The sequence below is a fragment of the Pseudomonas sp. LB3P25 genome, from assembly GCF_054897985.1.
The window spans coordinates 1,382,428-1,439,877 of sequence record NZ_CM142711.1; the positions used below are offsets into that span (position 1 = coordinate 1,382,428).

Sequence of the window (57,450 nt, forward strand, 5' to 3'; positions counted from 1 at the left end):
TCGGTGCCAACATGAAAATACGGAAAGGTACTCATAAAGAATCTATGGCTCCTACGCTAGATGCTCTGCTCAACGACGGTCGGTTGGCGCGCCTGTTCTCGAAGGATGCTCGCCACTGCGCGTTGCAGCTGTGGATCTTGCAGATTAAATCCGAGCAATTGATTGAAAATCGCGTCGTCTACGGCCGCCTGCTTCCCTACAGCCATTCCAACGACAGTTGGTCCTCCAGTGACGACGATAACTTCCATACCTTCAGGCAAGTCCAGGCGCAGGTCATCCGGCTCAACCTGTACGTCGAAAGCGTTCACTGCGCGGACCTCCTGCGGCAATTGAGCGCCGGCCGGACCGTCGTGGAAGTCAGCCAAGATCTGAACCTCGGGCTTTCGGACCGGCTGAAAACGAAGTTCGGAACGACGTCCCTCGCCGTCGGTGACCTGGTTTACCGTCCCGTCTGCTACCTGCTCAACCGCGACGCGCATGACCAACACTCGCCCTCCAGCCCGCATGGCGGTGCAGGGGCTTTCAGCGCTTCGATTACCCAGACCGAAAAGGGGGCGCTGTTCCGCCTGGGTCAGGACTACGACGTCGCCTTGACAGCATCGGTGATCAAGCACCTCGACGCGGATACAGGCCTGGACTTCGGTGGAGCCGATGCCGCCCGCTTCGGCGACCTTGAGCTGCTGGTCTTTCCTGCGCTGGACGACTTGGAGCGGGGCTTGCTGAGCGTAAGCTGGACCGACGTTCCACGAAACCTGATCGCCCGATTTAATCCGATGCAGGTACCGTACTTCAGCGGCTTCCAGTTCCGCCTGAACATCGCAAACGACGGCCAAATCGTCTACTCGGGCATCGCCTCAGCAGAACGCGATGCGGAAGACGTGTTCGAATGCAGGTTCGAGCTGAACGACCAGTTGCACGCCAGGATCGACAGTACCGAACTGGAAATCTTTGGCTTCCATGGCGACCATTCCCGCGAGAGCACACTATGTTGTCGGTGGCGAATCGGGTACTTTCGGGAAATCCATCTTCAGGGTCATGTGACGGGCCGGGGGGCCGGCCCGGTCAAGTTCGACTGGCTGGAAAGAACTACTCGACCGTCCGTGTCGGCGCGGGTAAAGGCAGCCCTGACGATCACTCGCGGCAATCAGGGGTTCACCAACCGCATTGGCGGGCGCGAAGCGGACCCTTGGGTCCCGGCCAACCACGATCTCGTCTCCCTTTTTGCGCGGCTCCATCCTCCACAGTCGGAGGGACGGTTCTTCCTGCGCTGGGGCCAGGGCGATGGCGAGGGGCGCCTGCAATTTGTGGAGTGGTTCAGGGCGCTGTTGGCCAAGTACCAGCAGCACCAGGTGATCATTTTCGATCCCTATTTCGATGCCGCTGGCTTGGGTCTGGTATTGCTTTGTGCGGCCTCGACTGCCGATTACATCGTCTTCAGGTCCCTGCCAAAGCCCGTCAAGGAAGGTAAACCCCTGCGTCGCAAATCCGACAAGACTGCCCAGGAAGGGATTAACAACCTGCTAGCGAACTGCGAGCAGAGCCGCCACCTACTGGAGCGTATCAAGCTGCGCATCTACGGCCTGAAGGAAGGCCGACTGCATGATCGCTACATCTTGATCATGGCACCGGACAAGTTACCGGTCGCGGGCTTCAACCTGTCCAACTCGCTTCAGGCAGCCGCCCAATACCAACCGTTGCTGGTCACCCCGATCCCTGCGGATGTCCTGCTGAAGGTTGAGCAATACAAGTCTGGGCTGGTACAGGAGGCGGAGGCCGCGCAGTCCATAGGCGAGACCGAGAATCCCTCTATGCGGCTTCTCTTCGACTCCACGGCGTCACCGACGGCACCGCGACGCTATGAACCACTACGCTTCCTTGAGAGGGCACAGGCCGGTGACGTGCTGAGCGTATGGACCGTCGAGCCGTCGCTCCAAGGCTTGAGCGGCGGCCCTTTGAAGGCGCGGATGGCGGCGCTGGGCCAGCTCAATGATGACTCACTCGAGTTGCCCGAGACGGAAGGCTTGCGCAATTGCCTGGACCAGCAGGCAGGCGACTTCGCGGACTACACGGCGACCTGGGAGGTGCTCGGCGAAGTGCTCGCGCATTCCCGCACTGAGGACCATGGCCTTCGCGAGCTCGAATCCGAGCGTGGCTTTCTGGAATTCCTGGCGAGCTTCCTCGAAGCATCGTTCAACCGCGCGCATGACGACGTGGGCAAGGAATTAGCCGTGATGGACGCCCGGTTCTTTCGGGAGCCGCTCGAGGCCCTGCTACACAGCTCTTATCGCCCGCATCACTTATTCCATGCGACAAAGTACGCAGCCCTAACGTGGCCGGAGTACTTCGCCATCAAATTTCTGTGGTGGCATGCCTCAGACGTTCTGCTAGCGATTGCCGAAGCTCAGATGGTCAGCGTGCCAATGGAACCTCAAGAGCCGGACGTGATGCGGCTGTCCCTGTTGAGCCAGATCGTCAGCGAGATTGCGCTGTCGATGCAGTTCGACCTCAGCGAGGTGCAACGGGGTCGCCTCGTTCGCAGCAGCAACGGTCTTCTGCAATGGATGGGGCTGAATGTGATTGAGATGCAGCTGGAACAACCTGGAGGGCTTGCCACAGTGCTGCAGGTGGTTGCCACCTTTACCTATCCGGAGCGAGTGCGTGCCTTGGGCTGGATGGTTCATCACGCGGCAGGCAATCCGACAAAATTCGAAATCTACAAAGGCCTCGTAGCGGCGCTGCATGAGGCGCTGCCTACGACGATTCCCGCGGAAGAGCTGAGGCACTTGGTCGATTCGATGCGCGGGCATATGCGGCAACTGGCTTGGGCCGAGCCGTGGCTGTTCCAAGATGTGGTCTTTCCCTTGTTGCGGAATGACCGAGCCAATACCAATGATGCTTGCGATATCTGGGTTCATGAGCTGGTTGCTTTGCTGGGGCCAGAACTGAAACACCAGTCGCGGCTGTTTGAGCGAGCGCGCCAGGGCCAGACGACCAACATCGCCGCGTTTCTCTTCGCCTACAGCAGCCCCGAGCGACAGCAAGCCAGCCTGAAATCGATGCAGGTGATCCTGAAGCGGCAGCAGCGGATCGTGCAACAGCCCCTCGCCAGCACCTCCGACTGGACACGGTGGAACGATGCCCTGGTAGTCTCGATGTGGATCCTGACCTTTACACGATGGTGCCAGTACTACCTGAGCGAGCGCGGCATGACCAACCGCGAGCTGGAGGAGCTGTCGCGCGGTGCCCGCGAGCTTGCGATGGTTAGGCCGATGGGCGAATGGCGGTCGGAGGGCACCGGCAAGCCGGGCGAGTTCACCGCGTTCCTCGACCAAGCGGAAGAGCTCCTAGCCTCAAGTGACGAGTAGCAAAAAAAAGAGGACGACTTAATTATAGGGCAGACAGTCCGTTTTTGGCCGTTTTCTGACCTTCGCTTAGGGGTTGAACTGCCAGGATTTTCCTAGGCGATGAGTGAGTAATTGCATGGTTAGCAAATAGTAATAGCGCGTCGATTCAGTGTGCTGGTTTAGGTGGCGATTCAAAAACCACACAAGGTGTTTTCTTTGCCAAGTCCATGGATTGTCGCGTTGCCAGCGCTCAACGACTGCTGCTTGGATAGTCTTTGCCTGATGAAGGTGGCGTTGGCGTGTGGTATGCGACCCGGTCAGGACGCCTGACAGGAACAGCTCCATATCGAATGCCGTGTTCATGCTCGACCACCAATGTAAGCCGACACCACGTCGATACGGCCGTGTCCGAGTTCATAGCTGATTTGCACTCGGGCCTCCTGATCGAGGCGTCGGTCGAGTTGGTAGCAATGGCCATCGTTGATAGGCGCGGGATGCTGTGTGATTTGCTCATAGCGTTCGCATGCAAAGGCCGCCCGTAATTCATGAAAGCCTTTGAGGTTGTGCTTATGGAGGAGGTCCCGTGTGGGGCGGACGATTTCCCGTTGGAAATCGAGGTAGCTTTCGTTCGGCGCAAGCAGGTTATGGCTGCCGTCGGGTGAGACCTGTTCGGCGAATCTCAGCGCTTCGCGAATATGATCATCCACCCTGATCCAGCGAGGTGCCGAGGCACCTGAACGGCCCCCTTTGGTGCCATCCTGGATGTTGATCTTGCCGTATTGTTCGGCCTCACGTTTTAAGCGCGGTAGGTCGGCCAAAATGGCCTCGCGCAGGCGCATGCCGGTGGCTCGCGCCAACTGAGCGATGGCCGCGGCGCGCGGCATTTGGTGTTCGTAGAGCACGTCGACGATCCGCTTCACGTGTTCGCGGTCTTGGCCTTGCGGCACCGAGAGACGAACACTGGTGCGCCGCATTCCCAGCGCCTTGCTCGGACTCACGATCTTCACATACTGATCACCACGAAGCGCAGCCATGGTCCGGTTCACGCTTGACAACCGGTTTTGCGCGGTGGCGATGCGGATAGCGCCTTGTTCAACTTGCTGACGCAGATGTCCGGCATAGTCCAGCAAGGTCTGCCGATCAATTTTTCGCGCATCGTTAAACCCCGGCCCATCCTCTGACCGACACCAGCGTACAAACGACTGCCACCGATCACTGTGTGCTTTGACGGTCCCGTAATGCCCACTGCCAAACAGAGCTTTCAATGCTTGTGGCCCGGCATAACTCAGTTGCCGTCCATAGCCAAAATTCCGCCCGTCCCGTCTACCGACCAATGCCATAATCAAACTCCTCTCGACGCCAAAACTTTTAAAACCTTCCCCACGTCATCCCGCCATGGATGTTGAGTGTTATCAGGGATCAAGGCCCCTGCGACCTGTGAGGGTTGTCCGCTAACGCGGGACTGGCGGCGCCTTACGACCGGGAGCGTGGGCATCTCATGATCTGGCCTCCTGAGCACTTCCGAAGAAGTGGGCGGGTGGAGGCTGCACTGGCTGACGAGACCAATGCCGCGAGATCCTGAGTCGGGTGAAGGCAGTAATGCGATGACCGGGGCATGCCTGACTGTCAGTCAGGTGCAGTCCATTCCGTGGGCTGCAGCACCATCATCTGCATCGCTGTTGCTGGTGACTTCGGTGTTTGTCACGCCGATTGTCACGAGGGGGAATGCCGCAAAGCCTTGTACGAGTTGGGCTGCAGCAGCGGTAGGAGCGCCCGTCTCTTTCCGGGAGAAAGAGACGGGCGCAGGTTGGCGCAAGGAAATGGCCAAGCGGATAGGTTGCTGCAGGGCAGCTATGAAAGGGGATGAGTTGCCGCAGTGGGCACACTGGTAAAAGTAGGCATCCATCACATCGCTGTGACCGTGCGAGCCGCCGGACGCTAATCGCACTTTGGGAGAACCACCACGGTGTGGCGTAGCCTTAAAGGTTCTGGCTACCTGGGTTGCTGTCAACGACAGCGCTTTGCCCGATCTTTTCTACGCCTGTGGATAATTAGGGTCAAGGCTCGATTTTTCGAGAATTCTGCGGCTGCTAATGAAATTATCCACCGGTGGAAATCCGTGGTTCTCCACAGACAGTTGCATGGGCTTTAGATTTTTTTAAGTGAGGTCCATCCAAGCAGGGCGGCTTTGCAGCCCTGTTTGGATGGACCCGCGTGGAAGGCTGGGCTGTGGAGATCTCACAGGCTTACCAGTGTTGGAATGCGCCACGGTAGTTTTGCAAGGCGATGATGTTGTCGTCGAGCGGGTCGAATTCGTGAGGCATCAAGTGATCACTGAGTCGCCGTTGAGTCTGTCTCGATAGACAACTTTTGGGGGGGATCATCTTTGTGTGCATGGGATGCTGTTAGAGGCTGTGCAGAAGGGCGTGCGAGGAACTGATTAACGCGAGTATCAAATTGATCGCGAAGGTTGGCTGTAATGCCTTCTTTGAGGGCATCGAGATAGTCTGCATACCACTGCATCATGATCCGACGTTGCGGCAGGTATAGGGCTTGGTTGTACTCGCCGGAGATACCGCCCTCGACGTGAGCCAACTGGCTTTCGACATGGTCCTTCAGCCAGCCATGTTCGCGCAGTAGCGTGCTTGCCGTGTGGCGAGTGCCATGGCTGACGAGTCGTCCTTTGTAGCCGATCTTGGCAAACACCAGATTGATCGTGTTTTCACTGATAACTGGCTGCTTTTCGCCATTGCCCGGGAATAGATATCGGCTGCGTCCAGTGCTCTGGTTGAGCTTGATCAGCATAGCGACCAGCTGATGAGGTAGTGGGCTGACGTAATCTCTGCGCATCTTCATGCGGGCGGCTGGGATGGTCCATATCCCTTCCTCGAAATCGATTTCTTCCCATTTTGCATAGCGAACCATGCCGGGGCGGCTGGCGGTTAAAATCGTCATCCATGAAGCTATTCTCGCCGGCAAGCGGCTGGTGGTCTTGCTCAAGGCCCGGAGAAATTCAGGCAGTTCGTTTTCGTGCAGATGTGGGTAGTGCTGAGTGGGAGGCGGAGCTATCGCAATGGCATGGAGTTCGGAGGCTGGATTGTGTTCGCACAGGCCGCGTGCGATTGCTTGACTAAAAATCTGTTTGAGCCAGGTTCGGGTTTTGTCTGCAACGTTAAAGGCGCCCCGTTTTTCGATGCTGGCCTGTAGATTGGCGCAGTCACCTCGGGTGATCGCACTTAACTGCTTCTCACCCAGAGAGGGCAGCAAATCTTTATCGAGGTAGTCGCGGATTTTTTTCAGCGTCGCGGGGCTGCGTCCGGAGTCGGACTTGAACTGATACCAGTATTCCGCCGCGCGTCTGAAGGTGTTGAGTCCCGCTTCTTGCTGCTGCAGCTTGTCATCGCGGCGTTTTGTTCCGGGGTTGGTCCCTTGTTTGAGCAGGCTGCGACACTCTGTCGCCAGTTCACGAGCCTCCTGTAAGGAAACATGCGGGTAGACACCCAGAGACATGCGGGCAGCGCGGCCCTGGAAGCGATAACGGAAGTGCCAATACTTGCTGCCGTTCGGTTTCACCAGCAGGGCAAGCCCCGAACTATCACTCAGGGTGAATGCCTTTTCGGCAGGCTTGGAAGCTTTGATCTGCAAGACGGTCAGTGGCATCTGTGTACATCTCCCGTTCTCGAACTGGATTTGTACTCAAAAATGTACCAAAAAGACGCTGGCTTGCAAGAGATGGGGGTAGAACCCCAGAGACCAAAAAGCCCGCAGTTAGCGGGCTCTAGGGGTGTTGCGTAGACGCTGGTAGTCGTCTATGTACTGCAAATGGTGCCCCGAGGGAGACTCGAACTCCCACTCCTTTCGAAAACGGATTTTGAATCCGCCGCGTCTACCAATTCCGCCATCAGGGCTCAATGGCGGCGAAGTATAGAGATGAGATTACCGTCGGTCAATCAGGTACATAGAGAATTTTCACTATTTCGGCTAGACTTCCGGCCCCTGCTAGACGAACCCCATCATGCGCGTTGCTGACTTTACTTTCGAACTCCCTGATTCGCTGATCGCTCGCCACCCTTTGGCTGAGCGTCGCAACAGTCGCCTGTTGACCCTGGATGGGGTCAGTGGCGCCCTGGCACACCGTCAATTCACTGATTTGCTCGAGCATTTGCGCCCGGGCGATTTGATGGTGTTCAACAATACCCGGGTGATTCCGGCGCGGCTGTTTGGCCAGAAGGCTTCCGGCGGCAAGCTGGAAATCCTGGTGGAGCGGGTGCTCGACAGTCATCGCGTGCTGGCCCATGTGCGGTCCAGCAAGTCGCCGAAGCCGGGTTCGAAGATCCTGATCGACGGCGGTGGCGAGGCTGAAATGCTGGCGCGTCACGATACGTTGTTCGAATTGGGGTTTGCCGAAGAGGTGTTGCCGCTGCTCGATCGTGTCGGGCACATGCCGTTGCCTCCTTATATAGACCGCCCGGATGAAGGCTCGGACCGCGAGCGTTATCAGACGGTGTACGCCGAGCGTTTGGGCGCGGTAGCGGCGCCGACGGCGGGGCTGCATTTCGATCAGCCGCTGATGGAGGCGATTGCCGCCAAGGGCGTCGAGACGGCGTTCGTGACCTTGCACGTGGGCGCTGGCACGTTCCAGCCGGTGCGCGTCGAGAAGATCGAAGACCACCACATGCACAGTGAGTGGCTGGAAGTCGGTCAGGACGTGGTCGATGCAGTCGAAGCCTGCCGCGCTCGCGGTGGTCGCGTGGTGGCCGTGGGGACCACCAGCGTGCGTTCCCTGGAAAGCGCCGCACGCGATGGCGTGCTCAAGCCGTTCAGCGGCGACACCGATATCTTTATCTACCCGGGCCGCCCGTTTCATGTGGTCGATGCCCTGGTCACCAACTTCCATTTGCCCGAATCCACGCTGTTGATGCTGGTTTCGGCGTTCGCCGGTTATCCCGAAGCCATGGCCGCTTATAAAGCCGCCGTCGAGCATGGTTACCGCTTTTTCAGCTACGGTGATGCGATGTTTATCACCCGAAATCCAGCACCACGTGGCCCTGAGGAAACAGAATGAGTCGCCAAAGTCGTATGTCGTTTGAGTTACTTGCTACTGACGGCAAGGCTCGTCGCGGTCGTTTGACCTTCCCGCGCGGTACCGTCGAGACCCCGGCGTTCATGCCGGTGGGCACGTATGGCACGGTCAAGGGCATGTTGCCGCGGGATATCACCGCCACTGGCGCGGAAATCATTCTGGGCAACACCTTCCACTTGTGGCTGCGTCCTGGCACCGAAGTGATCAAGAAGCACGGCGACTTGCACGATTTCATGCAGTGGAAAGGCCCGATTCTGACGGACTCCGGCGGTTTCCAGGTGTTCAGCCTGGGCGCCATGCGCAAGATCAAGGAGGAGGGCGTAACCTTCGCTTCTCCTGTCGACGGCGCCAAAGTGTTCATGGGCCCGGAAGAGTCGATGCAGGTTCAGCGTGATCTGGGCTCGGACATCGTGATGATCTTTGACGAATGCACGCCTTACCCGGCCGACGAAGACGTCGCGCGGGTGTCCATGGAGTTGTCGTTGCGCTGGGCCAAGCGTTCGAAAGAAGCCCATGGCGACAACACGGCGGCGCTGTTCGGCATCGTTCAGGGCGGCATGCACCAAGATTTGCGCATGCGTTCCCTGGAAGGTCTTGATCAAATCGGCTTCGATGGCCTGGCCATCGGCGGTCTGTCGGTGGGCGAGCCGAAACACGAGATGATCAAGGTCCTGGATTACCTGCCAGGTCAGATGCCGGCTGACAAACCTCGTTACCTTATGGGCGTTGGCAAACCGGAAGATCTGGTTGAGGGTGTGCGCCGCGGTGTGGACATGTTCGATTGCGTGATGCCAACCCGTAATGCCCGCAATGGGCATCTGTTTATTGATACAGGCGTGCTGAAGATCCGTAACGCGTTCCATCGCCATGATGATTCGCCGCTGGATCCGACCTGCGATTGCTACACCTGCCAGAACTTCTCCCGTGCTTATCTGCACCATCTGGACAAGTGCGGCGAAATGCTGGGTAGCATGTTGAATACCATCCACAATTTGCGCCATTACCAGGTGCTTATGGCTGGTTTGCGCGAGGCTATTCAACAGGGTACATTGGCCGCCTTTGTCGATGCCTTCTACGCCAAACGCGGGTTACCTGTTCCGCCTTTGGACTGAGTTTTCTGACCCCAAGATTCAACATTTGCAACTGGAGTGCTAAATGAGCTTTTTTATCTCTAATGCCATGGCTGACGCTGCTGCACCTGCGGCAGGCCCAATGGGCGGCGGCTTTGAGTGGATTTTCCTGGTCGGTTTCCTGGTCATCTTCTACCTGATGATCTGGCGTCCACAGGCCAAGCGCGCCAAAGAGCAGAAGAATCTGCTGAGCAGCCTGCAAAAAGGCGACGAAGTTGTGACCACCGGTGGTATCGCCGGCAAGATCACTAAAGTGGCAGACGACTTCGTTGTTCTGGAAGTTTCCGACACCATCGAAATGAAGTTCCAGAAAGGCGCCATCGCCGCCACGCTGCCAAAAGGCACGCTGAAAGCGATCTAAGTTTCAACTTCTACTCAATCGACGGGGCGCGCAAGGCGCCCCGCGTCATAAGCGGGCGGCGTGATGCTGAACAAATACCCTCTGTGGAAATACATTCTGATCCTGGCGGTGCTGGCGGTCGGTCTGATTTATTCCGCTCCCAATCTATATCCTGATGACCCGGCCATTCAGGTCAGCGGTGCAAGCACTGCGCTGCAAGTGACTCAGGCTGATCTGGATCGTGTGGGCACAGCGCTCAAGGAATCCGGGATCAACGTCAAGGCTGCCACCCTGGCAGCAAACGGCAAGGGCGGTTTGATTCGTCTGACCAAGGCTGAAGATCAGCTGCCTGCCAAAGACGTCGTGCGCAAGGCATTGGGTGATGACTACGTCGTTGCACTGAACCTGGCACAAACCACCCCGCAATGGTTGCGCAGCCTGGCCGCGCACCCGATGAAGCTGGGTCTGGACTTGTCCGGTGGTGTGCACTTCCTGCTGGAAGTGGACATGGACAAAGCGCTCGATGCGCGCCTGAAAGTCTACGAAGGCGACGTTAAGAGCTTGTTGCGCAAAGAGCGTCTGCGCTACCGCAGCCTGCCGCAACTCAACGGTGCCATTCAGCTGGGCTTCACTGATGAAGCAACCCGCGAACAAGCCCGTACGCTGATCCGCAAGAGCTTCAACGATTTCGACATTGTTCCGGCCGACCTCAATGGCCAACCGGTACTGCGTCTGGCGATGACCCCGGCCAAGCTGGCGGAAATCCGTGAATACTCCATCAAGCAGAACTTGACCACGGTACGTAACCGCGTCAACGAGCTGGGTGTTGCCGAACCAATCGTTCAGCGTCAGGGCGCCAACCGCATCGTGGTTGAGCTGCCGGGCGTGCAGGACACTGCAGAAGCCAAGCGTATCCTCGGCAAGACGGCCAACCTTGAGTTCCGTCTGGCTGCTGAGCCTGGCGCTTCGAAAGCGACTTCCGAAACCTTCGAATTCCGTGAGGGCAAACGTCCGCCGGCGCAGATCGAGCGTGGCCTGATCATCACCGGTGACCAGGTCACTGACGCCAAGGCTGGCTTCGGCGAGCACGGCACGCCAGAAGTGAACATCCGTCTGGATGGCCACGGTGGCGAGCTGATGAGTCGTGCGACTCGCAGCAACGTCGGTCGCAGCATGGCAGTGATCTTTATCGAACAACGTCCGGTGACCACTTACGTCAAGCAAGTGGTTAACGGCGTCGAGAAAGACGTGCCGGTTCAGACGTTCAAGGAAGAGAAGAAGATCATCAGTCTGGCGACCATTCAGTCGCCGTTGGGTGCTCAGTTCCGCATCACTGGCCTGAACGGCCAGGGCGAGTCGTCCGAACTGGCACTGCTGCTGCGTGCCGGTGGTCTGGCTGCACCGATGTACTTCGCTGAAGAGCGCACCATTGGCCCAAGCCTGGGTGCCGACAACATCACCAAAGGTATCGATGCATCGCTGTGGGGCATGCTGTTTGTCTCGCTGTTCATCATGGCCATCTACCGCTTTTTCGGCATCATCGCCACCGTCGCGCTGGCGGTGAACATGGTGCTGCTGCTGGCCTTGATGTCGCTGCTGGGTGCAACGCTGACCCTGCCGGGTATCGCCGGTATCGTATTGACCATGGGTATGGCGGTCGACGCCAACGTTCTGATCTTCTCGCGGATTCGTGAAGAGATTGCGGCGGGCATGACCGTGCAGCGGGCAATCAACGAAGGCTTCGGCCGGGCATTTACCGCGATTCTCGACGCCAACCTGACAACCTTGTTGGTCGGCGGGATTCTCTTTGCGATGGGCACGGGCCCGGTCAAAGGTTTCGCCGTGACCATGTCCCTCGGGATCTTTACCTCGATGTTCACGGCCATCATGGTGACCCGCGCGATGGTCAACCTGATCTTCGGCGGTCGTGACTTCAAGAAGTTGTGGATTTAAGGGGCTGCCATGTTACGTACAATCAACTTCATGGGCGTTCGCAACTTCGCGTTCGGCGTCACATTGTTCCTTACCGCACTGGCGTTGTTCAGTGTTGCCACCAAGGGCATGAACTGGGGGCTGGACTTCACCGGCGGTACGCTCATCGAGCTGACCTACGAGCGTCCGGCCGACGTCACCAAAGTGCGTGAGCAGCTGACTACAGCGGGTTATCACGAGGCGATCGTACAGAGCTTCGGTGCGACTACCGATTTGCTGGTGCGTATGCCAGGTGAAGACCCGCAGCTGGGTCACCAGGTGGCCGAGGCCTTGCAGAAGGTCGGTGGCGACAACCCGGCGGTGGTCAAGCGCGTCGAATTCGTCGGCCCTCAGGTCGGTGAAGAGCTGCGCGACCAAGGCGGCCTCGGCATGCTGATGGCGTTGGGCGGCATCCTGATCTACCTGGCTTTCCGCTTTCAGTGGAAGTTCGCGATCGGTGCCATCGTTTCGTTGATTCACGACGTGATCGTGACCGTCGGTATCCTGTCGTTCTTCCAGGTCACCTTCGACCTGACGGTGCTGGCGGCGGTACTGGCAATCATTGGTTACTCGCTCAACGACACCATCGTGGTATTCGACCGGGTTCGTGAGAACTTCCGTGTGCTGCGCAAGGCGTCCTTGATCGAGAACATCAACATCTCGACCACGCAAACCCTGCTGCGGACCATGGCAACGTCGATCTCCACTTTGCTGGCGATCGCGGCCCTGCTGTTCTTCGGTGGCGACAACCTGTTCGGCTTCTCCATCGCGCTGTTTATCGGCGTGTTGGCGGGTACGTACTCGTCGATCTACATCGCCAACGTCGTGCTGATCTGGCTGAACCTGAGCACTGAGGATTTGATTCCTGCAGTGGCTACCGATAAGGAAGTCGACGACCGCCCATAACGGTTATCGTTTTTCCAGCTGTCGGCCGAAAAGGCGCGAGTGTTGAACTCGCGCCTTTTTTTATGCTCCAAGGCTGGGAGAGGCGCGGGCATGTCCCGCATGTGATGGTCAGGAGGTTCATGTGAACAAGTCGATGCTGGTTGGTGCAGTATTGGGTGCTGTTGGTGTGACGGCCGGGGGTGCTGTTGCCACCTACAGCCTGGTTAAAAAAAGCGGCCCTGAGTATGCGCAAGTTCTGGCCGTTGAACCGGTCAAGACACAAATCAAGACGCCACGTGAAGTATGCAAGGACGTTGCAGTAACCCGGCAAGCGCCGGTGAAAGATCAGCACCAGATCGCCGGTACTGTGGTCGGTGCGTTGGCGGGTGGTCTGCTGGGTAATCAGATCGGCGGCGGCACCGGCAAGAAAATTGCTACGGTCGCAGGCGCTGTCGGTGGTGGTTACGCTGGCAACAAGGTTCAGGAAGGCATGCAGGAGCGTGATACCTACACCACGACTCAAACGCGCTGCAATACTGTGAATGACATCAGTGACAAGGTCGTAGGTTACGACGTCCGCTATTCGCTGGACGGCAAAGAAGGCAAAGTGCGGATGGGTCGCGATCCGGGCAACCAGATCCCGGTCGACAAGGAAGGCAAGCTGATCCTGGGGCAGAACGCACCGGCTCAGTAAATAGCTGAAATTCAGATTCAAAAAGAAGCACCCGGTGGGGTGCTTTTTTTGTGCGCGGGCTCTATGCGCCACCCTCAATTCCCTGTGGGAGCGAGCCTGCTCGCGCAAGCGTCGTCACATCCAGCAATGGTGGTGGCTGATACACCGCTTTCGCGAGCAGGCTCGCTCCCACAGTTGATCGGTGGTGTTGTTGGACTCAAATTCCAGGCATAAAAAAAGCACCCCGAAGGGTGCTTTTTTTGTCGCTGCGAGCTTAGCGTTTCAGCGAAGCCGGCAGGTGCGGCTGGATGGCCGTCAGTACTGCTTTGAAGCATTTGGTGTTACCGGCAACGACGTGGCCTTTCTCAAGGAAGTCGTGACCGCCGGTGAAGTCGCTCACCAGGCCGCCTGCTTCCTGGATCAGCAGGGCGCCTGCAGCCATGTCCCACTCGGACAGGCCTGACTCCCAGAACGCGTCGAAACGGCCGGCCGCTACGTAAGCCAGGTCCAGGCTCGCCGAGCCGGCGCGGCGGATGCCGGCGGTCTGGCCAACCAGGGCGCGGAACATGCCCAGGTAGTTGTCGAGGTTGTCCATCTGGTCATCGCGGAACGGGAAGCCGGTACCCAGCAGGGCGCCGTCCAGGCTGGTGCGGCCGCTGACGCGCAGACGACGACCGTTCAGTTGTGCGCCGCGACCACGGCTGGCAGTGAATTCTTCCTGGCGAACCGGGTCCAGAACAACAGCGTGTTCCAGGCGACCGCGGTATTTGCAGGCGATGCTGACAGCGAAGTGAGGAATGCCGCGCAGGAAGTTGGTGGTGCCGTCCAGTGGGTCGATGATCCACAGGTATTCTTCGCCTTCGATACCGCTACCGGCGTGCATGCCGGTTTCTTCACCCATGATCGAGTGATTCGGGTAGGCCTTGCGCAGCGCATCAATGATTTTCTGTTCGGCGGCGCGATCCACCTCGGATACGTAATCCTTGGCGTCTTTTTCGTCGACCTTGATGGTATCCAGGCGCTCGATGGAGCGGAAGATCAATTCACTGGCGCTGCGGGCGGCGCGCAGCGCGATATTCAGCATGGGCTGCATGGATGTGTCACCTAAGGTTGTTAAAGAAAGCCGGGCATTCTATCAGAAAGTTTCTACAGGTGAAGGTCAGTGTTCGCTTTCATAGCTTAACGGTAGGTTGAGCTGTAAGATTCTGCTCCCCATTAAAGTGTTCGAGAGCGCCTCCCTTGCTGCAAAACATTCGTGTCGTCCTGGTCAATACCAGCCATCCCGGGAATATCGGCGGGGCTGCGCGTGCCATGAAGAACATGGGCCTGTCGCGGCTGGTGCTGGTCGAACCGCGGTTGTTCCCGCACCACGAGGCTGATGCTCGTGCTTCCGGTGCCGGTGACATCCTTGAAAACGCGCAAGTCGTCGCCACCTTGGAAGATGCCTTGGTCGGCTGCAATCTAGTGCTCGGCACCAGTGCCCGTGACCGTCGCATTCCCTGGCCGTTGCTCGATCCCCGCGAATGCGGTGTGAGAGTGGTCGAGGAAGCCGGGCAGGGCGCCGAGATCGCCTTGGTGTTTGGTCGTGAAGATTCCGGCCTGACCAATGAAGAGCTGCAGCGATGTCATTATCACGTGCACATCCCATCAGACCCTGAATTCAGTTCGCTGAACCTTGGGGCAGCGGTGCAGGTGTTGAGTTATGAAGTGCGTATGTCCTGGCTCGCGGCCCAAGGTCAGCCGAGCAAGGTCGAGAAGGATGAAGTGGCGTCCACCAAAAGTGGTGAGCTGGCGACCATGGATGAGCTGGAACGATTCTATGAGCACCTGGAACAAACCCTGGTGGCCATTGAATTCCTCGATCCGGAAAAGCCACGGCACTTGATGGCGCGCCTGCGCCGGTTATACGGACGCAGCTCGGTCAGCCGGGCGGAAATGAATATATTGCGTGGCATCCTCACGGAAACCCAGAAGGCGGCCCGTGGCGAGCTTCTTAAGCGGAAGGATTAAAAATGTTCGAGCGTTTGCGTGAAGATATCCAGAGTGTTTTCCATCGTGATCCGGCAGCGCGCAACGCCTTTGAAGTTCTGACGTGCTACCCGGGCATGCACGCCATCTGGATCCACCGCTTGTCGTCGGCCCTGTGGGGCATGGGCTGGAAGTGGCTGGCGCGACTGGTGTCGAACTTTGGTCGCTGGTTGACCGGGATCGAGATTCATCCGGGTGCCAAGGTCGGTCGTCGCTTCTTTATCGACCATGGCATGGGCATCGTCATCGGTGAAACCGCCGAGATCGGCAACGACGTCACCCTTTATCAGGGTGTGACCCTGGGCGGCACCAGCTGGAACAAGGGCAAGCGTCACCCGACTCTTGAAGATGGCGTAGTGGTCGGGGCGGGGGCCAAGGTGCTGGGGCCGTTTACCGTTGGTGCAGGGGCCAAGGTTGGTTCCAATGCTGTGGTGACCAAGGCTGTTCCGGCCGGTGCCACGGTGGTCGGGATTCCGGGGCGGATCATCGTCAAATCCGACGATGAGCAAGATGCCAAGCGCAAGGCTATGGCCGAGAAAATCGGCTTTGATGCCTACGGTGTCGGCGAAGACATGCCTGATCCGGTGGCGCGCGCCATTGGTCAGCTGCTCGATCACCTGCAGGCGGTCGACGGCCGTCTGGAAGGTATGTGCGGTGCGTTGAAGGATCTGGGCAGTAACTACTGTGCGAAAGACTTGCCTGAGCTGCGCGAAGAAGACTTCGCCTGCGTGAAGGACAAGGATCAGAGTCAGGCCAGTTAAACCGAGTCGACTTCCTTCGCGAGCAGGCTCGCTCCCACAGGGGAATGCGTTTCAAGTGTGGGAGCGAGCCTGCTCGCGAAGAACGATAACGCGCAATTACTGGCTGTAACCGGCCAGCCTTTGCTATGATGCGCGCGCTCTTTTGCGGGTAATCCTGACTAAAGTACTAGGTCTTATAGTTGACTTAAATACTCGGGAATTGCATACTCGCCCCATTCCGAACTCCGTGGTAATTGTCCATGCGACTGACTACAAAAGGCCGATACGCCGTAACCGCCATGCTTGACCTGGCGTTGCACGCGCAGCACGGGCCGGTGTCCCTGGCCGATATCTCCGAGCGCCAAGGCATCTCCCTGTCCTACCTCGAACAGCTCTTCGCCAAATTGCGCCGCAGCAATCTGGTGTCCAGCGTCCGTGGTCCGGGCGGTGGCTACCAATTGTCCCGCGACATGCAGGGCATCCAGGTCGCCCAGGTGATCGATGCGGTGAACGAATCGGTCGATGCCACCAAATGCCAGGGCCAAGGTGATTGCCATCAAGGCGACACCTGTCTGACCCACCACTTGTGGTGCGATCTGAGCCTGCAGATTCACGAATTTCTCAGCGGTATCAGCTTGGCTGACCTTGTCACTCGCCGTGAGGTACAAGAAGTAGCCCAGCGTCAGGATCAGCGCCGTTGCAACAGCAAAGCGCCACACCTGGACAAGATTGAAGCGTCCGCCGTCGAATGACAGCCAAAGAGCTAGCGGCACGCCAGCCAGCCTGATTTAGGAGATAGTCCATGAAATTGCCGATTTACCTTGATTACTCTGCGACCACCCCGGTTGATCCGCGTGTAGCGCAAAAGATGAGTGAATGCCTGCTGGTTGACGGAAACTTCGGTAACCCGGCGTCCCGTTCCCACGTGTTCGGCTGGAAAGCTGAAGAGTCCGTCGAAAACGCTCGTCGTCAGGTCGCTGACCTGGTCAACGCCGACCCGCGTGAAATCGTCTGGACCTCCGGTGCCACCGAGTCCGACAACCTGGCAATCAAGGGTGCGGCGCATTTCTATGCCACCAAAGGCAAACACCTGATCACCACCAAGATTGAGCACAAGGCTGTCCTGGACACCATGCGCCAACTGGAGCGTGAAGGCTTCGAAGTCACCTACATCGAGCCTCGCACTGATGGTCTGGTCACCCCAGAGATGATCGAAGCTGCCCTGCGCGACGACACCATCCTGGTTTCGGTCATGCACGTGAACAACGAAATCGGCACCATCAACGACATCGCAGCCATCGGCGAACTGACCCGTTCCAAGGGCATTCTGTTCCACGTCGACGCTGCTCAGTCCACCGGCAAGGTCGATATCGACCTGTCGAAGCTGAAAGTCGACATGATGTCGTTCTCTGCCCACAAAACCTACGGCCCTAAAGGCATCGGCGCACTGTACGTGAGCCGCAAGCCGCGTGTTCGCATCGAAGCGACCATGCACGGCGGCGGTCACGAACGCGGTATGCGTTCCGGCACTCTGGCGACCCACCAGATCGTCGGCATGGGTGAAGCCTTCCGCGTAGCCAAGGAAGACATGGCTGCCGAGAACGTGCGCATCAAAGCCCTGAGCGACCGCTTCTTCAAACAGGTCGAAGGCCTGGAAGAGCTGTACATCAACGGCAGCATGACCGCCCGCGTACCGCACAATCTGAACCTGAGCTTCAACTATGTTGAAGGCGAGTCGCTGATCATGGCGCTCAAGGATCTGGCGGTTTCGTCCGGTTCGGCCTGCACCTCGGCATCACTTGAGCCTTCGTATGTACTGCGCGCCCTGGGCCGCAACGACGAACTGGCCCATAGCTCGATTCGCTTCACCTTCGGCCGTTTCACCACCGAAGAAGAAATCGACTACGCCGCGCAGAAAGTTTGCGAGGCCGTTACCAAGCTGCGCACTCTGTCGCCGCTGTGGGACATGTACAAAGACGGTGTCGACATTTCGAAAATCGAGTGGGCGGCACACTGATTTCAAGTCGCCGCAAACCGGCCCTGTAAGACGCAGGTTTTCAGGGCTTAAGAGCGACTCTCTGATGAGTGAGGATTAAGAATCATGGCTTACAGCGAAAAGGTCATCGACCACTACGAGAACCCGCGCAACGTCGGCAAGATGGACGCGGAAGACCCTGATGTCGGCACTGGCATGGTCGGCGCTCCGGCTTGCGGCGACGTAATGCGTCTGCAAATCAAGGTCAACGAGCAAGGCATCATCGAAGACGCCAAGTTCAAGACTTACGGTTGCGGTTCGGCTATCGCCTCCAGCTCCCTGGCGACCGAGTGGATGAAAGGCAAGACTCTGGATGAAGCAGAGACCATCAAAAACACTCAGCTGGCTGAAGAACTGGCTCTGCCGCCAGTAAAAATTCACTGCTCCGTACTTGCTGAAGACGCTATCAAAGCGGCCGTTCGCGACTACAAGCAGAAGAAAGGCTTGATCTGACTTTCAAGATTTGGCGACGAGTAAGGAGTCACCGATGGCTATCAGCATGACAGAAGCGGCTGCTCAACACGTGCGACGCTCCCTCAACGGGCGCGGCAAAGGTGAAGGGATTCGTCTGGGTGTTCGCACCACGGGCTGTTCCGGCCTTGCCTACGTGCTGGAGTTTGTCGACGAGGTGGTTGCAGAGGATCAGGTGTTCGAAAGTCACGGCGAGAAAGTGATCATCGACCCGAAAAGCCTGGCCTACCTAGACGGCACCGAACTCGATTTCGTCAAGGAAGGGTTGAACGAAGGCTTCAAGTTCAACAACCCTAACGTGCGCGGTGAATGTGGCTGCGGCGAAAGCTTCAACATCTGAGGCTGCGCGTGGGTACTCCTTGTCATTTCGCTTTATTTGAGCTGAAACCGAGCTTCCGTCTGGATCTCGATCAGTTGGCCACGCGCTACCGTGAGTTGGCGCGCGGTGTTCATCCGGACCGCTTTGCTGACGCTTCCGAGCGTGAGCAGCGGCTGGCGCTAGAGCAATCCGCGAGCCTCAACGAGGCCTACCAGACGCTCAAAAGTCCTCCAAAGCGCGCGCGTTACTTGCTCGCCATGGGCGGTCGCGAGCTGCCGCTGGAGGTCACGGTGCATGATCCGGAGTTTCTTCTGCAGCAGATGGAGCTGCGTGAAGAGCTCGAAGACCTGCAAGACAGCGCCGACCTGGCGGGTGTTGCAGTGTTCAAGCGTCGCCTGAAGACTGCGCAGGATGAACTGAACGAAAGCTTCGCAGCCTGTTGGGATGATGCAGTGCAACGTGAGCAGGCCGAACGCCTGATGCGGCGCATGCAGTTCCTCGACAAGCTCACCTACGAAGTGCGCCAGTTAGAAGAGCGCCTCGACGATTAACCCAGTGCCGCTCCGGTCGCACGCCTGATATACAGATAAGTCCTGATAACGATGGCCCTACTGCAGATCGCCGAACCCGGCCAAAGTCCTCAACCGCACCAGCGTCGTCTGGCTGTGGGGATCGACTTGGGCACTACAAATTCGCTGGTCGCTGCATTGCGCAGTGGTCTTTCCGAACCTCTGGCTGACGCAGAAGGGCGGGTCATCCTGCCGTCTGCGGTGCGCTACCACGCTGATCGCGTCGAAGTAGGCGAGTCGGCCAAGCTGGCTGCCGCCTCTGATCCTTTGAACACCGTGCTATCGGTCAAGCGCTTGATGGGTCGTGGTCTGTCCGACGTCAAGCAATTGGGCGACCAACTGCCGTACCGCTTCGTCGACGGCGAGTCGCACATGCCGTTCATCGACACCATTCAGGGCCCGAAAAGCCCGGTCGAAGTCTCTGCCGATATTCTCAAGGTGCTGCGTCAGCGCGCCGAAGCGACTCTGGGTGGTGAGTTGGTGGGTGCGGTGATTACTGTTCCGGCCTATTTCGACGATGCTCAGCGTCAAGCCACCAAGGATGCGGCCAAACTGGCCGGTCTGAATGTGCTGCGTCTGCTCAATGAGCCGACCGCCGCCGCGGTGGCTTACGGTCTGGATCAGCACGCTGAAGGCCTGGTCGCTATTTATGACCTGGGTGGCGGCACCTTCGATATTTCGATTCTGCGCCTGACCGGCGGTGTGTTTGAGGTTTTGGCTACCGGCGGCGACAGCGCGCTGGGCGGCGATGACTTCGACCACGCAATCGCTGGCTGGATCATCGAGAGCGCCGGTCTGTCCGCCGACCTCGATCCGGGTGTGCAACGCAATCTGCTGCAAACCGCTTGTGCGGCCAAAGAAGCTCTGACCAATGTCGCGGCCGTTGAAGTTGCCTATGGCGACTGGAAAGCCGAGCTGAGCCGTGAAGCCTTCAATGCGCTGATCGAGCCGATGGTTGCTCGCAGCCTTAAAGCCTGTCGCCGTGCTGTGCGTGATTCCGGCATCGAGCTGGACGAAGTGCACGCGGTGGTCATGGTAGGCGGTTCAACCCGCGTGCCTCGCGTTCGCGAAGCGGTCGCAGAAGCCTTCGGTCGCGAGCCGCTGACCGAAATCGATCCGGATCAAGTGGTGGCCATTGGTGCTGCGATCCAGGCCGATACGTTGGCTGGCAACAAGCGTGACGGCAGCGAACTGCTGTTGCTTGACGTGATTCCGTTGTCCTTGGGCCTGGAAACCATGGGCGGCCTGATGGAGAAGGTGATTCCACGCAACACCACTATCCCTGTCGCCCGCGCTCAGGACTTCACGACTTACAAAGATGGCCAGTCGGCCATGGCGATCCACGTATTGCAGGGCGAGCGCGAGCTGATCAGCGACTGCCGCTCCCTGGCGCGCTTCGAATTGCGCGGCATTCCGGCGATGGTGGCCGGCGCGGCGAAGATTCGCGTGACCTTCCAGGTCGATGCCGACGGTCTGCTCAGTGTTTCTGCCCGCGAGCTGGGTTCGGGCGTTGAGGCCAGCATCCAGGTCAAACCGTCCTACGGTCTGACAGACGGTGAAATCGCCAAAATGCTCAAGGACTCGTTCCAGCACGCCAACGACGACAAGGTTGCTCGTGTATTGCGCGAGCAGCAGGTCGATGCCCAGCGCCTGATCGAAGCGGTGCAGGGCGCCCTCGATGTCGATGGCGAGCGCTTGCTCGACGCCGAAGAGCGCATGGTCATCGAATTGCAGATGCAGGAACTGACCGAATTGATGAAAGGCACCGATGGTTACGCCATCGAGCAGCAGACCAAACGTCTGTCGCAAGTGACCGACGCCTTTGCTGCCCGCCGCCTGGACTCGACGGTCAAAGCCGCACTGGCGGGGCGCAACCTGAATGAGATTGAGGAATAACGATGCCGCAGGTCATTTTTCTGCCACACGAGAAGTTTTGCCCGGAAGGCATGGTTGTGGAGGCTGAGCCGGGTACATCCATTCTCGAGCTGGCCCACGAACACCATATCGAGATGGAAAGCGCCTGTGGTGGCGTTTGCGCCTGCACCACCTGTCACTGCATCATTCGTGAAGGCTTTGACTCGCTGGAAGAGGCGGATGAGCTGGAAGAAGACTTTCTTGATCGTGCCTGGGGTCTGGAGGCGCAATCGCGTCTAGGCTGTCAGGCGATCGTCGGGAATGAAGACCTGACTGTCGAAATTCCGAAATACTCGGTCAACCATGCGGCTGAAGCGCCGCACTGATTCAAGGAACTGAAATGAGTCTGAAATGGGTTGATGTGCTGGAAATCGCGATCCAGCTGGCTGAATCCAAGCCGGATGTGGATCCGCATTATGTGAACTTCGTCGATCTGCACCAATGGGTGCTGGCATTGCCGGAGTTCAGTGATGATCCGACCCGCGGTGGCGAGAAGGTGCTTGAAGCCATTCAGGCCGCCTGGATCGAAGAAGCAGACTGAGTCTGCGCCGTACGCAGTTAGGCAATACCAAAGAACCCGCGTATAATTCGCGGGTTTAATTTTTCGCAAATTACCGTTTCTGGAGTTACACCATGGCTGTTCAACGTACTTTCTCCATCATCAAGCCTGACGCTGTTGCAAAAAACGTTATCGGCGAGATCACCACTCGTTTCGAAAAAGCTGGCCTGCGCGTTGTAGCTTCGAAACTGAAGCAACTGTCCAAAGCCGAAGCTGAAGGCTTCTACGCTGAGCACAGCGCTCGTGGTTTCTTCGGCGACCTGGTTGCTTTCATGATCTCCGGTCCGGTTGTCGTTCAGGTTCTGGAAGGCGAAAACGCTATCGCTCTGAACCGTGAGCTGATGGGCGCTACCAACCCTAAAGAAGCTGCTGCCGGTACCATCCGCGCTGACTTCGCTGACTCCATCGACGCCAACGCTGTACACGGTTCGGACTCCGAAGCCGCTGCTGCTCGCGAAATCTCGTACTTCTTCGCAGCTACTGAAGTAACCACTCGCTAAGCATTGGCTTAAGAGTGAAGGTGAATCCATGACTACATCGACTGTAAAAACCAACCTGCTGGGTCTGACTCAGCTGGAAATGGAAAAATTCTTCGACTCAATCGGGGAGAAGCGTTTCCGTGCCGGTCAGGTAATGAAATGGATTCACCACCTTGGCGTTGATGATTTCGACGCCATGACGAACGTCAGCAAGGCCTTGCGCGACAAGCTCAAGGCTATTGCTGAAGTCCGCGGCCCCGAAGTGGTCAGCGAGGACATTTCCACCGACGGCACCCGTAAATGGGTGGTGCGCGTGGCGTCCGGCAGCTGCGTCGAGACCGTGTACATTCCCCAGGGCAAACGCGGCACTTTGTGCGTTTCGTCCCAGGCAGGCTGTGCCCTGGATTGCAGTTTCTGCTCCACCGGCAAGCAAGGTTTCAACAGCAACCTCACTGCCGCCGAAGTCATCGGCCAGGTGTGGATTGCCAATAAATCGTTCGGCAGCATCCCGGCGACCGCCGACCGTGCCATCACCAACGTGGTGATGATGGGCATGGGTGAGCCGCTGCTGAACTTCGACAACGTCGTGGCCGCCATGCATCTGATGATGGATGACCTGGGCTACGGGATCTCCAAGCGCCGCGTTACCCTGTCTACATCGGGTGTGGTGCCGATGATTGATGAGCTGTCCAAGCACATCGACGTCTCCCTGGCGTTGTCCCTGCATGCACCGAACGACGCATTGCGTAACCAATTGGTGCCGATCAACAAGAAGTATCCGCTTAAGATGCTGCTCGAGTCGTGCCAGCGCTACATGTCGTCCCTGGGCGAGAAGCGCGTGCTGACCATTGAGTACACCTTGCTCAAGGACATTAACGACAAGGTCGAACACGCGGTCGAAATGATCGAGTTGCTCAAGAACATCCCGTGCAAGATCAACCTGATTCCGTTCAACCCGTTCCCGCATTCCGGTTACGAGCGTCCGAGCAACAACGCGATTCGTCGTTTCCAGGATCAGCTTCACCATGCCGGCTTCAATGTCACCGTACGCACCACCCGCGGTGAAGACATCGATGCCGCGTGTGGCCAATTGGTAGGGCAGGTGCTGGATCGCACCCGTCGCAGCGAACGTTATATCGCCGTGCGCGAGTTAAGCGCCGAAAACGATATCGCACAGAACGCTGCGAACAATAATTAAGAGAGGATCTCTATGTCCCTGCGCTTCGCGCTGCTTTTGCTATTGGCCAGCCTGTGTGCTGGTTGTGTCCTGTCGGGCGATTTCAACCCGATGAAGACCAGCAAGGGCCGCGATGAGGCGCGCGTTGCCTATGTGCAGCTGGGCTTGGGGTACTTGCAACAGGGCATGACCGAACGGGCGAAAGTGCCGTTGAAGAAAGCGCTGGATCTGGATGACTCGGATCCGGATGCCAACGCTGCGCTGGGTCTGGTATTCCAGGCCGAGATGGAGCCGGAGCTGGCGGATCAGCATTTTCGCAAGGCGTTGTCTTCCCGCCCCAACGATGCGCGAATCCTGAACAATTACGGCAGTTTTCTTTTCGAAGAAAAACGTTACAAAGAGGCCTACGAGCGCTTTGAACAGGCCGCCGCCGATACCTTGTATCCCGAGCGATCGCGGGTGTTCGAGAACCTCGGCATGACCGCTTCGAAGCTGGGGCAGCGCGATCTGGCGCAGCAGCAGCTGGAAAAATCCCTGCGTTTGAATCGCCAACAGCCACGTGCATTGCTGGAAATGGCTGAGTTGTCCTTCGAAGACAGGCATTATGTGCCCGCGCGTGACTATTACGATCGTTTTAGCCTGCTCAGCGAGCAAAATGCACGTAGTCTATTGCTCGGCGTTCGGCTGGCAAAAGTGTTTGATGATCGCGACAAGGCCGCCAGTTTTGGCCTGCAACTAAAACGACTCTATCCCGGTACGCCGGAATATCAGCAATACCTGTCGGAGCAATGATGAAAGCGGCGCATCCCGAAGTTGTAGCAGCGAATCGCGTTAATCCCGGTGAGACCTTGCGCCAGGCCCGCGAAAGCAATGGCTGGTCGCTGGCCGAAGTGGCCCTCAAGCTCAACCTCACCGTCAATTCCCTGAGCAATCTGGAAGCCGGCGCTTTCGACAAGCTGCCTGGGCATACCTTTGCTCGCGGTTATATTCGCGCCTACGCGAAATTGCTGGGCATGGATCAAACCGTACTGGTCCAGCAGTTCGACCAATCCACCGGCACCGACTCCCAGGGCAGCAACGTTCATAGCCTGGGACGTATCGAAGAGCCGGTTCGGGTTTCCCACACCATTTTGCGAATTGTCAGCCTGCTGTTGCTGATCGCAGTGATTGGTGGTGGTTTTATCTGGTGGCAGGACCAAACCTCACTGCGCACCAAAGACCTGATTAGCCTGAGCCCGGAACACGTTGAAGTCGAAGGCGCCGACGGCACCACCCAGATCCATCCGCTGGACGAGCCGGAAGACCAGGCTGTCGCGGAAGGTCAGGCTGAAGGCACAACCGCTCTTGCATTGCCGCAAGCCGAGACGTCGACTGATGCGTCGACCGAAGCTGAAGCAACTGTGCCGATAACCGCACCGACTGCACCCGCGCCAACACCGGCTGCACCGGCGCACAGCACCGCACCGGTTGTCGCAACTCCGGCAACGCCAGTCCCAGCTGTTGCAGCTGTACCGACACAGTCTGCAACTGCTTCGGTTACACCGACCATTCCCGCTCCAGCAGCGGCGGCTCCGGTTGCCGGCCAAGGCCATGTTCAACTGCAATTCACTGCCGACTGCTGGACGCAAGTGACCGATGGCACCGGCAAGGTGCTGTTGAGCGGTCTCAAGCGCAAAGGCGAAAACGTTTCTGTCAGCGGCAAGCCACCGTTTTCCGTGCGTCTGGGCTTCGCCCGTGGCGCGCAGGTCAGCTACAACGGGCAGGTGGTTGATGTCGCTCCGTTCACCAGTGGCGAGACTGCTCGCCTGAAGTTGGGTCAATAAGTCATGCACGGCGAATCTCCAATCAAACGTCGCGAATCCCGCAAGATCTGGGTCGGTAACGTGCCCGTTGGCGGCGATGCGCCTATCGCTGTGCAGAGCATGACCAACAGCGACACCAATGACGTAGCAGCCACCGTGGCCCAGATCAATCGTCTGGAAGCGGCTGGCGTCGATATCGTGCGAATTTCCGTGCCCGACATGGATGCCGCCGAAGCCTTCGGCAAGATCAAGCAACTGGTCAAAGTACCGTTGGTTGCCGACATCCACTTCGACTACAAGATCGCTCTGCGCGTAGCCGAATTGGGCGTTGACTGTCTGCGAATCAACCCGGGCAACATCGGTCGCGAAGACCGCGTGCGTGCGGTAGTCGATGCCGCCCGTGATCGCGGGATCCCGATCCGCATCGGCGTCAACGCCGGTTCCCTGGAAAAAGACCTGCAAAAGAAATACGGCGAGCCAACCCCGGCCGCGCTGGTCGAGTCGGCCCTGCGTCACGTCGAGCACCTTGAGCGTCTGAACTTCCAGGACTTCAAGGTCAGTGTGAAAGCCTCCGACGTGTTCATGGCCGTCGCCGCCTACCGCTTGCTGGCCAAGGAAATCGTCCAGCCGCTGCACCTGGGCATCACCGAAGCCGGTGGTTTGCGTTCAGGCACGGTGAAATCCGCCGTGGGCCTCGGTATGCTGCTCGCCGAAGGGATTGGCGATACTATTCGCATCTCGTTGGCGGCCGACCCGGTCGAGGAAGTGAAAGTCGGCTACGACATTCTCAAATCCCTGCACCTGCGTTCCCGTGGCATCAACTTCATTGCCTGCCCGAGCTGCTCGCGGCAGAACTTCGATGTGGTCAAAACCATGAACGAGCTGGAAGGGCGCCTCGAAGACCTGCTGGTGCCGCTGGATGTCGCGGTCATCGGTTGCGTGGTCAACGGGCCGGGCGAAGCCAAGGAAGCACATATCGGCTTGACCGGCGGCACGCCAAACCTGATTTATATCGACGGCAAGCCGTCGCAGAAACTGACGAATGACAATCTGGTGGATGAGCTTGAACGCTTGATCCGCCAGAAAGCGGCCGAAAAGGTCGAAGCCGACGCTGCCGTTATCGCGCGTGGCTGAGCCTGACTAAAGAGCCGAACGAATTTAAGGATTTATAGTGAGCAAGTCTCTGCAAGCCATACGTGGCATGAACGACATCCTGCCCGAGCAGACTCCCCTGTGGCGTCATTTCGAGGGCACCGTCTCGCGTCTGCTGGATAACTACGGTTACAAGCAGATCCGCATGCCGATCGTCGAGTTCACCGAGCTGTTCAAGCGCTCGATCGGTGAAGTGACCGACATCGTCGAAAAAGAGATGTACACCTTCGACGACCGCAACGGCGACTCGCTGACCCTGCGCCCTGAAGGCACGGCGGCCTGCGTACGTGCGGTGCTTGAGCACGGCATCACCGGCGGTGGCCAGGTGCAGAAACTCTGGTACATCGGCCCGATGTTCCGCCACGAGCGTCCGCAGAAAGGCCGTTATCGCCAGTTCCACCAGATCGGTTGCGAAGTGTTCAACCTCGACGGTCCGGACATTGATGCCGAGCTGATCGTGCTGACCTGGCGCCTGTGGGGCGAACTGGGCATCCGTGATGCGGTCAAGCTCGAGCTCAACAGCCTGGGCACTGCCGAGTCCCGCGGTCGCTATCGCGAAGCGCTGGTCGAGTTCCTTTCGGCCCGCCTGGACAAGCTGGATGAAGACAGCCAGCGCCGTCTGAAGACCAACCCTTTGCGGGTTCTGGATACCAAGAACGCCGATACTCAAGCGGTCCTGGTCGACGCGCCGAAAATGGCCGACTACCTGGATGAAGAATCCCGCGTGCACTTCGAGGGCCTCAAGGCTCGCCTGGACGCCGCCGGCATTCCTTACGTGATCAACCCGAAGCTGGTACGCGGGCTGGATTACTACAGCAAGACCGTTTTCGAATGGGTCACCGATCAGTTGGGCGCCCAGGGCACTGTGTGTGCCGGCGGTCGCTACGACGGTCTGGTCGAGCAGATGGGCGGCAAGCCGACCCCGGGCGTAGGTTTCGCCATGGGCATTGAGCGCCTGGTGTTGTTGCTTGAAACCCTGGAGCAGATCCCGGAAGAAATCTCCCGTCAGGTCGACGTCTACCTCTGTGCCTTCGGTGAAGCCGCCGAGCTGGCCGGTCTGGCCCTGAGTGAACGTGTTCGTGATCAATTGCCCAACCTGCGCCTGCAAGTGAATGCCGGCGCCGGCAGCTTCAAAAGCCAGTTCAAGAAAGCCGACAAGAGCGGTGCGTTGTACGCGCTGATCCTCGGTGACGACGAAATGGCCCAGCAAGTGGTAGGTTTCAAACCCCTGCGTGGCCAGGGCGAACAACAAAGCATTGCCTGGGATGCGCTTGCTGCACACCTGGCCACCTGCGTCGTGCAGGGTTGAAGCTGTCAAACAGCTGATTTAGCGATTAAGGAGTATTGGGGTGTCGAGTACCGAAGACGAACATCTGGCGGATTTGAAGGACTGGTGGACACGCAACGGCAAGCCCCTGGTCACTGGCGGCCTGTTGGCGCTGGTCATCGTGTTCGGCTGGCAGGCCCTTCACAAGTATCAGAGCAATCAGTCGCAAGGCGCCTCGATGCTCTATCAGCAACTGCTGGAAACCACGCTGACGCCAGACGGCAAGCCTGATGCCGCCCGTGTTGCGGACCTGGCCGGCAAGCTCAACAGCGAGTTCGGCGGTAGCGCGTACGCGCAATACGGCAGCCTGTTCGTGGCGAAAGTCGCGGTCGACAGCGGCAAGCTGGATGACGCAGCCAGCGAGCTGAAAGCCATCGTCGCCAAACCGGCCAACCCGGCGCTGGGCGAAATTGCTCGTCAGCGCCTGGCGCAGGTGCTGGCCGCGCAGAACAAGGCTGATGAAGCCCTGAAATTGCTCGAAGGCGATGCCGATAAAGCATTCCTGGCTACTCGCGAAGAACTCAAAGGCGACCTGCTGGTGCAGTTGGGTCGTACCGACGAAGCGAACGCGGCGTATCAAAAAGCCAAGGCAGCACTGTCGGATGAAGCGGCGGTCGGTGGCCTACAAATCAAGCTGGACGACCTGGCCAAAGGGGATGCGTGACGTGATTCGTTGGAAACATGCAGCATTGCTGGCTCTGGCCATACTGGCCGCGGGTTGCAGCAGCAACAGCAAAAAAGAACTGCCACCGGCCGAGTTGACCGACTTCAAAGAAGAAGTGGTTCTGCAAAAGCAGTGGAGTCGTTCGATCGGTGACGGTCAGGGCGAAACGTACAACATGCTGGTTCCGGCGATCGATGGCGATACCATCTATGCCGCCGACGTCACCGGTGTGGTGATGGCGATGGATCGCAGCAATGGCGACGTCAAATGGAAGAAGGACCTTGAACTGCCTGTTTCCGGCGCCGTTGGCGTGGGTTACGGTCTGGTCACGTTCGGTACAATCAAGGGTGAAATCGTTGCCCTGGACGCCATCAACGGTGAAGAGAAATGGCGCGCTCGCGTGTCCAGTGAAGTCCTCGCACCGCCTGCCAACAACGGTGATGTCGTTGTCGTTCAGACTCAGGATGACCGTCTGATCGGTCTGGATGCAGCTACCGGCACGCAGCGCTGGTTGTATGACAGCACTCCGGCGGTATTGACCCTGCGCGGCACCAGTGCGCCGATCGTCACCAATCGCCTCGCGGTGGCTGGCCTGTCGACCGGTAAAGTGGTCGCTCTCGATATTTCCAACGGCGTGCCGGTGTGGGAACAACGTGTAGCGATTCCACAAGGCCGTTCGGAACTGGAGCGCGTTGTCGATATCGACGGTGGCCTGCTGCTTTCCGGCGGTACGCTGTATGTCGCCAGCTATCAGGGTCGCGTTGCGGCACTGGATCTGGAAAGCGGTCGTCAGCTCTGGCAGCGTGATGCTTCCAGCTATGCCGGTGTCGCCCAGGGTTTTGGCAACGTTTACGTGAGCCTGTCTTCGGGCACCGTTGAAGGCGTCGACGAACGTTCCACCACAGCTTTGTGGAGCAACGATTCGCTGGCCCGTCGTCAACTGTCGGCTCCGGAAGTGTTCTCCAGCTATGTTGCAGTCGGTGATATGGAAGGTTACCTGCATCTGCTGAGCCAGGTGGACGGTCGTTTCGTCGGCCGCGAGCGCATCGACAGCGACGGCCTGCGTGCCCGTCCGCTGGTGGTGGGTGACACGATTTATCTGTATGGCAACAGCGGCAAACTGGAAGCCCTGACCATTAAGTAAAGGTTTGACTATGCTTGGGGTTAAACCCCAGGCAGCCCCGTCCCACGGGGTTCGCAGCGCCCTCAAGCGCTGCCCCGAGCACCAGCCGCTGCCTCGCAGCGGCTTTTGTATTTTCTGAAATAACGAAGTGGAGAGCCGCATGGTTCCCGTAATCGCCCTGGTGGGCCGACCGAACGTCGGCAAGTCCACCTTGTTCAACCGCCTGACCAGGACTCGCGACGCCATCGTCGGCGACTTGTCCGGTCTGACCCGTGATCGCCAATACGGTGAGGCCAAGTGGCAAGGGCGTTCCTACATTCTGGTCGACACCGGCGGTATCTCCGGTGACGAGCACGGTATGGACGAAAAAATGGCCGAGCAGTCGCTGCTGGCCATTGAAGAAGCGGATGTCGTTCTGTTCCTGGTAGATGCCAAGGCCGGTTTCACCGCCGCCGACCAGATGATCGCCGAGCATTTGCGCAAACGTAACAAGCGTTCTTACGTGGTTGCCAACAAGGTCGACAACATCGACCCTGAAATGGCCCGCGCTGAATTCGCCCCGTTGGGCATGGGCCACGCGATCCCGATCGCCGGTGCTCATGGTCGTGGCATCACCCAGATGCTGGAAATCGCCCTGAGCGACTTCCCGAAAGACGACGAAGAGCCGGAAGATGGCGAAGAAGAGATCGTTGCCGAAGGCGAGGAAGCCAAGCGCATTCCTGGCCCTAGCGAAAAAGACGGGATCAAGATCGCGATCATCGGCCGCCCGAACGTCGGCAAGTCGACCCTGGTCAATCGCATGCTCGGTGAAGACCGGGTAATCGTCTATGACGAGCCCGGCACCACCCGCGACAGTATCTACATCCCGTTCGAGCGTAACGACGAGAAGTACACGCTGATCGACACCGCCGGTGTGCGCAAGCGCGGCAAGATCCATGAAGAAGTCGAAAAATTCTCCGTGGTCAAGACCCTGCAGGCGATCAAAGACGCCAACGTGGTGATCTTTGTGATGGACGCCCGCGAAGGCGTGGTCGATCACGATCTCAACCTGCTGGGCTTCGCCATTGAGTCGGGTCGTGCGCTGGTGATCGCGATCAACAAGTGGGATGGCATGACGCCGAGCGAGCGCGACTTCGTGAAGGTCGAGCTGCAACGTCGACTGTTCTTCGTTGACTACGCCGACATTCACTTCATCTCGGCCCTGCACGGCACGGGCGTGGGCAACCTCTACGCCTCCGTACAGAACTCGTTCAAGTCTGCGGTCACCCGCTGGCCAACCAACCGCCTGACCACGATTCTGGAAGATGCGGTTGGTGAGCACGCGCCACCGATGGTCAACAACCGTCGGATCAAGCTGCGTTATGCCCACTTGGGTGGTGCTAACCCGCCGATCATCGTGATTCACGGTAACCAGATCGAGAAGGTGCCGAAGTCTTACGTTCGTTACCTGGAAAACACTTACCGTCGTGTCTTGAAGCTGGTCGGTACGCCGATCCGCATCGAGTTCAAGGGCGGCGAGAACCCGTACGAAGGCAACAAGAACACGCTCACCGACCGTCAGGTCAACAAGAAGCGTCGTTTGATGACTCACCACAAGAAAGCCGACAAGAAGCGCCGCGACAAGCGCTGATTCACAACCCCACACCATTTTGTGTGTGGAGCTGTTGTGGTGAGGGGATTTATCCCCGTTCGGCTACGAAGTAGTCGTAAACCCTGCACCGCGGTTTATCTGACAGACCGCAGTGGATGGTTTTGGGGCGGCTACGCCACCCAACGGGGATAAATCCCCTCACCACAGCGTAATGCGGTGATGTTTAGAAGAAGGGTGCCAGCAGGCGCCCTTTTTTTATGGGCGTCGTTTGGGCTATCCTCGGGCTCTCCCGCGCCGCCGTAGAGCCGGGTGTAGAGCAGGGAATCACCGATGATCACCAGTAAGCTGCCGAATGTCGGCATCACTATCTTCACTCAGATGTCTCAGCTCGCGGCGCAAACCGGGGCGCTGAACCTGTCCCAGGGTTTTCCCGATTTCGATGCCCCGCAGGCGCTGTGCGATGCGGTCGGTCGGCATATCGCCAATGGCCACAACCAGTATTCGCCGATGACCGGCCTTGCGGCATTGCGTCAGCAGATTGCGGCGAAGATCGCCCGCAGCTACGGCGTCAATGTGGATGCCGACCATGAAGTGACAGTCACACCCGGTGCGACTCAAGCGATCTTTTGCGCCATTCAGGCAGTTATCCACAGCGGTGACGAAGTGATCGTCTTCGATCCGGCCTACGACAGTTATGAACCTTCGGTTGAGCTGGCCGGTGGTCGCTGCGTCCATGTGCAGTTGGGCCTGAATGACTTTGCCATCGACTTTCTGAAGCTGGGTGAAGCCATTACGCCGCGCACGCGGATGATCATCCTTAACAGCCCGCACAACCCTAGCGGCGCGCTGATCAGTCGTGCCGAGCTGGATCAGCTGGCGGCGTTGATCCGCGACCGCGACATCTATGTCATCAGCGATGAGGTGTACGAACACCTGGTGTTCGATGGTGTGCCCCATGTCAGCGTGTTGGCCCATGAAGAGCTGTACCAGCGTGCATTCGTGGTCAGCTCCTTCGGCAAGACCTATCACGTCACTGGCTGGAAAACCGGCTACGTGGTCGCACCGCCGGCCCTCACCGCCGAGCTGCGCAAGGTTCACCAATACGTCAGTTTCTGCGGCGTGACGCCGCTGCAATACGCCCTGGCCGACTTCATGGCCGAGCACCCGGAACACGTCGAAGAACTGCCGGCTTTCTATCAGGCCAAGCGCGATCTGTTCTGCGATCTGCTGACGCCATCGCGCTTCAGTTTCACCCGAGTGGCCGGCACGTATTTCCAATTGGTCGATTACTCGCAGATCCGCCCGGACCTCAATGATGTCGAGATGGCGTTGTGGATGACTCGCGAACATGGCGTGGCGAGCATCCCGATCTCGGTGTTCTACCAGACCCCGCCCGAAGGCCAGCGCCTGGTGCGCCTGTGCTTCGCCAAACGCGAGGAGACCCTGCGTGAAGCAGCGGCAAAACTATGCGTGATCTGAGTGCGCTACCCAATCTGAACATCGCGCTGATCCAGACCACCCTGGCCTGGCACGATCGTCAGGCCAATCTGGAGCATTTCGAGCCGTTGCTGGAACAGGCTCGCGGGGCGGACCTGATCATTCTGCCGGAGATGTTCACCACCGGTTTCTCGATGGAGTCCGAGACCCTCGCCGAGTCGGAAAATGGTCCGACCAGCAAATGGCTGCGGGTTCAGGCAGCGAAACTCGATGCGGTGATCACCGGCAGCGTGATCGTCCAGGCGGCTGACGGCAGCCACCGCAATCGCCTGTTGTGGGCGCGGCCGGACGGGGAGGTGTGGCACTACGACAAGCGCCATCTGTTCCGCATGGCCGGTGAGCACAATCACTACACGCCGGGTGAGCGTCAGGTGCAGTTCGAGCTGAAGGGCTGGCGCGTGCGGCCGCTGATTTGCTACGACCTGCGCTTTCCGGTCTGGAGCCGCGATGCTCAGGACACCGATTTGCTGCTGTACACCGCCAACTGGCCGGGTGCACGGCGTCAGCACTGGAACCGCTTGCTGCCGGCGCGGGCGATCGAAAACCTTTGCTATGTGGCGGCGGTGAATCGCATTGGTACTGATGGAAAAGGTTTTGCGTATACCGGCGACAGCCAGGTGCTGGACTTCCAGGGGGAGACGCTACTCAGTGCGGGCGAAGCGGATGGCGTGTTTCAGGTCGTTCTGAACGCTGCAGATCTTCAGGCTTATCGCACGCGGTTTCCGGCGAATCTGGATGCTGATACCTTCGAGTTCACCTGAAATTGTCGTTGCCTGGCCTGCCGTCATCGCGAGCAGGCTCGCTCCCACAGTAGATCGTGTGAACCCCCAATTTTGTGTTCATCCAAAATCCAATGTGGGAGCGAGCCTGCTCGCGATGAGGCCATGACAGGCGACACAAAAAGTACAGGCAAACAAAAAGGCCCCGAGGTTTTCACCTCGGGGCCTTTTGTATTTCAGCGAAGGCTTATGCCGCTTTCGCTTCCGGCTGGCTCAGGGAGCGGTTCAGCGCGCTGAAAAGGGCCTTGAAGCTGGCGGTGGTGATGTTTTCATCGATACCGACGCCATGCACGGCACGTTCACCGTTCACGCGCAGTTCAATGTAGGCCGCAGCCTTGGCATTGGTGCCCGAACCGATGGCGTGTTCGTTGTAGTCCATGATTTCAACCGGAATCGGCAGACCGGCCACCAGCGCTTCCAGGGCACCGTTGCCCTTGCCACGCCAGTGCAGGTTGGTTTCACCCTGACCTTTACCAGAGACTTCCACTTCGACGGCGCTGTGACCGTTTTCTTCCTGCAGGCGATGGCTGACCAGCGCGTACGGGGTGTTGGCCTGCAAGTACTCGCTGTGGAGCAGCGCGTGGATCTGCTGAGCCGTCATCTCCAGGCCCAGGCGATCGGTTTCACGCTGCACGACCTGGCTGAACTCGATCTGCATGCGACGCGGCAAGCTGATGCCGTATTCCTGTTCCAGCAGGTAAGCGATACCGCCCTTGCCCGACTGGCTGTTGACGCGGATCACTGCCTCGTAGCTGCGGCCGATATCGGCCGGATCGATCGGCAAGTACGGCACTTCCCACAGGGCGTCCGGTTTCTGCTGGGCGAAGCCCTTGCGGATCGCGTCCTGGTGGGAGCCGGAGAAGGCGGTGTGAACCAGGTCGCCGACGTATGGATGACGTGGGTGCACCTGGATCTGGTTGCATTCTTCGACGACTTTGCGCACGCCGTCGATGTCGGAGAAGTCCAGCTCAGGGTGAATGCCCTGGGTGTAGAGATTCAGTGCCACGGTCACGAGGTCGACGTTGCCGGTGCGCTCGCCGTTGCCGAACAGGCAGCCTTCAACGCGGTCAGCGCCAGCCATCAGGCCCAGTTCGGTAGCCGCAACGCCAGTGCCACGATCATTGTGGGTGTGCAGGCTGATGATCACGCTGTCACGACGGTTGATGTGACGGCCGAACCATTCGATCTGGTCGGCATAGATGTTCGGGGTCGCGCATTCGACGGTGGCTGGCAGGTTGAGAATCACCTTGTGCTCAGGTGTCGGGTTCCAGACGTCGATCACCGCGTCGCAGACTTCTTTGGCGAACTCGAGCTCAGTGGCGCTGAAGGTTTCTGGCGAGTATTCGAAGGTCCACTCGGTGTTTGGCTGCTGGGCGGCATATTTGACGAACAGCTTGGCCGCGTTCACGGCGATGGCCTTGACCCCTTCCTTGTCCTGGTTGAAGACTATGCGGCGGAAGGAAGGGGAGGTGGCGTTGTACAGGTGAACAATGGCTTTCTTCGCCCCGCGCAGGGACTCGAAGGTGCGCTCGATCAAGTCTTCACGGCCCTGGGTCAGCACCTGAATGGTGGTGTCGTCCGGGATGTGATTGCCTTCGATCAGGGTGCGCACGAAATCGAAGTCAGTTTGCGAAGCCGCCGGGAACGACGCTTCGATTTCTTTAACGCCGACCGACACCAGGGTTTTCCAGAAACGCAGCTTCTTGACCGCGTCCATTGGCTCGATCAGCGACTGGTTCCCGTCGCGAAGGTCCGAGCTGCACCAGATCGGCGCGGCGGTAATGGTCTTCGACGGCCAGGTGCGGTCCGGGATGTCGATGGTCGGGAACGCGCGGTATTTCGAAGACGGGTCTTTGAGCATGCTCATCGGGAAATCCTTATTGTGTGGGCCGAAAAAAGGCGGCCTGCCGGTGGATCAAATGTTCTGGGGATAAAGCGTAGGACGAGGCACCGCGATTCAGCCTGGCAGTCGTGCACTGACAAGGCACAGGCTGCGGTGCTGGCGAAGCTGAATGAGGGTGTGAGAGGTTTTCATGCCTTCAACCCTAACCGCGAGGGTGAAGGATGGCAAGCGGTCGAAAAAAATTGAGAGGAATCCTCGAAAAGTTGTATTTATCGAGATTTTATTGCGGTGAAGGGTGGTGATTGTTTTTATGTTTGCGCGAGGTTTGAGCGATGCGCAATTGAAAGTTGGCGGCTGCGGCTCGGTCAGGGCGGCTATTCTTAAAGACTCAACAGGACTACTGGCAGGCAGGAGTCGGTGATGAACGAGTCAGATTGGAAGCTTTATAGCGCGTTGCGTCCGTTGGCCCATGAGCGGCTATGCATTCGGATCATGGAAGAGGTCGAGCGAACGGTGCTGGATAAAAGCCTGGTGCCTTATGAGCGGATTGAAGCCAGTGAAGAACTGCTGAAAGCCGGGCAAAAAGAGATTTATTGGGCGTTTGGAGTTTTCAGGTTTTCACGGCATGAGGCCCGCTCTCACTTGCTGGGGCTATGTGCCCGTGAGTTGATCACACCTGAAGAGTTGACCGGCTTCTCGGAGGAAACTCAAACCTGGATCAAACACTGCCTGGCAGACCGGGAAGTCCATGGGATTGAGGACTTGGAGGCTGAATAGGTGGCGGGTGTTATGCCGTCATTGCGAGCAGGCTCGCTCCCACAGTCGATCTGTGGCGTACACAAACCCAATGTGGGAGCGAGCCTGCTCGCGAAGAGGTCGGTAGCCTCAACGGCAATTTAAGGCTGAAACGCCCCAATAAAAATCGCCGGATCCACCCGCGCATCATTCAGGCTGACATTCCAGTGCATATGCGGCCCGGTCGCGCGCCCGGTGGAACCGACTTTCCCGACCACTCCACCACGGGTCAATTGCTGGCCCACCTTCACGTCGATCTTCGACATGTGGCAGAACATGCTGATAAAGCCCTGCCCGTGATCGACAAACACCGTGTTGCCGTTGAAAAAGTAGTTGCCGATCAGGATCACCTTGCCGGCAGCCGGGGTCTTGATCGGCGTACCGGCCGGCACGGCGAAGTCCAGGCCGGCGTGAGGATTACGCTCTTCACCATTGAAGAAGCGGCGCACGCCGAACTTGCTCGACAGCGGGCCGTTGACCGGTTTGTCCAGCAGCAGATTACTCGGGGTGTTCGGGCTGAAGCTGCGGTAAGCCTGGATCTGTTCGGCCAACTCACCCTCGATACGTTTTAGGTCGTCCGGATTCGGATTGACCTGGCGTGTGTTCTTCAAGGTGATGTGCTGTTCCGGGTATTTCTTGAAACCCACGGCGAAACTCAGATTACGATCACCGCTGCTCAGTTGCTGAGTGCCCGGTTTAACCGTCAGCGGCACGCCGACAATCGCTAGCCAATTGTTCTGCTCCTTGATTACCAGTACGGGTTTGCCTTGATAACTGGCCTTCGGCGCCTGTGCCGAGGCGCCCAGATCCACCACGGCCACGCCGCCCGGCACCGGTTTGTTCAACAGGCGGGTGATGTAACTGTCGGCGTGGGCGTTGAAGGTCAGGCACAGCAACAGCAGCGGAGCTAAAAAACGCGGCATGGATCAATCCAGTAAAGAAAGGGTGACGGGCGTCAGGTGATTGTCTTCGACCCGCACTTGCAGCTCGCCTTCGCCAAGTCTGGCTTTCAGGCGCTGACCATTGTGGGTTTGCGCGGCGTTGCGGATTGCGTTGCCGCGTTCGTCCAGCAGAATGCTGTAGCCACGGCCTAGGGTCGCCAAAGGGCTGACCACATGCAGCGTCTGCATCTGGCTTTGCAGTTGCAGGCGACGGGATTTGAGCCCTTCGCGCATGGCACGGGGCAGGCGTTCGGCAAGGCTGTCGAGGCGCTGACGGAGCATCGCCAGTTGCCGGCCGGGATGTTGCCCGGCGAGGCGGGTTTCCAGACGGATCAACCGTTCGCGACGGGTATTGAGGCTGCGTTCGAACGCGCGGCGCATGCGCATGTCCAGGTCATCCAGGCGCTGCGCTTGCTGGCGCAGACGTTCGCCGGGATGACGAAGGCGACGAGACATGCCTTCCAGGCGCAGTCGATCACGCATCAAACGGTCGCGGATGCGCATCACCAGCCGTCGATGCAGGCTTTCGACCCGACGGACCAGATCGCTGGAATCCGGTGCGAGCAGTTCGGCGGCGGCGGAAGGCGTCGGGGCGCGGACGTCAGCCACGAAGTCGCTGATCGAGACGTCGGTTTCATGGCCGACGGCGCTGACAATAGGCGTCACGCAAGCATCCACGGCGCGGGCCACGGCTTCTTCGTTGAAGCACCAGAGGTCCTCCAGCGAACCGCCGCCACGGGCCAGAATCAGCGCATCGAAACCGCGGGCGTCCGCCAGTTTCAATGCGCGGACAATCTGCGCAGTGGCTTCGCGGCCTTGCACGGCGGTGGGGATCAACGTCAGTTGGATCTGCGGCGCACGGCGGCGGAATACGCTGATGATGTCGCGGATCACCGCGCCGGTGGGCGAGCTGACGATGCCGATGCGTTGCGGATGCGCTGGCAGCGGCACTTTGCGCTCGGCACTGAACAGGCCTTCGGCACTGAGTTTTTCCTTCAGCGCATCGAAGGCCAGACGCAGCGCACCATCACCGGCCGGCTCCACGGTATCGAGGATCAGCTGATAGTCACCGCGGCCCTCGAACAGCGAAACCTTGCCGCGGACCTTGACCGCCAGACCATCCTTCAACGCCTGACGCACCCGCGCCGCGTTCTGCCGGAACAGTGCGCAACGCACCTGGGCGCCGCTGTCCTTGAGCGTGAAATACACGTGACCGGACGCCGGACGGGCGAGGTTGGAAATTTCGCCTTCGACCCAGATGTTGCTGAACACGTCTTCGAGCAACACCCGCGCGCGGCCGTTGAGCTGGCTGACAGTCAGGACTTCACGGTCCAGGCCGAGTCTTGCAAAGGGATCTTTAATCATGGGGCGCATGATAAAGGCAATCTCCAGATGAATGCACGATCCCTTGTAGGAGCTGCCGAAGGCTGCGATCTTTTGATCTTCTGGGTTCCGGCTCCACCGAAAATCAAGATCAAAAGATCGCAGCCTTCGGCAGCTCCTACATGGATTGGACGAAATGTTGAGTGAATTGTTGAGCCAATGGCCATTCGGCGCTACGGATTGGCTGGTGATCGGCCTGGGCATTGCCCTGGCCTACATCGTGTTCGGCATCGCCGGTTTCGGCACCGCGTTGGTGGCAGGGCCGATTCTGATTCTGTTCATGCCGCTGTCGAAAATCGTGCCGTTGTTGGTGCTGCTGGATTTCGTCGCGGCGTTCGGCAATCTGCTGCCTTCGCGACGTGATGTGGCGAAGCCCGAGTTGCTGCGGCTGCTGCCGTGCATGGCGGTGGGCTGCACGGTGGGGGTGATTTTTTTACTGAATCTGAAATCCGATGTGTTGTTGCTGTTGATGGGGCTGTTTATCAGCGCCTATGCGATTTACAGCCTGTGGGTCAAAACCCGTCCGAGGCAATTGTCCGCCGGTTGGGCCGTGCCGATGGGCACGGTGGGTGGGATGTTTGGGGCGTTGTTTGGCAGCGGCGGCTTTTTATATGCGATCTACTTGAACAGTCGCCTGCCCAAAGAGGCGGCCCGGGCGACCCAAAGTGCTTTGATCAGTTGCAGCACCGTGGTGCGTTTGAGCCTGTTTGCCGTCGCAGGTGTGTATGCCGAGCTACCCTTGTTGGTATTGGCGCTGTGTTTATTGCCGGCCATGGCATTGGGGCTGTGGATCGGCCGGCGGTTGACCATGAGATTGTCCCGCGAGGCGTTTGTGCGGCTGGTGACCTGGTTGGTGCTGGCCAGCGGGATTGCCTTGATCGGACGATATTTGAGTGCTTGACCGTATTTCGTCAGGGATTAAGCTGCCGGCCGCTCTATAGCCTTCGCGAGCAGGCTCGCTCCCACATTGGATCTGCGTCGTATGGTGATCATGTGGGAGCGAGCCTGCTCGCGAAGGCGTAAATCGGCACACCGCAGAAAATCCATTTGACGCAGTAGGCTTGCATCATGAACTCGCAAAGTATCATCGTCCCGAAAATCTCAACACTGCCGGTGCACGAACCCCGGGCCCGGGCGGTCGTGCGTTGGCTGGTACGCAAGAACATCGTCAAGGAAGAACTGACCACCTGTGGCCGCACTGGCAACCGCATGGCTCATGCCATCGCCGACGGTGCCCGCGCCGTGGTGTTGCACCCGGAAGCCCTGCCGTTCGGCGAACCGATCAATGGCCTGGAAATCATCACCAAACGTTGCATCTATACGCCGGCCAAGGGTTTCCTTGAAGAGGCGGGCTGCGCCGAGTGCCGCAAGGAAGTCGGCGAAGCGCTGTTCGAAAGCCTGGAAGACTGGATGCCGGGGCGCACCGATAACTTCACGTGTCCGGAATGCGGGCATGAAGATGACATCAACGGCTTTCTTTTCCTGCAGGAATGCGGCTTTTCCAACCTGGGTTTTATCTTCAACAACTGGGCCGAGGCCGGGTTCAAGCAGAGTTTTATCGACGAATTTGCCGATTGGCTCGATCAGCCTGTCAGTTGGGTCAAAGTCGAACTGTGAATGCGATACCCGTGTAGGCGCTGCCGAAGGCTGCAATATTTTGATCTTGAAATTTTTAGCCGCGCCGAAAATCAAGATCAAAAGATCGCAGCCTTCGGCAGCTCCTACGCAGCAATAACCCCCGTATATCAGTAATGCTAATAATAGACAGAGTTTTACATTGAACCCGAGGGGGTGTCTGACTATAATGGCGCGCTTCCATTTTCCCGCTCGGGAGCCCCCGCGATGCTGCGTATCAGCCAAGAAGCTCTGACATTCGACGACATTCTCCTAGTGCCTGGTTATTCCGAGGTGCTTCCTAACGAAGTCAGTCTCAAGACCCGCCTAACCCGTGGCATCGAGCTGAATATTCCTCTGGTTTCTGCCGCCATGGACACCGTTACTGAAGCCCGTCTGGCAATTGCCATGGCTCAGGAAGGTGGCATTGGCATCATCCACAAGAACATGACCATCGAGCAGCAAGCTGCCGAAGTGCGCAAGGTCAAGCGTTATGAGGCCGGCGTGGTCAAGGACCCGATCACTATCGAGGCTGACGCCACGGTTCGTGAACTGTTCGAACTGACCCGCATGCACAACATCTCCGGCGTTCCGGTTTTGCACGATGGCGACCTGGTCGGCATCGTCACCTCCCGCGACGTACGTTTCGAAAACCGTCTGGACGCCACCGTCCGTGAAGTGATGACGCCTAAAGAGCGCCTGGTCACGGTCAAGGAAGGCGCCGACAAGAACGACGTCCGCGAGTTGTTGCACAAAAACCGCATCGAACGCGTGCTGATCGTCGACGACAAATTCGCCCTCAAAGGCATGATGACCGTCAACGACATCGAAAAAGCCAAGGCTTACCCGCTGGCCAGCAAGGACGACCAAGGTCGTCTGCGCGTTGGCGCTGCAGTCGGTACCGGTAAAGACACCGGTGATCGCGTAGCTGCCCTGGTCAATGCCGGCGTTGACGTGGTGGTGGTCGACACTGCACACGGTCACTCCAAAGGTGTGATCGACCGCGTTCGCTGGGTCAAACAGAATTTCCCTGAAGTGCAGGTCATCGGCGGCAACATCGCCACCGGCGCTGCCGCCAAGGCTCTGGCCGAAGCGGGCGCCGATGCGGTCAAGGTCGGTATCGGCCCAGGCTCGATTTGCACCACCCGTATCGTCGCCGGTGTCGGCGTCCCGCAAATCAGTGCCATCGCCAACGTCGCCGCTGCCCTTGAAGGCACTGGCGTTCCGTTGATCGCCGACGGCGGCATCCGTTTCTCCGGTGACCTGTCCAAGGCCATCGTTGCCGGTGCTTCCTGCGTGATGATGGGCTCGATGTTCGCCGGTACTGAAGAAGCACCAGGCGAGATCGAACTGTTCCAGGGTCGTTCGTACAAGGCTTACCGTGGCATGGGTTCGCTGGGCGCCATGTCCCAGGCTCAAGGTTCCTCCGACCGTTACTTCCAGGACTCCTCGGCAGGCGCCGAGAAACTGGTTCCGGAAGGTATCGAAGGGCGTGTTCCTTACAAGGGCACCCTGAGCGCCATCATCCACCAACTGATGGGCGGCCTGCGTTCCTCTATGGGCTACACCGGCAGTGCCGACATCGAAGAAATGCGCACCAAGCCTGAGTTCGTGCGGATCACCGGCGCTGGCATGGCCGAATCCCACGTTCACGACGTGCAAATCACCAAAGAAGCGCCAAACTACCGCGTAGGTTGAGGCTTCCAGCAATTAGTTAAGTAACCGGGGCTGTTTTATTCAGCCCCGAGTTGTTTCTGAATTACATAGACGAGACTGACTTCATGGCCCTCGACATTCACGCTCACCGCATCCTGATCCTCGACTTCGGTTCCCAGTACACCCAGCTGATTGCCCGCCGCGTGCGTGAAATCGGCGTGTACTGCGAACTGCATCCGTTCGATATGGATGAAGACGCGATTCGCGAATTCGCTCCAAAAGGCGTCATTCTCGCCGGCGGCCCCGAGTCCGTGCACGAAGCCAACAGCCCTCGCTGCCCGCAAGCGGTGTTTGACCTGGGCGTACCGGTTTTCGGTATCTGCTACGGCATGCAGACCATGGCTGAACAGCTAGGTGGCAAGGTCGAAGGTTCCGAGCTGCGTGAGTTCGGTTATGCCCGCGTTGACGTGGTCGGCAAGAGCCGTCTGCTCGACGGCATCGAAGACCACATCGACGCCGACGGCCTGTTCGGCCTCGACGTGTGGATGAGTCACGGTGACAAGGTCACCAAGATGCCGCAGGAATTCCACATCCTGGCCAGTACCCCAAGCTGCCCGATTGCCGGCATGTTCGACGACGCTCGCGGCTACTACGGCGTGCAGTTCCACCCGGAAGTGACCCACACCAAGCAGGGCGGTCGCATCCTGTCGCGCTTCATCCTCGACATCTGCGGCTGTGAAGCCTTGTGGACGCCTTCGAAGATTGCTGAAGACGCCATTGCCACCATTCGCGCCCAGGTCGGCACCGACAACGTACTGCTCGGCCTGTCCGGCGGCGTTGACTCCTCGGTGGTTGCCGCGCTGCTGCACAAAGCCATCGGCGACCAACTGACCTGTGTCTTCGTCGACAACGGCCTGCTGCGTCTGCACGAAGGCGAGCAAGTGATGGCCATGTTCGCCGAGAACATGGGCGTCAAGGTGATCCGCGCCAACGCTGAAGATCAGTTCCTGAACAACCTGGCTGGCGAAAGCGACCCAGAGAAGAAGCGCAAGATCATCGGCCGTACCTTCATCGACGTATTCGATGCCCAGTCCAACAAACTGGACAACATCAAGTACCTCGCCCAGGGCACCATCTACCCGGACGTGATCGAGTCGGCTGGCGCCAAAAGCGGCAAGGCTCACGTGATCAAGTCGCACCACAACGTGGGTGGCCTGCCGGAAGAAATGAACCTCAAGCTGGTTGAACCCCTGCGCGAGCTGTTCAAGGACGAAGTCCGTCGTCTGGGCCTGGAACTCGGCCTGCCGTACGACATGGTCTACCGTCACCCGTTCCCGGGCCCGGGCCTGGGCGTGCGGATTCTCGGTGAAGTGAAGAAGGAATACGCCGACCTGCTGCGTCGCGCCGACCACATCTTCATTGAAGAACTGCGTAAAGCTGACTGGTACCACAAGGTCAGCCAGGCATTCGTGGTGTTCCAGCCGGTGAAATCGGTTGGCGTTGTAGGCGATGGCCGTCGTTACGCTTGGGTTGTTGCCCTGCGTGCCGTTGAAACCATCGACTTCATGACCGCGCGTTGGGCGCACCTGCCTTACGAACTGCTGGAAACCGTCAGCGGCCGGATCATCAACGAAATCGAAGGCATCTCCCGCGTCACTTACGACGTGTCGAGCAAGCCGCCAGCGACGATTGAGTGGGAGTGATCCCGGTTTAGCTGATCGTCCGTAACACCAAAAAGGCCCCGTGAACGCGAGTTCATGGGGCCTTTTGCGTTTCAGCGCCGCGCCACATCCGAAAAGTAAAACTTGTCCAGGGTATGCCGTGATTCGGTGTACTCGAACTGCCGACCGTCCTGCAGAAACGTCTGGTTGCTGACCACGATCACATGGCTCTGGCCGTCGAGGTCCAGGTGTTGCTGGTCGTCCTTGCTCCGGGGCACCGCCTCAATGGTGCGCTGGGCATAGGCAATTTGCAGTTGCAGCGTCTGCTCGATGAAGGCGTAGATTGAGTGCTCGGCAATGTCCCGGGACAAGCCGGGGATCACGTCGCTGACGAAATGGTTGATGTCGAGGATCACGCGTTTGCCGTCGATCCGCCGTACTCGCTTGATCCGCGTGATCAGGCTGCCTTCTTCAGCCTTGATGTGTTCGATCAGTGGACCTTCGAGGGGGATTTGAGTGAACTCGACCACCTCGGTGCTGACGTCGTTACCCAGGCGTGGATACGTTTCCTGAAAGCTGACGATGCCGCCGAGTTGGAATTCGATCGGGTTGGTCGACAGCACGAACGTGCCTTTGCCGTGGACCTTCTGAGCGAAACCGCGCTCCTGCAATTGCTCGATGGCCTTGCGCACGGTGCCGCGGCTGGCCTGGTAGCTGTCCATCAGTTCAGTTTCAGAAGGCAATCGGGCGCCGCGTTCCAGACGTTCGGTCGTGATGCTGGCAAGCAGATCGCTGTAGATCTGGTTGTATTTACTCATGGGGATGGCTCTGTACCGCACTGTGCTCAAGGTTTCGAACCTTAAGGGCAGGGTAGGGGTTTGTCCATGCGGCTTTAGGTTTCATCGTTCGCGAAGGTAGGAAAAATCGCCGCCTGTCGGGTTCAGGATAAACAAAATCAAACTCGTCTGTACGAGTTGTTGCTTTAACTCGTACAGACGAGTACTTTTCGCTTCGGCGTGCTGCCAAAAACAAAAAACTACAGCGGAAGAATAAGCATGAGCCACGACTATCCGAATATCGCCAGCGAGCTGCTGCAAAGCCTCGGGGGCAGCGACAACCTCGAGCAGGCCGCGCACTGTGTCACACGGCTGCGCCTGGCCCTCAAGGACCCGAGCCTGGTCGACAGCGCCACGCTGAATCAGATCGATCTGGTCAAAGGCTCGTTCTTCACCGGCGGCCTGTTCCAGGTGGTTATCGGCCCTGGTGAAGTCGAAAAGGTCTACGCAGAATTGCGCCGTCAAACCGGTCTCGCGGCTTCAACCATCGCCGACGTTAAACAAAAGAGCGCCGACAAGATCAACGCCATGCAGCGTCTGGTGCGGGTGTTTTCCGACGTCTTCATGCCAATTCTCCCGGCGCTGATCATTGCCGGCCTGCTGATGGGCATCAACAACCTGATCGGCGCCAAGGGGATGTTCATCGAGGGCAAGACCCTGCTGGACGCCTATCCGAAGCTTGACGGGCTCTGGAGCCTGATCAACCTCATGGCCAATACTTCGTTTGTGTTCCTGCCGGCACTGGTGGGCTGGTCGGCGGCCAAGCGGTTTGGTGGCAGCGAAATCCTCGGCATCGTGCTCGGCCTGATGCTGGTTCACCCTGATCTGCTCAACGCCTGGAACTACGGCAAAGCGGTGGCCGGGCTGGACGGCCAGAGCCTGCCGTATTTCGACATCCTCGGTTTGTTCCAGATCGAGAAGGTGGGTTACCAAGGACAGATCCTGCCGATCCTGCTGGCGGCCTACGTGATGAGTGTCATCGAGAAATGGCTGCGGGCGCGGGTACCTAACGCGGTGCAATTGCTGGTGGTGCCGATCACCACGATCGTTGTTACCGGCGTGCTGGCGCTGGCAGTCATCGGTCCGGTGACCCGTCATTTGGGGATTCTCATCACCGAAGGCGTGGTCATGCTGTTCGACCTGGCGCCGATGGTCGGCGGGGCGATTTTCGGTTTGCTCTACGCGCCGCTGGTGATCACCGGCATGCACCACATGTTTCTCGCTGTCGACTTGCAGCTGATCTCCACCCAGGGCGGCACCTTCATCTGGCCGATGATCGTCATGTCCAACCTGGCCCAGGGCAGCGCGGCACTGGCGGTGTTCTACATGACCCGTAACGTGCGGGATAAAAGCATGGCCTCGACCTCGGCGATTTCCGCTTACTTCGGCATCACCGAACCGGCCATGTTCGGGGTCAACCTGCGCTACAAATTTCCGTTCTATGCGGCCCTGATCGGCTCGGCCCTAGGTTGCATCTTCCTGTCGCTGAACAAGGTCCAGGCTTCGGCGATTGGCGTCGGCGGCTTGCCCGGTTTTATCTCGATCATTCCGCAGTTCATTCCGATGTTCGTCATCGGGATGGTGATTGCCATGGTCGTGCCGTTTGTTCTGACCTGTGGGTTGAGCATGAAGATTGTTCGGCCCGGGTATCGGGTCGCCTGACAGATCGCATTCGCGAGCAGGCTCGCTCCCACAGTTGATCGCATTCCATTGTGGGAGCGAGCCTGCTCGCGAAAGGGCCCTCAAGGCCTGTACAAAACTTACTGAAGGAATAGCGCCATGCAAGACTGGCAACGTTCGGTGATCTACCAGATCTACCCGAAGAGTTTTCACAGCCACGCCGGCAACCCCACAGGTGATTTGCTTGGCGTTGTGGCCAAACTCGATTACCTGCACTGGCTGGGTGTCGATTGCCTGTGGATCACGCCGTTCCTGCGCTCGCCCCAGCGCGACAATGGCTACGACATCAGTGACTACTACGCCATCGACCCGAGTTACGGGACCATGGCCGATTGCGAGTTGCTGATCGCCGAGGCCGGCAAGCGCGGGATCAAGTTGATGCTCGATATCGTGGTCAACCACACCTCCATTGAGCACACCTGGTTCCAGCAGGCCCGCAGCAGCCTCGACAACCCGTACCGGGATTTCTACATCTGGCGCGACCAGCCGAATAACTGGGAATCCAAGTTCGGTGGCTCGGCGTGGGAGTACGAAGCCCAGACCGGTCAGTATTACCTGCACCTGTTCGATCACACTCAGGCCGACCTGAACTGGGATAACCCAAAGGTGCGTGCCGAAGTCTTCAAGATGATGCGTTTCTGGCGCGACAAGGGCGTAGGCGGGTTCCGTCTGGACGTGATCAACCTGATCTCCAAACCGGCGGACTTCCCCGAGGACAACACCGACGGTCGACGTTTCTACACCGATGGCCCGAACGTCCACGAGTACTTGCAGCAAATGCACCGTGAAGTCTTCGAAGGTCATGACCTGATCAACGTCGGCGAGATGTCCTCCACCAGCCTGGAACACTGCATTCGCTATTCGCGGCCAGCGTCGAAAGAGCTGTCGATGACCTTCAACTTTCATCACCTGAAGGTCGATTACCCGAACCTGCAGAAGTGGGTCCGCGCCGACTTCGACTTCCTCGAACTCAAGCGCATCCTCTCCGATTGGCAAACCGGTATGCAGGCCGGTGGTGGCTGGAACGCGCTGTTTTGGTGTAACCACGACCAACCACGGGTGGTCTCGCGTTTTGGCAACGACAGCGAATATCGGGTGCTCTCGGCGAAGATGCTCGGCACCGCGTTGCATTTCCTTCAGGGGACGCCGTTCGTGTACCAGGGCGAGGAACTGGGCATGACCAATCCGGGCTTCGATCACATCGATCAGTACCGCGATGTCGAGACGCTGAACATCTTCCGACTCAAACGCGAGGCCGGTGCGAGCGACACCGACAACATGGCGGCGATCATGCAGAAGTCCCGGGACAACGGCCGTACGCCGATGCACTGGAACGCCGAGCCCAACGCGGGTTTCAGCGCTGTCGAGCCGTGGATCGGGGTGCCGGCCAACGCTGCGCAGATCAACGTCGCCGCCCAACTCGATGACCCGGATTCGGTGCTGCATCACTACCGCCAACTGATCGCCCTGCGCCGCAGTGAAGCGTTGATGTCCGACGGCGTTTACCGGCAACTGTTGCCCGAGCACACGCAAATCTGGGCGTATGTGCGTGAAGGCAAGGGCGAGCGTTTGCTGGTGCTGAACAACTTCTACGGCACAACCTGTGAAGTCGTATTGACGGATGAAGTGATCAACGAAGCGATGACGCAGCGGTTGGTGATCAGCAACTACCCGGACTGCCCGCCGCGCAATCGGCAGGTGTTTTTACGGCCCTTTGAGTCGTTCGTTCTGCACCTGACCAACCACTAAAAAACACTGTTTTAAAACAACACGCAGAACGCTGCGCGGGGGAGTTTTGCGCGCCGATTTTGCCGCTGCACACAATAAAAATAATGGGGTAGCTCTTGAAAACAACAATAAATCGCGGTCTTGCAGCCGCGAGCCTATGCCTGGCGTTGCCACTGTCGGCACAAGCCCTGGAGTTCGGGGGGTACTTGCGTAGCGGCGTCGGCACCTCGGTCAACAGCGGTAAACAGCAGTGTTTCCAGCTTCCGGGCGCGCAGACCAAATATCGGTTGGGCAACGAATGTGAGCAGTACGCCGAACTGGAATTGCGCCAGGATCTTTACACCCTGGATGACGGTTCGGTGCTGAGCGTCGACGGCATGGCTTCGTTGTACAACCAGTACGACAAGGACCTGACCTTCAACGGTGACAACGGCTCAGTGCGTATGCCGCAGCTGTACGCGCAATGGTCGAACATGCCCAGCTTGAATGGCGGTTCGTTGTGGGCCGGCCGGCGTTACTACAAACGGAACGATATTCACATTTCCGACTTCTACTATTGGAACCAGAGCGCCACCGGCGGCGGTATCGAGGACGTGCTGATCGGCGATCTGAAATACAGCTACGCCTTCTCGCGCAAGGACAACCTGTACCAGAAGGACTACATCAATCGTCACGACTTCAACGTCGCCGGTTTCAACACCAACCCCGGCGGTGAACTGGAGTTTGGCCTGAGTTACATCGACAAACCCGATAGCCGCGAGGCTCACCGCGGTTGGGCGATCACCACCCAACACGTGCAGAAAGGCTTTCTGGGTGGCAAGAACAAACTGGCCTTCCAGTACGGCGAAGGCCCCGGCACCGGGTTGGGCTATACCGGTAACGTGAAACTGGGCGACAGCAACAAAAGCTACCGTGTGGTGGAGTTCTTCGACTGGCAAGTGACGCCACGCTTTGGCGGACAGATCGAGGCGGTTTACCAAAAGGACATTCGCCCGGACGGATCGGACCAGAACTGGATTTCCCTGGGCGTTCGCCCAGCCTACGCGCTCACCGAGCAGTTCAAACTGGTGACCGAACTGGGTCACGATCAGGTCGAAGCCACGGGCGGTACGCGAAAACTGAGCAAGTTCACCTTCGCCCCGACCTGGTCGCCCAAAGGTCCGGAGTTCTGGGCGCGCCCCGAGGTGCGTTTGTATTACACCTATGCGAGCTGGAACGAGGCGGCCAAACGGGCGGCCAATGAACTGGCGAAGGGGTCGGCATTGTCCGACACCGGCGCCTTCGGCACGGCGCGACACGGTTCGAATGTCGGATTGCAGGTCGAGTATTGGTGGAAATAAGCGATGCTGTCGGAGCCTCGCGTTCCATCAGCACTTCAAAGAACAAAACAGCAGGTGACGTCATGGCCATACCCCAACAATTGCAACTGCACGCGCCCCTGTCCGGCGTATTGATGCCACTGGACCTCGTGCCCGATCCGGTGTTTTCCAGCCGAGTGATCGGCGATGGCCTGTGCATCGATCCGACTTCAACGACCTTGTGCGCGCCCCTGGCAGGGGTTGTCAGCAATGTGCAGGCCAGCGGGCATGCGGTCAGCATCACCGGCGAGAATGGCGTGCAGGTGTTGATGCACATCGGGCTCGACACGGTGAACCTGGCGGGGAAGGGTTTCACGCGGTTGGTGGAGGAGGGCCAGCAGGTCGACGTTGGGCAGGCGCTGATTGAGTTCGATGCCGATTTTGTTGCATTGAATGCCCGCAGCCTGCTGACGTTGATGCTAGTGGTCAGCGGTGAGCCGTTCACTTGGCTGACGCCGGGAACGGGTTTGGTAGACAGTGGCCAGCCGCTTCTGAGCTTGAATCCCATCGAGCGGACAACGGGTGAGCCGGTGCCGGAAGAGGGCGAAGCACTGTTTTCCAAACCGGTGACACTCGCCAATTCGAACGGCTTGCACGCTCGTCCGGCAGCAGTGTTCGCCCAGGCGGCGAAAGGTTTTTCGGCGAGCATTTATCTGCATAAACAGCAGAAGAGTGCGAACGCTAAATCCCTGGTGGCAATCATGGCGTTGCAAACGGCTCACGGTGACGTTGTGCAAGTCAGCGCGGCTGGCCCGGATGCTGAAGCGGCGATCAAAACGCTGGCCGAGCTGCTGGTGACCGGATGCGATGAAGCGGTGGCGACCTCGGCGCAGGTTGAGGCGAAGGCGATTGAGACCTCATCGCTGACGGTGTTGCGTGGGGTTTGCGCATCGGCCGGATCGGCGTTTGGCCAAGTGGTGCAGATAGCCGAACAAAACCTGGAAGTGAATGAATTCGGTGCTACACCGCAGATTGAACGCGATCATCTGTCCCGCGGCTTGGCCGAGGCGCTGGTGGCCCTGCAACAGTTGCGTGACAACGCCATTGGCAGCGCGCAGGCAGACATTTTCAAGGCTCACCAGGAACTGCTCGAAGACCCGGGGTTGTTGGAGGTGGCTCACGTGCTGATCAACGAAGGCAAAAGTGCCGGGTTCGCCTGGCGTGCGGCCACCGAGTCGGCGGCGACCTTGTTCAAAAGCCTGGGCAATGCCTTGCTCGCGGAGCGGGCGGCGGACCTGGCCGATGTCGGTCAGCGGGTGCTCAAGCTGATCCTCGGCGTACAGGATCAGGTGATGGAGCTGCCTGAAGGGGCGATCCTGATCGCCGAACAACTGACGCCGTCACAGACCGCCGGGCTCGATACCCGCAAGGTACTGGCTTTCGCCACGGTCGGTGGCGGCGCTACCAGCCACGTCGCGATCCTCGCGCGTGCGTCCGGTTTACCGGCGATCTGCGGGTTGCCCGTTCAGGTGCTGGCGCTGGCCAACGGCACTCAAGTATTGCTCGACGCCGACAAGGGCGAGCTGCATCTGGACCCGGATCTGGCAGCCATCGAGCAGCTGCAAGCCAATCGTCAGCGCCAACAGAAGCGTCATCAACATGAGTTGGCGCACGCAGCGCTGGCGGCTTGTACCCGCGATGGTCATCATTTTGAAGTGACGGCCAACATCGCTTCGCTGGCTGAAGCTCAGCAGGCCATGGCACTGGGAGGCGAGGGCGTCGGTTTGCTGCGTTCGGAGTTCCTTTATCTGGATCGCAATCATGCACCGAGCCATGACGAACAGGCATCCACCTACAGCGCCATCGCCCGCGCCCTGGGGCCGGCGCGCAATCTGGTGGTGCGCACACTGGATGTCGGCGGTGACAAACCCCTGGCCTACGTGCCGATGGACAGCGAAACCAACCCTTTCCTCGGCATGCGCGGGATTCGTTTGTGTCTGGAGCGCCCGCAGCTGTTGCGCGATCAGTTCAAGGCGATCCTGAGCAGCGCCGGGCTGGCCCGTCTGCATATCATGCTGCCCATGGTCACGCAGCTGTCGGAGTTGCGACTGGCCCGGCAGCTACTTGAGGAAGAGGCGCTGGCATTGGGCCTCACAGCATTGCCGAAACTGGGGATCATGATCGAAGTACCGGCAGCGGCACTGATGGCTGACCTGTTTGCGCCGGAGGTGGATTTCTTCTCGATCGGCACTAACGACCTGACCCAATACACCCTGGCCATGGATCGCGATCACCCGCGCCTGGCCAGCCAGGCCGACAGCTTTCATCCGTCGGTGCTGCGTTTGATTGCCAGCACCGTGAAGGCCGCCCACGCCCATGGCAAATGGGTCGGTGTATGTGGCGCCATGGCGTCCGAGACGCTGGCGGTGCCGTTGTTGCTGGGACTTGGGGTGGATGAACTGTCGGTGAGTGTGCCGCTGATTCCGGCGATCAAAGCGGCGGTTCGCGAAGTGGATCTGGTGGACTGCCAGGCCATCGCCCAGCAAGTGCTGGGTCTGGAAAGCGCCGAGCAAGTGCGTGAGGCGTTGCGGCTGTATCACGAGGCGACGGTCGATACTTCACTGGTACTGGAGAACTGAGCATGTTCGAGAAAATGCAGCGGGCGTTCTGGAAAGCATTGACCCCGGATCTGATAGCGGATGAGCCGAAGGTGGTTGCTCAGCCTGTTTCTGGTCTGCCCGCGAATGTAGTGGCGGCGTTGGGCGGTGTGGATAACCTCAAGTCGCAGCAGCCTGTTGCGCTGACCCGGGTTCGGGTGGAGTTGCGGGATGTGGCGCGGATGGATCGGCAGGCTTTAAATGTAGCGGGGGTGCCGGGAGTCATGACGCTGGACGAAGGCGTGGTGCATTTGTTGATGGGGTCGGTGGTCGCCGGACGCTAGTTGATCAGATTCAAGAGCCACCCCTCACCCCAGCCCTCTCCCCACTGGGGAGAGGGGGAAAGGGAGCAGAACTTCAAGCTTTTCAAACTTGAGTTCGACTCGATTTTTCAGGTCGATGTAGCTCCAAGAACAACTCGGTCAGTCCCCTCTACCCCCTGGGGAGAGGGTTAGGGTGAGGGGTGGCCTCTGCGGCCATCCGCCACCCCACCCTTACTGTTTCTCAACCGCAGGTGTATCGTATTCGCCTTTTACAGGCCTCGCGCCTGTCGCTGATACGTGAGGTAGTTGAGTTCATGTCCTTTACCCGTCGCCAAATCCTCGGTGGCCTGGCCGGTCTTGTTGTCGTTGGTGTCGGAGCGGGGGGCGCGTCGCGGTACTGGTTGGGCAAGATGGCCGACGCCGACGCGGGCCACGACTACGAGCTGATCGCCGCACCACTGGACGTCGAGCTGGTGGCCGGGCACAAGACCGAAGCCTGGGCGTTCGGCCCGTCGGCGCCGGGCACCGAGTTGCGGGTGCGTCAGGGCGAATGGCTGCGGGTACGTTTCATCAACCACCTGCCGGTGGCGACCACCATTCACTGGCACGGCATTCGCCTGCCGCTGGAAATGGACGGCGTGCCCTACGTCTCGCAGCTTCCAGTGCTGCCGGGCGAATACTTCGATTACAAATTCCGCGTGCCCGACGCCGGCAGCTACTGGTATCACCCGCATGTGAACAGCAGCGAAGAACTCGGGCGCGGGCTGGTTGGCCCACTGATCATTGAAGAGCGCGAACCTACCGGCTTCAAGTACGAGAAGACCTTGAGCCTCAAGAGCTGGCACGTCGATGACGAGGGCGCTTTTGTCGCGTTCAGCATTCCTCGCGAAGCGGCCCGTGGTGGCACGGCGGGGCGTCTGTCGACCATTAACGGTGTCTCGGAAGCGGTGATCGAGTTGCCCGCCGGGCAGATCACCCGGGTGCGCCTGCTCAACCTCGATAACACCCTGACCTACCGACTCAACATTCCTGGCGTTGAAGCGCAGATTTACGCGCTGGATGGCAACCCCATCGAGCCGCGGCCACTCGGCAAGGAATACTGGCTCGGCCCGGGCATGCGCATTTGTCTGGCGATCAAGGCCCCGCCGGCCGGTGAGGAACTGTCCCTGCGCAACGGCCCGGTTCGCCTTGGCACGTTCCGTTCGGTGGCGAACGCCGATGCACCGACCGAGTGGCCACCCGCACTGCCCGCCAACCCGGTGGCCGAGCCGGACCTGGCCAATGCCGAGAAACTCAACTTCAATTTCGAATGGGTAGGCTCGGTGTCGGTGAACGTCGACAATGGCAAGCCGCCGAGCCTGTGGCAGATCAATGGCAAGGCCTGGGACATCACCGACAAAACCTGCGCCGACCGCCCGATTGCCAAACTCGAGAAGGGCAAGAGCTACATTTTCGAATTGAAGAACATGACTCAGTATCAACACCCGATTCATTTGCACGGCATGAGCTTCAAAGTCATCGCCTCGAACCGGCACAAGGTCATCCCGTACTTCACTGACACTTACTTGCTGGGTAAAAACGAGCGCGCGCAAGTCGCGCTGGTGGCGGATAACCCAGGGGTATGGATGTTCCACTGCCATGTGATCGATCACATGGAAACCGGCCTGATGGCCGCCATTGAGGTGGCGTGATGCGTCAGATACGTCCTGCAGCAATCATCGACCGCAGCCGTGATCGCGACTTCATGCGCGAAGCCCTGGTCCTGGCCGCCCAAGGCGCGGCCCTGGGCGAAGTGCCGGTGGGCGCGGTGCTGGTGCAGGACGGTGAAATCATCGGCCGGGGTTTCAATTGTCCGATCAGCGGCAATGACCCGAGTGCTCACGCCGAGATGGTTGCAATCCGCGCGGCGGCATTGGCGGCTAGCAACTATCGGCTACCGGGCAGCACGCTCTATGTGACGCTTGAGCCGTGCAGCATGTGCGCCGGGCTGATTGTGCATTCGCGGATTGCGCGAGTGGTGTACGGCGCGCTGGAGCCGAAGGCCGGGATTGTGCAGAGTCAGGGGCAGTTTTTTACCCAAGGGTTTCTCAACCACCGGGTGTTGTATGAAGGCGGGGTGTTGGCGGAAGAGTGTGGGGCTGTTCTCAGCGAATTCTTCAAGGCCCGAAGAGCCAAACCCACAGACTAAACACCGACCCCTGTGGGAGCGAGCCTGCTCGCGAATGCGGTTTAACATTCAACAGAGATGTTGACTGACCCACCGCATTCGCGAGCAGGCTCGCTCCCACAGGTAATGCCCATTGGTAAGGAGATCGGGGGTTATTTGCGGGCCACGATGACGGCACGCATCGGCGCTGGTAGCCCTTCAACTGTTTTGCTGTGATCTTCCGGATCAAGGAAATCACTCAACGACTGATACTTCATCCACTCAGTGCCACGCTGTTCCTCGACGCTGGTCACGCTGACATCCACGCACCGCACATCGTTGAACCCGGCGCGCCGCAACCAAAGCATCAGCGCGGGCACTGACGGCAGGAACCATACGTTACGCATCTGCGCGTAACGGTCTTCCGGCACTAATACCTGCTGCTGATCGCCCTCGATCACCAGTGTCTCCAGCACCAATTCGCCGCCCTTGACCAGGCAATCCTTCAGCGCCAGCAAATGCTCGATCGGTGAACGACGGTGATAAAACACCCCCATGGAAAACGCCGTATCGAAGCCTTCCATGTTCGGCGGCAGGTCTTCGAACGGGAACGGCAGGTGCCAGGCATTGGGCTCGGACAGGTAACGCTGCACCGCCTGGAACTGACAGAAGAACAGCCAGTTCGGGTCAACACCAATCACACTGTCGGCCCCGGCACCGAGCATGCGCCACATGTAATAGCCATTGCCGCAGCCGACATCGAGGATGCGTTTACCCTTCAGATCCAGATGCGGTGCAACCCGCGACCACTTCCAGTCCGAACGCCATTCAGTGTCGACATGCACGCCAAACAGATCGAACGGCCCTTTGCGCCACGGCGACAAGCCCATCAGTGCGGTGCGCATCTGAGCGCGGGTTTCGTCGTCGCAATCGGTGTCCAGCGTCAGACTATTCAGCAAATCAACTTCGCTCGGCTGAATCTTCGGCAAGGCGTCCAGCGCACTTTGCCAACGCTCCAGGTCGCCATGACCCTTTTCCATTTTCTTGTCGAGTTGTGCTTGCAGGGTGTTAGCCCAGTCGGCCAGCGGTGTGCCGGCCAAACGGCGGGCAAGGGGGGACAGATCAATCATGGCAAGGCAATCAACGAGGCAAAGTTAAGACACTGGAACCACGGCACGACTTTCGAGAACCCGGCGGCCAACAGGCGCTCGCGGTGTTCTTCGAGGCTGTCGGGCTTCATGACGTTTTCAATGGCGCTGCGCTTCTGGGCAATCTCGAGTTCGCTGTAGCCGTTGGCGCGTTTGAACGCGACATGCAGATCGGTGAGCAGCGCGTGTTCGTCCGGATCATTGAAGCGCAACTTCTCCGACAGAATCAGCGCGCCACCGGGCAACAGCGACTGGCGGATACGCGAGAGCAACGCGGTGCGTTGCTCCGGGGCGATGAATTGCAGGGTGAAGTTCAGGGCGACCACCGAGGCTGGCTGAAATTCGAGGGCGAGGATGTCACCTTCGATCACTTCCACCGGCAGCAACTCCTGGAACATCGAGTCCTGACCGTTGAGGTACTCGCGGCAGCGTTCAACCATCGCCGCAGAGTTATCCACAGCGATGACGCGGCAGCCGTCGGTGCGTACGTGACGGCGCAGGGCCTGAGTCACCGCGCCGAGAGACGAGCCCAGGTCGTAAAGCACGCTGTTTGGCTGGGCGAACTGCGCGGCGAGCATGCCAAGGTTTTCAACGATGGTCGGATAACCCGGCACCGAGCGCTTGATCATGTCCGGGAACACCCGCACCACGTCCTCGTTAAAGGCGAAGTCGGGCACCTGGGCCAAAGGCTGGGCGAAAAGGCGATCGGGTTCTTTGCTCACGGCGGTTCCAGCGGTGTAGGGGGGGAAAAGGCGGGCATTTTAGCCAAATTGACGGGGGGATGCTTGGGTTGTCTGATAAACAGTGGGGAATTTACGAAGGGGGGCAGATGGGGCCTTGACTGCAGAGAGCATTTGGAAAAGACAAATGAATGACCAGGTCGGGAAGCAAGACTTGGTCATTCATTGTTTAGAGCAAGATCATTTGGGACGCATGAAAACGTTGAATACGGCTTTGCCAACGATGTGCAGCTCTTCGGTCCTGTTGTCTTTGCCTTTGAAGTCAAAGTTGATGATGTAGCGGAATGCCTCGGAGTTGTTCTCGACTACTTCGACGTTAATAGTGCCGCGTTCGGGTTTGTAGGTGTAAAAAGTCGTAAAGTCGTCGTTAGCTCCAGATTCATAATAATGTAATGTGTCAAATGGAAAGTTTGAGTCTGTGGGTGAATAGGTGCCGGACTGAATGTCACTGGAAAAAATAAACATCATCCCTTTTTTGGAATCGTTAAAGCCGTTTTCATAGCCTCGACCGATAAAAACAATCAAATTGCTGTTAATGTCTTCGTCGAACTGGATGTTTTGAGTATGAAACTCTACGCGGCCTGAAACCGTGGCTTTAATATCGCAGTTGACGCTGACAAAAGGGTCTAAAGAAAGCTTCGAATTTTTGCTTTTAAAAAGACTCATGATTTTCTTCCTTGGTTTACGTTCGTGGTTGGATAACGCCACTGGAAGAGTAAGTAGGTTAGAAAATCTGAGCTACTGTCAGATCTGACAGGTTTTTATAACGTTTCGAGATAGTTTGTCGATTTTATGGTTATGAAATCTGGCTAAGTTGCTATTTGTCTTTATTAAATGCCGAGGCTGCGATACCCCATTGTCCCAACCAGTAGCTGAGGATGATGATGTATGGCGCGGCGGCGAATGGTGATACGAAACGGTTAATGCCAATCACACTGTCCGAAAACACAAACGCCACCGCACCAGCCGCTGCCAGTAGCGCCGAGCGTTTGGGCACTTCGGTACCGAGCCGGGCCAGCGCCCGCCAAAGCATGGCGCTGATGGCCAGACCATAGACGATGACCGGGATCAACAAGGGACCCAAACCATTGGAAATCAAGATCCCCAGCAATACCGCGCCGACACCCAAAGCGATGATCAGCGGTAACAGCGCCACCCGCCGGCAATCGCTCAAATAGGCCTTCAGATACGCCAAGTGGGCAACCAAAAATGCCCCGAGACCGAACACAAACAAATCCCCCGGCCACGCCAGCAGCACATCGCCGAGCAGGGAGAAAATCAATCCAAGGCTGATCCAGCGCCGATATTCGCTGGGCGGTGCGTCATGCAACCAGCCGAGCAAGGCCAATACCGGCAGCGGTTTGACCAGCAGACACAGCAACGCCGCATGCACGCTGACGCCGTAGAGG

52 protein-coding genes and 1 tRNA gene (1 of these 53 only partly in view) are annotated in these 57,450 nt (G+C 58.6%); 40 read left to right on the plus strand and 13 right to left on the minus strand.

What is annotated here, in order from left to right:
* Positions 1-11: 11 nt before the first annotated feature.
* Positions 12-3,365 carry a VPA1262 family protein gene (locus ACYZTW_RS06035; RefSeq protein ID WP_462004141.1) on the plus strand — a complete coding sequence of 1,118 codons (3,354 nt, stop codon included), beginning with the start codon at positions 12-14 and terminating at the stop codon, positions 3,363-3,365.
* Between the two features lie 66 nt (positions 3,366-3,431).
* Here ACYZTW_RS06035 and ACYZTW_RS06040 read toward each other — a convergent pair whose 3' ends face one another.
* The 4 genes from ACYZTW_RS06040 to ACYZTW_RS06055 all read right to left on the minus strand — a co-directional run bounded on the left by ACYZTW_RS06040 (position 3,432) and on the right by ACYZTW_RS06055 (position 7,252).
* Positions 3,432-3,707 carry a hypothetical protein gene (locus tag ACYZTW_RS06040; RefSeq protein ID WP_462004142.1) on the minus strand — a complete coding sequence of 92 codons (276 nt, stop codon included), beginning with the start codon at positions 3,705-3,707 and terminating at the stop codon, positions 3,432-3,434.
* Entirely contained in the window at positions 3,704-4,684 is a 981-nt protein-coding gene (locus ACYZTW_RS06045; RefSeq protein ID WP_462004143.1) for an integrase domain-containing protein, read from the minus strand. Before ACYZTW_RS06045 ends, ACYZTW_RS06040 begins: the two co-directional genes overlap by 4 nt.
* A 991-nt stretch (positions 4,685-5,675) precedes the next feature.
* On the minus strand, positions 5,676-7,004 hold the full coding sequence (locus ACYZTW_RS06050) for a tyrosine-type recombinase/integrase (RefSeq protein WP_462004144.1): 1,329 nt from the start codon (positions 7,002-7,004) through the stop codon (positions 5,676-5,678).
* A 163-nt stretch (positions 7,005-7,167) separates the two neighbouring features.
* Positions 7,168-7,252 (minus strand) — tRNA-Leu (locus ACYZTW_RS06055).
* Positions 7,253-7,359: 107 nt separating this feature from the next.
* Between ACYZTW_RS06055 and queA the strand changes: the two genes are divergently transcribed.
* The 6 genes from queA to ACYZTW_RS06085 all read left to right on the plus strand — a co-directional run bounded on the left by queA (position 7,360) and on the right by ACYZTW_RS06085 (position 13,447).
* A complete protein-coding gene (gene queA, locus ACYZTW_RS06060; protein ID WP_462004145.1) occupies positions 7,360-8,409 on the plus strand; it encodes a tRNA preQ1(34) S-adenosylmethionine ribosyltransferase-isomerase QueA in 1,050 nt (349 codons plus the stop codon).
* Positions 8,410-8,423: 14 nt separating this feature from the next.
* The gene (tgt, locus tag ACYZTW_RS06065; RefSeq protein ID WP_128870527.1) at positions 8,424-9,539 is read left to right on the plus strand and encodes a tRNA guanosine(34) transglycosylase Tgt; all 1,116 of its coding nucleotides are present in this window, start codon (positions 8,424-8,426) and stop codon (positions 9,537-9,539) included.
* Positions 9,540-9,582: 43 nt separating this feature from the next.
* The gene (gene yajC / locus ACYZTW_RS06070; RefSeq protein WP_008147715.1) at positions 9,583-9,918 is read left to right on the plus strand and encodes a preprotein translocase subunit YajC; all 336 of its coding nucleotides are present in this window, start codon (positions 9,583-9,585) and stop codon (positions 9,916-9,918) included.
* Positions 9,919-9,981: 63 nt separating this feature from the next.
* Entirely contained in the window at positions 9,982-11,850 is a 1,869-nt protein-coding gene (secD, locus tag ACYZTW_RS06075) for a protein translocase subunit SecD (protein ID WP_462004146.1), read from the plus strand.
* Positions 11,851-11,859: 9 nt separating this feature from the next.
* Positions 11,860-12,774, plus strand: a complete 915-nt coding sequence (secF, locus tag ACYZTW_RS06080; RefSeq protein ID WP_462004147.1) for a protein translocase subunit SecF — start codon at positions 11,860-11,862, stop codon at positions 12,772-12,774.
* 121 nt (positions 12,775-12,895) lie between these two features.
* Positions 12,896-13,447, plus strand: coding sequence for a glycine zipper 2TM domain-containing protein (locus tag ACYZTW_RS06085; RefSeq protein ID WP_462004148.1), 552 nt, complete (start codon positions 12,896-12,898; stop codon positions 13,445-13,447).
* A gap of 253 nt (positions 13,448-13,700) precedes the next feature.
* On the opposite strand, the gene suhB is transcribed toward ACYZTW_RS06085, so the two are convergent.
* The gene (gene suhB / locus ACYZTW_RS06090) at positions 13,701-14,519 is read right to left on the minus strand and encodes a type III secretion system regulator SuhB (protein WP_085709393.1); all 819 of its coding nucleotides are present in this window, start codon (positions 14,517-14,519) and stop codon (positions 13,701-13,703) included.
* A 146-nt stretch (positions 14,520-14,665) separates the two neighbouring features.
* On the opposite strand from suhB, the gene trmJ reads away from it, so the two are divergent.
* The 21 genes from trmJ (at position 14,666) to ACYZTW_RS06195 (ending at position 33,634) form a co-directional block, all read left to right on the plus strand.
* Positions 14,666-15,436: a tRNA (cytosine(32)/uridine(32)-2'-O)-methyltransferase TrmJ gene (trmJ, locus tag ACYZTW_RS06095; RefSeq protein WP_462004149.1), complete on the plus strand. Its 771-nt coding sequence runs from the start codon at positions 14,666-14,668 to the stop codon at positions 15,434-15,436.
* A 2-nt stretch (positions 15,437-15,438) separates the two neighbouring features.
* On the plus strand, positions 15,439-16,215 hold the full coding sequence (gene cysE / locus ACYZTW_RS06100) for a serine O-acetyltransferase (RefSeq protein WP_134417297.1): 777 nt from the start codon (positions 15,439-15,441) through the stop codon (positions 16,213-16,215).
* 239 nt (positions 16,216-16,454) lie between these two features.
* Entirely contained in the window at positions 16,455-16,946 is a 492-nt protein-coding gene (gene iscR, locus ACYZTW_RS06105; RefSeq protein WP_282481867.1) for a Fe-S cluster assembly transcriptional regulator IscR, read from the plus strand.
* Positions 16,947-16,996: 50 nt separating this feature from the next.
* Entirely contained in the window at positions 16,997-18,211 is a 1,215-nt protein-coding gene (locus tag ACYZTW_RS06110) for an IscS subfamily cysteine desulfurase (RefSeq protein WP_462004150.1), read from the plus strand.
* A gap of 84 nt (positions 18,212-18,295) precedes the next feature.
* Entirely contained in the window at positions 18,296-18,682 is a 387-nt protein-coding gene (gene iscU, locus ACYZTW_RS06115; protein ID WP_003443374.1) for a Fe-S cluster assembly scaffold IscU, read from the plus strand.
* 34 nt (positions 18,683-18,716) lie between these two features.
* Positions 18,717-19,040: an iron-sulfur cluster assembly protein IscA gene (gene iscA, locus ACYZTW_RS06120; RefSeq protein ID WP_007903589.1), complete on the plus strand. Its 324-nt coding sequence runs from the start codon at positions 18,717-18,719 to the stop codon at positions 19,038-19,040.
* Positions 19,041-19,048: 8 nt separating this feature from the next.
* A complete protein-coding gene (gene hscB / locus ACYZTW_RS06125) occupies positions 19,049-19,570 on the plus strand; it encodes a co-chaperone HscB (protein WP_462004151.1) in 522 nt (173 codons plus the stop codon).
* 51 nt (positions 19,571-19,621) lie between these two features.
* Entirely contained in the window at positions 19,622-21,484 is a 1,863-nt protein-coding gene (hscA, locus tag ACYZTW_RS06130; protein WP_462004152.1) for a Fe-S protein assembly chaperone HscA, read from the plus strand.
* Between the two features lie 2 nt (positions 21,485-21,486).
* On the plus strand, positions 21,487-21,828 hold the full coding sequence (fdx, locus tag ACYZTW_RS06135) for an ISC system 2Fe-2S type ferredoxin (protein WP_033061467.1): 342 nt from the start codon (positions 21,487-21,489) through the stop codon (positions 21,826-21,828).
* A gap of 14 nt (positions 21,829-21,842) precedes the next feature.
* Positions 21,843-22,043 (plus strand): Fe-S cluster assembly protein IscX, encoded by a 201-nt coding sequence (gene iscX, locus ACYZTW_RS06140; RefSeq protein ID WP_095079942.1) that lies wholly within the window; start codon positions 21,843-21,845, stop codon positions 22,041-22,043.
* A gap of 92 nt (positions 22,044-22,135) precedes the next feature.
* Positions 22,136-22,561, plus strand: coding sequence for a nucleoside-diphosphate kinase (gene ndk, locus ACYZTW_RS06145; protein WP_007916882.1), 426 nt, complete (start codon positions 22,136-22,138; stop codon positions 22,559-22,561).
* 28 nt (positions 22,562-22,589) lie between these two features.
* A complete protein-coding gene (gene rlmN / locus ACYZTW_RS06150) occupies positions 22,590-23,738 on the plus strand; it encodes a dual-specificity RNA methyltransferase RlmN (protein ID WP_059403385.1) in 1,149 nt (382 codons plus the stop codon).
* A 12-nt stretch (positions 23,739-23,750) separates the two neighbouring features.
* Positions 23,751-24,509 (plus strand): type IV pilus biogenesis/stability protein PilW, encoded by a 759-nt coding sequence (pilW, locus tag ACYZTW_RS06155; RefSeq protein ID WP_462004153.1) that lies wholly within the window; start codon positions 23,751-23,753, stop codon positions 24,507-24,509.
* Positions 24,509-25,540 (plus strand): RodZ domain-containing protein, encoded by a 1,032-nt coding sequence (locus ACYZTW_RS06160; RefSeq protein WP_462005707.1) that lies wholly within the window; start codon positions 24,509-24,511, stop codon positions 25,538-25,540. Before pilW ends, ACYZTW_RS06160 begins: the two co-directional genes overlap by 1 nt.
* 3 nt (positions 25,541-25,543) lie before the next feature.
* Positions 25,544-26,653: a flavodoxin-dependent (E)-4-hydroxy-3-methylbut-2-enyl-diphosphate synthase gene (gene ispG / locus ACYZTW_RS06165; RefSeq protein WP_010457850.1), complete on the plus strand. Its 1,110-nt coding sequence runs from the start codon at positions 25,544-25,546 to the stop codon at positions 26,651-26,653.
* Positions 26,654-26,690: 37 nt separating this feature from the next.
* Positions 26,691-27,980: a histidine--tRNA ligase gene (hisS, locus tag ACYZTW_RS06170; RefSeq protein WP_462004154.1), complete on the plus strand. Its 1,290-nt coding sequence runs from the start codon at positions 26,691-26,693 to the stop codon at positions 27,978-27,980.
* Positions 27,981-28,020: 40 nt separating this feature from the next.
* Positions 28,021-28,662, plus strand: coding sequence for a tetratricopeptide repeat protein (locus ACYZTW_RS06175; protein WP_462004155.1), 642 nt, complete (start codon positions 28,021-28,023; stop codon positions 28,660-28,662).
* Entirely contained in the window at positions 28,655-29,806 is a 1,152-nt protein-coding gene (gene bamB, locus ACYZTW_RS06180; RefSeq protein WP_462004156.1) for an outer membrane protein assembly factor BamB, read from the plus strand. The genes ACYZTW_RS06175 and bamB overlap by 8 nt, the downstream gene beginning before the upstream one ends.
* 139 nt (positions 29,807-29,945) lie before the next feature.
* Complete coding sequence (gene der, locus ACYZTW_RS06185; RefSeq protein WP_462004157.1) at positions 29,946-31,415, plus strand: ribosome biogenesis GTPase Der; 1,470 nt, start codon at positions 29,946-29,948, stop codon at positions 31,413-31,415.
* 291 nt (positions 31,416-31,706) lie between these two features.
* Positions 31,707-32,855 (plus strand): pyridoxal phosphate-dependent aminotransferase, encoded by a 1,149-nt coding sequence (locus ACYZTW_RS06190; RefSeq protein WP_462004158.1) that lies wholly within the window; start codon positions 31,707-31,709, stop codon positions 32,853-32,855.
* Entirely contained in the window at positions 32,843-33,634 is a 792-nt protein-coding gene (locus ACYZTW_RS06195) for an amidohydrolase (protein WP_462004159.1), read from the plus strand. Before ACYZTW_RS06190 ends, ACYZTW_RS06195 begins: the two co-directional genes overlap by 13 nt.
* A 205-nt stretch (positions 33,635-33,839) precedes the next feature.
* Here the strand turns inward: ACYZTW_RS06195 and leuA are convergent, their stop codons facing one another.
* A complete protein-coding gene (leuA, locus tag ACYZTW_RS06200) occupies positions 33,840-35,519 on the minus strand; it encodes a 2-isopropylmalate synthase (RefSeq protein WP_462004160.1) in 1,680 nt (559 codons plus the stop codon).
* Between the two features lie 396 nt (positions 35,520-35,915).
* Between leuA and ACYZTW_RS06205 the strand changes: the two genes are divergently transcribed.
* Positions 35,916-36,272 carry a hypothetical protein gene (locus tag ACYZTW_RS06205; RefSeq protein WP_462004161.1) on the plus strand — a complete coding sequence of 119 codons (357 nt, stop codon included), beginning with the start codon at positions 35,916-35,918 and terminating at the stop codon, positions 36,270-36,272.
* Between the two features lie 119 nt (positions 36,273-36,391).
* On the opposite strand, the gene ACYZTW_RS06210 is transcribed toward ACYZTW_RS06205, so the two are convergent.
* The gene (locus ACYZTW_RS06210; protein WP_462004162.1) at positions 36,392-37,213 is read right to left on the minus strand and encodes a peptidoglycan DD-metalloendopeptidase family protein; all 822 of its coding nucleotides are present in this window, start codon (positions 37,211-37,213) and stop codon (positions 36,392-36,394) included.
* Positions 37,214-37,216: 3 nt separating this feature from the next.
* Positions 37,217-38,596 carry an exodeoxyribonuclease VII large subunit gene (gene xseA / locus ACYZTW_RS06215; protein ID WP_462005708.1) on the minus strand — a complete coding sequence of 460 codons (1,380 nt, stop codon included), beginning with the start codon at positions 38,594-38,596 and terminating at the stop codon, positions 37,217-37,219.
* 154 nt (positions 38,597-38,750) lie between these two features.
* Between xseA and ACYZTW_RS06220 the strand changes: the two genes are divergently transcribed.
* The 4 genes from ACYZTW_RS06220 to guaA all read left to right on the plus strand — a co-directional run bounded on the left by ACYZTW_RS06220 (position 38,751) and on the right by guaA (position 43,587).
* Positions 38,751-39,515 carry a sulfite exporter TauE/SafE family protein gene (locus ACYZTW_RS06220; RefSeq protein ID WP_462004163.1) on the plus strand — a complete coding sequence of 255 codons (765 nt, stop codon included), beginning with the start codon at positions 38,751-38,753 and terminating at the stop codon, positions 39,513-39,515.
* A gap of 167 nt (positions 39,516-39,682) precedes the next feature.
* On the plus strand, positions 39,683-40,231 hold the full coding sequence (locus ACYZTW_RS06225) for a sugar ABC transporter ATPase (protein ID WP_074873962.1): 549 nt from the start codon (positions 39,683-39,685) through the stop codon (positions 40,229-40,231).
* Between the two features lie 225 nt (positions 40,232-40,456).
* Positions 40,457-41,926: an IMP dehydrogenase gene (gene guaB, locus ACYZTW_RS06230; protein WP_123368331.1), complete on the plus strand. Its 1,470-nt coding sequence runs from the start codon at positions 40,457-40,459 to the stop codon at positions 41,924-41,926.
* Positions 41,927-42,009: 83 nt separating this feature from the next.
* On the plus strand, positions 42,010-43,587 hold the full coding sequence (guaA, locus tag ACYZTW_RS06235; RefSeq protein ID WP_462004164.1) for a glutamine-hydrolyzing GMP synthase: 1,578 nt from the start codon (positions 42,010-42,012) through the stop codon (positions 43,585-43,587).
* Between the two features lie 71 nt (positions 43,588-43,658).
* Here the strand turns inward: guaA and treR are convergent, their stop codons facing one another.
* Complete coding sequence (treR, locus tag ACYZTW_RS06240; protein ID WP_462004165.1) at positions 43,659-44,363, minus strand: trehalose operon repressor; 705 nt, start codon at positions 44,361-44,363, stop codon at positions 43,659-43,661.
* A gap of 237 nt (positions 44,364-44,600) precedes the next feature.
* On the opposite strand from treR, the gene treP reads away from it, so the two are divergent.
* From treP to tadA, 7 genes are all read left to right on the plus strand, one after another.
* Positions 44,601-46,043, plus strand: coding sequence for a PTS system trehalose-specific EIIBC component (gene treP / locus ACYZTW_RS06245; protein WP_462004166.1), 1,443 nt, complete (start codon positions 44,601-44,603; stop codon positions 46,041-46,043).
* Positions 46,044-46,160: 117 nt separating this feature from the next.
* Positions 46,161-47,810 carry an alpha,alpha-phosphotrehalase gene (gene treC / locus ACYZTW_RS06250; protein ID WP_462004167.1) on the plus strand — a complete coding sequence of 550 codons (1,650 nt, stop codon included), beginning with the start codon at positions 46,161-46,163 and terminating at the stop codon, positions 47,808-47,810.
* 95 nt (positions 47,811-47,905) lie between these two features.
* On the plus strand, positions 47,906-49,129 hold the full coding sequence (locus tag ACYZTW_RS06255) for a carbohydrate porin (RefSeq protein WP_462004168.1): 1,224 nt from the start codon (positions 47,906-47,908) through the stop codon (positions 49,127-49,129).
* Between the two features lie 62 nt (positions 49,130-49,191).
* Entirely contained in the window at positions 49,192-51,726 is a 2,535-nt protein-coding gene (ptsP, locus tag ACYZTW_RS06260) for a phosphoenolpyruvate--protein phosphotransferase (RefSeq protein ID WP_462004169.1), read from the plus strand.
* Between the two features lie 2 nt (positions 51,727-51,728).
* Positions 51,729-52,028: a PTS transporter subunit EIIB gene (locus tag ACYZTW_RS06265; RefSeq protein ID WP_462004170.1), complete on the plus strand. Its 300-nt coding sequence runs from the start codon at positions 51,729-51,731 to the stop codon at positions 52,026-52,028.
* A gap of 293 nt (positions 52,029-52,321) precedes the next feature.
* The gene (locus tag ACYZTW_RS06270) at positions 52,322-53,698 is read left to right on the plus strand and encodes a multicopper oxidase family protein (protein WP_462004171.1); all 1,377 of its coding nucleotides are present in this window, start codon (positions 52,322-52,324) and stop codon (positions 53,696-53,698) included.
* On the plus strand, positions 53,698-54,195 hold the full coding sequence (tadA, locus tag ACYZTW_RS06275) for a tRNA adenosine(34) deaminase TadA (RefSeq protein WP_462004172.1): 498 nt from the start codon (positions 53,698-53,700) through the stop codon (positions 54,193-54,195). Before ACYZTW_RS06270 ends, tadA begins: the two co-directional genes overlap by 1 nt.
* Positions 54,196-54,326: 131 nt before the next feature.
* Here tadA and cmoB read toward each other — a convergent pair whose 3' ends face one another.
* The 4 genes from cmoB to ACYZTW_RS06295 all read right to left on the minus strand — a co-directional run.
* Positions 54,327-55,283, minus strand: coding sequence for a tRNA 5-methoxyuridine(34)/uridine 5-oxyacetic acid(34) synthase CmoB (gene cmoB, locus ACYZTW_RS06280; RefSeq protein ID WP_462004173.1), 957 nt, complete (start codon positions 55,281-55,283; stop codon positions 54,327-54,329).
* Positions 55,280-56,023, minus strand: a complete 744-nt coding sequence (cmoA, locus tag ACYZTW_RS06285) for a carboxy-S-adenosyl-L-methionine synthase CmoA (RefSeq protein WP_462004174.1) — start codon at positions 56,021-56,023, stop codon at positions 55,280-55,282. Before cmoA ends, cmoB begins: the two co-directional genes overlap by 4 nt.
* 198 nt (positions 56,024-56,221) lie before the next feature.
* Positions 56,222-56,707, minus strand: coding sequence for a hypothetical protein (locus ACYZTW_RS06290; protein ID WP_462004175.1), 486 nt, complete (start codon positions 56,705-56,707; stop codon positions 56,222-56,224).
* Between the two features lie 151 nt (positions 56,708-56,858).
* Positions 56,859-57,450: the 3' portion of a lysoplasmalogenase gene (locus tag ACYZTW_RS06295; protein WP_462004176.1), read on the minus strand. The gene runs 41 nt beyond the window's last position; 592 of the gene's 633 nt are visible here — the last part of the coding sequence; its start codon lies beyond the right edge, outside the window; the stop codon is at positions 56,859-56,861.

What these genes read in the sequence shown, in the direction of transcription:
- ACYZTW_RS06035 (WP_462004141.1), top strand. Translation starts at nt 12, where the DNA reads ATGAAAATACGGAAAGGTACTCATAAAGAATCTATGGCTCCTACGCTA.
- ACYZTW_RS06040 (WP_462004142.1), bottom strand. Translation starts at nt 3,707, where the DNA reads ATGAACACGGCATTCGATATGGAGCTGTTCCTGTCAGGCGTCCTGACC.
- ACYZTW_RS06045 (WP_462004143.1), bottom strand. Translation starts at nt 4,684, where the DNA reads ATGGCATTGGTCGGTAGACGGGACGGGCGGAATTTTGGCTATGGACGG.
- ACYZTW_RS06050 (WP_462004144.1), bottom strand. Translation starts at nt 7,004, where the DNA reads ATGCCACTGACCGTCTTGCAGATCAAAGCTTCCAAGCCTGCCGAAAAG.
- queA (WP_462004145.1), top strand. Translation starts at nt 7,360, where the DNA reads ATGCGCGTTGCTGACTTTACTTTCGAACTCCCTGATTCGCTGATCGCT.
- tgt (WP_128870527.1), top strand. Translation starts at nt 8,424, where the DNA reads ATGTCGTTTGAGTTACTTGCTACTGACGGCAAGGCTCGTCGCGGTCGT.
- yajC (WP_008147715.1), top strand. Translation starts at nt 9,583, where the DNA reads ATGAGCTTTTTTATCTCTAATGCCATGGCTGACGCTGCTGCACCTGCG.
- secD (WP_462004146.1), top strand. Translation starts at nt 9,982, where the DNA reads ATGCTGAACAAATACCCTCTGTGGAAATACATTCTGATCCTGGCGGTG.
- secF (WP_462004147.1), top strand. Translation starts at nt 11,860, where the DNA reads ATGTTACGTACAATCAACTTCATGGGCGTTCGCAACTTCGCGTTCGGC.
- suhB (WP_085709393.1), bottom strand. Translation starts at nt 14,519, where the DNA reads ATGCAGCCCATGCTGAATATCGCGCTGCGCGCCGCCCGCAGCGCCAGT.
- cysE (WP_134417297.1), top strand. Translation starts at nt 15,439, where the DNA reads ATGTTCGAGCGTTTGCGTGAAGATATCCAGAGTGTTTTCCATCGTGAT.
- iscR (WP_282481867.1), top strand. Translation starts at nt 16,455, where the DNA reads ATGCGACTGACTACAAAAGGCCGATACGCCGTAACCGCCATGCTTGAC.
- ACYZTW_RS06110 (WP_462004150.1), top strand. Translation starts at nt 16,997, where the DNA reads ATGAAATTGCCGATTTACCTTGATTACTCTGCGACCACCCCGGTTGAT.
- iscU (WP_003443374.1), top strand. Translation starts at nt 18,296, where the DNA reads ATGGCTTACAGCGAAAAGGTCATCGACCACTACGAGAACCCGCGCAAC.
- iscA (WP_007903589.1), top strand. Translation starts at nt 18,717, where the DNA reads ATGGCTATCAGCATGACAGAAGCGGCTGCTCAACACGTGCGACGCTCC.
- hscA (WP_462004152.1), top strand. Translation starts at nt 19,622, where the DNA reads ATGGCCCTACTGCAGATCGCCGAACCCGGCCAAAGTCCTCAACCGCAC.
- fdx (WP_033061467.1), top strand. Translation starts at nt 21,487, where the DNA reads ATGCCGCAGGTCATTTTTCTGCCACACGAGAAGTTTTGCCCGGAAGGC.
- iscX (WP_095079942.1), top strand. Translation starts at nt 21,843, where the DNA reads ATGAGTCTGAAATGGGTTGATGTGCTGGAAATCGCGATCCAGCTGGCT.
- ndk (WP_007916882.1), top strand. Translation starts at nt 22,136, where the DNA reads ATGGCTGTTCAACGTACTTTCTCCATCATCAAGCCTGACGCTGTTGCA.
- rlmN (WP_059403385.1), top strand. Translation starts at nt 22,590, where the DNA reads ATGACTACATCGACTGTAAAAACCAACCTGCTGGGTCTGACTCAGCTG.
- pilW (WP_462004153.1), top strand. Translation starts at nt 23,751, where the DNA reads ATGTCCCTGCGCTTCGCGCTGCTTTTGCTATTGGCCAGCCTGTGTGCT.
- ACYZTW_RS06160 (WP_462005707.1), top strand. Translation starts at nt 24,509, where the DNA reads ATGAAAGCGGCGCATCCCGAAGTTGTAGCAGCGAATCGCGTTAATCCC.
- ispG (WP_010457850.1), top strand. Translation starts at nt 25,544, where the DNA reads ATGCACGGCGAATCTCCAATCAAACGTCGCGAATCCCGCAAGATCTGG.
- bamB (WP_462004156.1), top strand. Translation starts at nt 28,655, where the DNA reads ATGCGTGACGTGATTCGTTGGAAACATGCAGCATTGCTGGCTCTGGCC.
- der (WP_462004157.1), top strand. Translation starts at nt 29,946, where the DNA reads ATGGTTCCCGTAATCGCCCTGGTGGGCCGACCGAACGTCGGCAAGTCC.
- ACYZTW_RS06190 (WP_462004158.1), top strand. Translation starts at nt 31,707, where the DNA reads ATGATCACCAGTAAGCTGCCGAATGTCGGCATCACTATCTTCACTCAG.
- ACYZTW_RS06195 (WP_462004159.1), top strand. Translation starts at nt 32,843, where the DNA reads ATGCGTGATCTGAGTGCGCTACCCAATCTGAACATCGCGCTGATCCAG.
- leuA (WP_462004160.1), bottom strand. Translation starts at nt 35,519, where the DNA reads ATGAGCATGCTCAAAGACCCGTCTTCGAAATACCGCGCGTTCCCGACC.
- ACYZTW_RS06205 (WP_462004161.1), top strand. Translation starts at nt 35,916, where the DNA reads ATGAACGAGTCAGATTGGAAGCTTTATAGCGCGTTGCGTCCGTTGGCC.
- ACYZTW_RS06210 (WP_462004162.1), bottom strand. Translation starts at nt 37,213, where the DNA reads ATGCCGCGTTTTTTAGCTCCGCTGCTGTTGCTGTGCCTGACCTTCAAC.
- xseA (WP_462005708.1), bottom strand. Translation starts at nt 38,596, where the DNA reads ATGATTAAAGATCCCTTTGCAAGACTCGGCCTGGACCGTGAAGTCCTG.
- ACYZTW_RS06220 (WP_462004163.1), top strand. Translation starts at nt 38,751, where the DNA reads ATGTTGAGTGAATTGTTGAGCCAATGGCCATTCGGCGCTACGGATTGG.
- ACYZTW_RS06225 (WP_074873962.1), top strand. Translation starts at nt 39,683, where the DNA reads ATGAACTCGCAAAGTATCATCGTCCCGAAAATCTCAACACTGCCGGTG.
- guaB (WP_123368331.1), top strand. Translation starts at nt 40,457, where the DNA reads ATGCTGCGTATCAGCCAAGAAGCTCTGACATTCGACGACATTCTCCTA.
- guaA (WP_462004164.1), top strand. Translation starts at nt 42,010, where the DNA reads ATGGCCCTCGACATTCACGCTCACCGCATCCTGATCCTCGACTTCGGT.
- treR (WP_462004165.1), bottom strand. Translation starts at nt 44,363, where the DNA reads ATGAGTAAATACAACCAGATCTACAGCGATCTGCTTGCCAGCATCACG.
- treP (WP_462004166.1), top strand. Translation starts at nt 44,601, where the DNA reads ATGAGCCACGACTATCCGAATATCGCCAGCGAGCTGCTGCAAAGCCTC.
- treC (WP_462004167.1), top strand. Translation starts at nt 46,161, where the DNA reads ATGCAAGACTGGCAACGTTCGGTGATCTACCAGATCTACCCGAAGAGT.
- ptsP (WP_462004169.1), top strand. Translation starts at nt 49,192, where the DNA reads ATGGCCATACCCCAACAATTGCAACTGCACGCGCCCCTGTCCGGCGTA.
- ACYZTW_RS06265 (WP_462004170.1), top strand. Translation starts at nt 51,729, where the DNA reads ATGTTCGAGAAAATGCAGCGGGCGTTCTGGAAAGCATTGACCCCGGAT.
- ACYZTW_RS06270 (WP_462004171.1), top strand. Translation starts at nt 52,322, where the DNA reads ATGTCCTTTACCCGTCGCCAAATCCTCGGTGGCCTGGCCGGTCTTGTT.
- tadA (WP_462004172.1), top strand. Translation starts at nt 53,698, where the DNA reads ATGCGTCAGATACGTCCTGCAGCAATCATCGACCGCAGCCGTGATCGC.
- cmoB (WP_462004173.1), bottom strand. Translation starts at nt 55,283, where the DNA reads ATGATTGATCTGTCCCCCCTTGCCCGCCGTTTGGCCGGCACACCGCTG.
- ACYZTW_RS06290 (WP_462004175.1), bottom strand. Translation starts at nt 56,707, where the DNA reads ATGAGTCTTTTTAAAAGCAAAAATTCGAAGCTTTCTTTAGACCCTTTT.